Origin of the sequence: Arthrobacter sp. NPDC058130 (genome assembly GCF_042884475.1) — a bacterium.
In the GTDB taxonomy this organism is placed as follows: Bacteria; Actinomycetota; Actinomycetes; order Actinomycetales; family Micrococcaceae; genus Arthrobacter.
Window position 1 is genome coordinate 1 of sequence record NZ_JBHVTV010000007.1, and the last position, 55,608, is coordinate 55,608.

At 66.5% G+C, this 55,608-nt stretch carries 60 protein-coding genes, 1 other RNA gene, 1 pseudogene and 1 riboswitch (1 of these 63 only partly in view); of the genes and pseudogenes, 33 read left to right on the forward strand and 29 right to left on the reverse strand.

Annotation, left to right across the window (positions count from 1 at the left end; genetic code table 11):
* Positions 1-186 precede the first annotated feature (186 nt).
* A complete protein-coding gene (locus ACFVTM_RS13090) occupies positions 187-1,059 on the reverse strand; it encodes a sulfurtransferase (RefSeq protein WP_390203906.1) in 873 nt (290 codons plus the stop codon).
* A 47-nt stretch (positions 1,060-1,106) separates the two neighbouring features.
* On the opposite strand from ACFVTM_RS13090, the gene ACFVTM_RS13095 reads away from it, so the two are divergent.
* Positions 1,107-2,228 carry a PLP-dependent cysteine synthase family protein gene (locus ACFVTM_RS13095; RefSeq protein ID WP_390203907.1) on the forward strand — a complete coding sequence of 374 codons (1,122 nt, stop codon included), beginning with the start codon at positions 1,107-1,109 and terminating at the stop codon, positions 2,226-2,228.
* A 63-nt stretch (positions 2,229-2,291) separates the two neighbouring features.
* Here the strand turns inward: ACFVTM_RS13095 and ACFVTM_RS13100 are convergent, their stop codons facing one another.
* Complete coding sequence (locus ACFVTM_RS13100) at positions 2,292-2,948, reverse strand: MBL fold metallo-hydrolase (protein WP_390203908.1); 657 nt, start codon at positions 2,946-2,948, stop codon at positions 2,292-2,294.
* A gap of 135 nt (positions 2,949-3,083) precedes the next feature.
* On the opposite strand from ACFVTM_RS13100, the gene ACFVTM_RS13105 reads away from it, so the two are divergent.
* On the forward strand, positions 3,084-3,545 hold the full coding sequence (locus tag ACFVTM_RS13105) for a Fur family transcriptional regulator (RefSeq protein ID WP_390203909.1): 462 nt from the start codon (positions 3,084-3,086) through the stop codon (positions 3,543-3,545).
* A gap of 42 nt (positions 3,546-3,587) precedes the next feature.
* Here the strand turns inward: ACFVTM_RS13105 and ACFVTM_RS13110 are convergent, their stop codons facing one another.
* From ACFVTM_RS13110 to ACFVTM_RS13135, 6 genes are all read right to left on the reverse strand, one after another.
* Complete coding sequence (locus ACFVTM_RS13110) at positions 3,588-4,463, reverse strand: metal ABC transporter permease (RefSeq protein WP_390203910.1); 876 nt, start codon at positions 4,461-4,463, stop codon at positions 3,588-3,590.
* Positions 4,464-5,279 carry a metal ABC transporter ATP-binding protein gene (locus tag ACFVTM_RS13115; RefSeq protein ID WP_390203911.1) on the reverse strand — a complete coding sequence of 272 codons (816 nt, stop codon included), beginning with the start codon at positions 5,277-5,279 and terminating at the stop codon, positions 4,464-4,466.
* 49 nt (positions 5,280-5,328) lie between these two features.
* Positions 5,329-6,288, reverse strand: a complete 960-nt coding sequence (locus ACFVTM_RS13120; RefSeq protein WP_390203912.1) for a metal ABC transporter solute-binding protein, Zn/Mn family — start codon at positions 6,286-6,288, stop codon at positions 5,329-5,331.
* Positions 6,289-6,418: 130 nt separating this feature from the next.
* Positions 6,419-7,483 (reverse strand): hemolysin family protein, encoded by a 1,065-nt coding sequence (locus ACFVTM_RS13125; protein WP_390203913.1) that lies wholly within the window; start codon positions 7,481-7,483, stop codon positions 6,419-6,421.
* Positions 7,480-8,865 (reverse strand): hemolysin family protein, encoded by a 1,386-nt coding sequence (locus tag ACFVTM_RS13130; RefSeq protein ID WP_390203914.1) that lies wholly within the window; start codon positions 8,863-8,865, stop codon positions 7,480-7,482. Before ACFVTM_RS13130 ends, ACFVTM_RS13125 begins: the two co-directional genes overlap by 4 nt.
* 333 nt (positions 8,866-9,198) lie before the next feature.
* Positions 9,199-10,683 carry a GuaB1 family IMP dehydrogenase-related protein gene (locus tag ACFVTM_RS13135; RefSeq protein WP_390203915.1) on the reverse strand — a complete coding sequence of 495 codons (1,485 nt, stop codon included), beginning with the start codon at positions 10,681-10,683 and terminating at the stop codon, positions 9,199-9,201.
* 307 nt (positions 10,684-10,990) lie between these two features.
* On the opposite strand from ACFVTM_RS13135, the gene ACFVTM_RS13140 reads away from it, so the two are divergent.
* From ACFVTM_RS13140 to ACFVTM_RS13160, 5 genes are all read left to right on the forward strand, one after another.
* Positions 10,991-14,791: a multifunctional oxoglutarate decarboxylase/oxoglutarate dehydrogenase thiamine pyrophosphate-binding subunit/dihydrolipoyllysine-residue succinyltransferase subunit gene (locus ACFVTM_RS13140; RefSeq protein ID WP_390203916.1), complete on the forward strand. Its 3,801-nt coding sequence runs from the start codon at positions 10,991-10,993 to the stop codon at positions 14,789-14,791.
* Between the two features lie 111 nt (positions 14,792-14,902).
* A complete protein-coding gene (locus tag ACFVTM_RS13145) occupies positions 14,903-15,502 on the forward strand; it encodes a GDSL-type esterase/lipase family protein (protein WP_390203917.1) in 600 nt (199 codons plus the stop codon).
* A 150-nt stretch (positions 15,503-15,652) separates the two neighbouring features.
* Positions 15,653-16,483, forward strand: coding sequence for a DUF4097 domain-containing protein (locus ACFVTM_RS13150; protein WP_390203918.1), 831 nt, complete (start codon positions 15,653-15,655; stop codon positions 16,481-16,483).
* Positions 16,483-17,118, forward strand: coding sequence for a PadR family transcriptional regulator (locus ACFVTM_RS13155; protein WP_390203919.1), 636 nt, complete (start codon positions 16,483-16,485; stop codon positions 17,116-17,118). Before ACFVTM_RS13150 ends, ACFVTM_RS13155 begins: the two co-directional genes overlap by 1 nt.
* Before the next feature lie 116 nt (positions 17,119-17,234).
* Entirely contained in the window at positions 17,235-17,309 is a 75-nt protein-coding gene (locus ACFVTM_RS13160) for a 50S ribosomal protein bL37 (protein WP_369299106.1), read from the forward strand.
* An 89-nt stretch (positions 17,310-17,398) separates the two neighbouring features.
* On the opposite strand, the gene rsrA is transcribed toward ACFVTM_RS13160, so the two are convergent.
* Together rsrA and ACFVTM_RS13170 are read right to left on the reverse strand one after the other, a co-directional pair.
* Entirely contained in the window at positions 17,399-17,659 is a 261-nt protein-coding gene (gene rsrA, locus ACFVTM_RS13165) for a mycothiol system anti-sigma-R factor (protein WP_390203920.1), read from the reverse strand.
* Positions 17,656-18,393, reverse strand: coding sequence for a sigma-70 family RNA polymerase sigma factor (locus ACFVTM_RS13170; protein WP_390203921.1), 738 nt, complete (start codon positions 18,391-18,393; stop codon positions 17,656-17,658). The genes rsrA and ACFVTM_RS13170 overlap by 4 nt, the downstream gene beginning before the upstream one ends.
* Positions 18,394-18,642: 249 nt before the next feature.
* Here ACFVTM_RS13170 and ACFVTM_RS13175 point away from each other — a divergent pair, with 249 nt between their 5' ends.
* From ACFVTM_RS13175 to ACFVTM_RS13245, 15 genes are all read left to right on the forward strand, one after another.
* Positions 18,643-19,158: a DoxX family protein gene (locus ACFVTM_RS13175; RefSeq protein ID WP_390203922.1), complete on the forward strand. Its 516-nt coding sequence runs from the start codon at positions 18,643-18,645 to the stop codon at positions 19,156-19,158.
* Between the two features lie 7 nt (positions 19,159-19,165).
* Complete coding sequence (gene aroA / locus ACFVTM_RS13180) at positions 19,166-20,569, forward strand: 3-phosphoshikimate 1-carboxyvinyltransferase (protein ID WP_390203923.1); 1,404 nt, start codon at positions 19,166-19,168, stop codon at positions 20,567-20,569.
* Positions 20,553-21,668 carry a ribosome small subunit-dependent GTPase A gene (locus tag ACFVTM_RS13185; protein WP_390203924.1) on the forward strand — a complete coding sequence of 372 codons (1,116 nt, stop codon included), beginning with the start codon at positions 20,553-20,555 and terminating at the stop codon, positions 21,666-21,668. The genes aroA and ACFVTM_RS13185 overlap by 17 nt, the downstream gene beginning before the upstream one ends.
* 77 nt (positions 21,669-21,745) lie before the next feature.
* Entirely contained in the window at positions 21,746-22,558 is an 813-nt protein-coding gene (gene hisN / locus ACFVTM_RS13190; RefSeq protein WP_390203925.1) for a histidinol-phosphatase, read from the forward strand.
* Positions 22,559-22,655: 97 nt separating this feature from the next.
* On the forward strand, positions 22,656-24,167 hold the full coding sequence (locus ACFVTM_RS13195) for a glutamyl-tRNA reductase (RefSeq protein WP_390203926.1): 1,512 nt from the start codon (positions 22,656-22,658) through the stop codon (positions 24,165-24,167).
* Positions 24,168-24,243: 76 nt separating this feature from the next.
* A riboswitch (SAM riboswitch) is annotated at positions 24,244-24,357 on the forward strand.
* A gap of 34 nt (positions 24,358-24,391) precedes the next feature.
* Positions 24,392-25,825 carry an aminotransferase class V-fold PLP-dependent enzyme gene (locus tag ACFVTM_RS13200; RefSeq protein ID WP_390203927.1) on the forward strand — a complete coding sequence of 478 codons (1,434 nt, stop codon included), beginning with the start codon at positions 24,392-24,394 and terminating at the stop codon, positions 25,823-25,825.
* 101 nt (positions 25,826-25,926) lie between these two features.
* A complete protein-coding gene (locus ACFVTM_RS13205) occupies positions 25,927-26,721 on the forward strand; it encodes a class I SAM-dependent methyltransferase (RefSeq protein ID WP_390203928.1) in 795 nt (264 codons plus the stop codon).
* A gap of 148 nt (positions 26,722-26,869) precedes the next feature.
* The gene (locus ACFVTM_RS13210; protein WP_390203929.1) at positions 26,870-28,156 is read left to right on the forward strand and encodes an Nramp family divalent metal transporter; all 1,287 of its coding nucleotides are present in this window, start codon (positions 26,870-26,872) and stop codon (positions 28,154-28,156) included.
* A 16-nt stretch (positions 28,157-28,172) separates the two neighbouring features.
* Positions 28,173-28,889, forward strand: a complete 717-nt coding sequence (locus ACFVTM_RS13215; protein WP_390203930.1) for a metal-dependent transcriptional regulator — start codon at positions 28,173-28,175, stop codon at positions 28,887-28,889.
* Positions 28,890-28,901: 12 nt separating this feature from the next.
* On the forward strand, positions 28,902-29,351 hold the full coding sequence (locus tag ACFVTM_RS13220) for a fluoride efflux transporter FluC (RefSeq protein WP_390203931.1): 450 nt from the start codon (positions 28,902-28,904) through the stop codon (positions 29,349-29,351).
* Complete coding sequence (crcB, locus tag ACFVTM_RS13225) at positions 29,351-29,719, forward strand: fluoride efflux transporter CrcB (protein WP_390204082.1); 369 nt, start codon at positions 29,351-29,353, stop codon at positions 29,717-29,719. Before ACFVTM_RS13220 ends, crcB begins: the two co-directional genes overlap by 1 nt.
* Positions 29,720-29,777: 58 nt before the next feature.
* A complete protein-coding gene (locus ACFVTM_RS13230; protein WP_390203932.1) occupies positions 29,778-30,149 on the forward strand; it encodes a hypothetical protein in 372 nt (123 codons plus the stop codon).
* Positions 30,150-30,196: 47 nt separating this feature from the next.
* Positions 30,197-30,331: a hypothetical protein gene (locus ACFVTM_RS13235; RefSeq protein WP_390203933.1), complete on the forward strand. Its 135-nt coding sequence runs from the start codon at positions 30,197-30,199 to the stop codon at positions 30,329-30,331.
* Positions 30,332-30,525: 194 nt separating this feature from the next.
* Complete coding sequence (locus tag ACFVTM_RS13240) at positions 30,526-30,996, forward strand: DUF6325 family protein (RefSeq protein ID WP_390203934.1); 471 nt, start codon at positions 30,526-30,528, stop codon at positions 30,994-30,996.
* A gap of 37 nt (positions 30,997-31,033) precedes the next feature.
* Positions 31,034-31,393: an SHOCT domain-containing protein gene (locus tag ACFVTM_RS13245; protein WP_390203935.1), complete on the forward strand. Its 360-nt coding sequence runs from the start codon at positions 31,034-31,036 to the stop codon at positions 31,391-31,393.
* 76 nt (positions 31,394-31,469) lie between these two features.
* Here ACFVTM_RS13245 and ACFVTM_RS13250 read toward each other — a convergent pair whose 3' ends face one another.
* The 15 genes and pseudogenes from ACFVTM_RS13250 to ACFVTM_RS13320 form a co-directional block, all read right to left on the reverse strand.
* Positions 31,470-33,356: an alpha-amylase family glycosyl hydrolase gene (locus ACFVTM_RS13250; RefSeq protein WP_390203936.1), complete on the reverse strand. Its 1,887-nt coding sequence runs from the start codon at positions 33,354-33,356 to the stop codon at positions 31,470-31,472.
* A gap of 218 nt (positions 33,357-33,574) precedes the next feature.
* Positions 33,575-33,944: a transfer-messenger RNA gene (gene ssrA, locus ACFVTM_RS13255) on the reverse strand.
* A gap of 103 nt (positions 33,945-34,047) precedes the next feature.
* Positions 34,048-34,518, reverse strand: a complete 471-nt coding sequence (gene smpB / locus ACFVTM_RS13260; RefSeq protein WP_390203937.1) for an SsrA-binding protein SmpB — start codon at positions 34,516-34,518, stop codon at positions 34,048-34,050.
* 116 nt (positions 34,519-34,634) lie between these two features.
* On the reverse strand, positions 34,635-36,038 hold the full coding sequence (locus tag ACFVTM_RS13265) for a peptidoglycan DD-metalloendopeptidase family protein (protein ID WP_390203938.1): 1,404 nt from the start codon (positions 36,036-36,038) through the stop codon (positions 34,635-34,637).
* Positions 36,039-36,064: 26 nt separating this feature from the next.
* Positions 36,065-36,979 carry a permease-like cell division protein FtsX gene (gene ftsX / locus ACFVTM_RS13270; RefSeq protein ID WP_390203939.1) on the reverse strand — a complete coding sequence of 305 codons (915 nt, stop codon included), beginning with the start codon at positions 36,977-36,979 and terminating at the stop codon, positions 36,065-36,067.
* The gene (ftsE, locus tag ACFVTM_RS13275) at positions 36,976-37,797 is read right to left on the reverse strand and encodes a cell division ATP-binding protein FtsE (protein ID WP_390203940.1); all 822 of its coding nucleotides are present in this window, start codon (positions 37,795-37,797) and stop codon (positions 36,976-36,978) included. The genes ftsX and ftsE overlap by 4 nt, the downstream gene beginning before the upstream one ends.
* 193 nt (positions 37,798-37,990) lie before the next feature.
* Complete coding sequence (gene prfB / locus ACFVTM_RS13280; RefSeq protein ID WP_390203941.1) at positions 37,991-39,106, reverse strand: peptide chain release factor 2; 1,116 nt, start codon at positions 39,104-39,106, stop codon at positions 37,991-37,993.
* A 172-nt stretch (positions 39,107-39,278) separates the two neighbouring features.
* Complete coding sequence (locus tag ACFVTM_RS13285; protein ID WP_390203942.1) at positions 39,279-39,740, reverse strand: pilus assembly protein TadG-related protein; 462 nt, start codon at positions 39,738-39,740, stop codon at positions 39,279-39,281.
* The gene (locus ACFVTM_RS13290) at positions 39,737-40,186 is read right to left on the reverse strand and encodes a hypothetical protein (RefSeq protein ID WP_390203943.1); all 450 of its coding nucleotides are present in this window, start codon (positions 40,184-40,186) and stop codon (positions 39,737-39,739) included. Before ACFVTM_RS13290 ends, ACFVTM_RS13285 begins: the two co-directional genes overlap by 4 nt.
* On the reverse strand, positions 40,167-40,556 hold the full coding sequence (locus ACFVTM_RS13295; protein ID WP_390204083.1) for a TadE/TadG family type IV pilus assembly protein: 390 nt from the start codon (positions 40,554-40,556) through the stop codon (positions 40,167-40,169). Before ACFVTM_RS13295 ends, ACFVTM_RS13290 begins: the two co-directional genes overlap by 20 nt.
* 39 nt (positions 40,557-40,595) lie before the next feature.
* On the reverse strand, positions 40,596-40,850 hold the full coding sequence (locus ACFVTM_RS13300) for a hypothetical protein (protein WP_390203944.1): 255 nt from the start codon (positions 40,848-40,850) through the stop codon (positions 40,596-40,598).
* 192 nt (positions 40,851-41,042) lie between these two features.
* Positions 41,043-41,972 carry a type II secretion system F family protein gene (locus ACFVTM_RS13305; protein ID WP_390203945.1) on the reverse strand — a complete coding sequence of 310 codons (930 nt, stop codon included), beginning with the start codon at positions 41,970-41,972 and terminating at the stop codon, positions 41,043-41,045.
* Between the two features lie 8 nt (positions 41,973-41,980).
* Entirely contained in the window at positions 41,981-42,835 is an 855-nt protein-coding gene (locus ACFVTM_RS13310; protein ID WP_390203946.1) for a type II secretion system F family protein, read from the reverse strand.
* Positions 42,835-43,188: pseudogene (locus tag ACFVTM_RS13315) on the reverse strand (CpaF family protein); the annotation flags it as partial. The gene ACFVTM_RS13310 and the pseudogene ACFVTM_RS13315, both read right to left, overlap by 1 nt.
* Positions 43,189-43,252: 64 nt before the next feature.
* On the reverse strand, positions 43,253-43,543 hold the full coding sequence (locus ACFVTM_RS13320; RefSeq protein WP_390203947.1) for a hypothetical protein: 291 nt from the start codon (positions 43,541-43,543) through the stop codon (positions 43,253-43,255).
* Positions 43,544-43,820: 277 nt separating this feature from the next.
* Between ACFVTM_RS13320 and ACFVTM_RS13325 the strand changes: the two genes are divergently transcribed.
* The 5 genes from ACFVTM_RS13325 (at position 43,821) to ACFVTM_RS13345 (ending at position 48,001) form a co-directional block, all read left to right on the forward strand.
* Positions 43,821-44,018, forward strand: a complete 198-nt coding sequence (locus ACFVTM_RS13325; protein ID WP_390203948.1) for a hypothetical protein — start codon at positions 43,821-43,823, stop codon at positions 44,016-44,018.
* Positions 44,018-44,779: a hypothetical protein gene (locus ACFVTM_RS13330; RefSeq protein WP_390203949.1), complete on the forward strand. Its 762-nt coding sequence runs from the start codon at positions 44,018-44,020 to the stop codon at positions 44,777-44,779. Before ACFVTM_RS13325 ends, ACFVTM_RS13330 begins: the two co-directional genes overlap by 1 nt.
* A gap of 73 nt (positions 44,780-44,852) precedes the next feature.
* Positions 44,853-46,994 (forward strand): hypothetical protein, encoded by a 2,142-nt coding sequence (locus tag ACFVTM_RS13335; RefSeq protein WP_390203950.1) that lies wholly within the window; start codon positions 44,853-44,855, stop codon positions 46,992-46,994.
* A gap of 72 nt (positions 46,995-47,066) precedes the next feature.
* Positions 47,067-47,519 carry a hypothetical protein gene (locus ACFVTM_RS13340; RefSeq protein ID WP_390203951.1) on the forward strand — a complete coding sequence of 151 codons (453 nt, stop codon included), beginning with the start codon at positions 47,067-47,069 and terminating at the stop codon, positions 47,517-47,519.
* A 146-nt stretch (positions 47,520-47,665) separates the two neighbouring features.
* Positions 47,666-48,001, forward strand: a complete 336-nt coding sequence (locus ACFVTM_RS13345; RefSeq protein ID WP_390203952.1) for a hypothetical protein — start codon at positions 47,666-47,668, stop codon at positions 47,999-48,001.
* Between the two features lie 264 nt (positions 48,002-48,265).
* On the opposite strand, the gene ACFVTM_RS13350 is transcribed toward ACFVTM_RS13345, so the two are convergent.
* The gene (locus ACFVTM_RS13350; protein ID WP_390203953.1) at positions 48,266-48,526 is read right to left on the reverse strand and encodes a hypothetical protein; all 261 of its coding nucleotides are present in this window, start codon (positions 48,524-48,526) and stop codon (positions 48,266-48,268) included.
* Positions 48,527-48,651: 125 nt separating this feature from the next.
* Here ACFVTM_RS13350 and ACFVTM_RS13355 point away from each other — a divergent pair, with 125 nt between their 5' ends.
* From ACFVTM_RS13355 to ACFVTM_RS13370, 4 genes are all read left to right on the forward strand, one after another.
* Complete coding sequence (locus ACFVTM_RS13355; protein WP_390203954.1) at positions 48,652-49,392, forward strand: hypothetical protein; 741 nt, start codon at positions 48,652-48,654, stop codon at positions 49,390-49,392.
* Positions 49,393-49,467: 75 nt separating this feature from the next.
* Positions 49,468-50,262, forward strand: coding sequence for a hypothetical protein (locus tag ACFVTM_RS13360; protein WP_390203955.1), 795 nt, complete (start codon positions 49,468-49,470; stop codon positions 50,260-50,262).
* A 155-nt stretch (positions 50,263-50,417) separates the two neighbouring features.
* Positions 50,418-50,588, forward strand: a complete 171-nt coding sequence (locus ACFVTM_RS13365) for a hypothetical protein (protein WP_390203956.1) — start codon at positions 50,418-50,420, stop codon at positions 50,586-50,588.
* Positions 50,589-50,625: 37 nt separating this feature from the next.
* Entirely contained in the window at positions 50,626-51,318 is a 693-nt protein-coding gene (locus ACFVTM_RS13370; protein WP_390203957.1) for a recombinase family protein, read from the forward strand.
* A gap of 243 nt (positions 51,319-51,561) precedes the next feature.
* Here ACFVTM_RS13370 and ACFVTM_RS13375 read toward each other — a convergent pair whose 3' ends face one another.
* Positions 51,562-51,804, reverse strand: a complete 243-nt coding sequence (locus ACFVTM_RS13375) for a hypothetical protein (RefSeq protein WP_390203958.1) — start codon at positions 51,802-51,804, stop codon at positions 51,562-51,564.
* A gap of 199 nt (positions 51,805-52,003) precedes the next feature.
* Between ACFVTM_RS13375 and ACFVTM_RS13380 the strand changes: the two genes are divergently transcribed.
* The gene (locus ACFVTM_RS13380; protein ID WP_390203959.1) at positions 52,004-52,363 is read left to right on the forward strand and encodes a helix-turn-helix domain-containing protein; all 360 of its coding nucleotides are present in this window, start codon (positions 52,004-52,006) and stop codon (positions 52,361-52,363) included.
* An 11-nt stretch (positions 52,364-52,374) separates the two neighbouring features.
* Here ACFVTM_RS13380 and ACFVTM_RS13385 read toward each other — a convergent pair whose 3' ends face one another.
* A complete protein-coding gene (locus tag ACFVTM_RS13385; RefSeq protein ID WP_390204084.1) occupies positions 52,375-53,859 on the reverse strand; it encodes a recombinase family protein in 1,485 nt (494 codons plus the stop codon).
* Positions 53,741-54,799: a CpaF family protein gene (locus ACFVTM_RS13390; protein WP_390203960.1), complete on the reverse strand. Its 1,059-nt coding sequence runs from the start codon at positions 54,797-54,799 to the stop codon at positions 53,741-53,743. The genes ACFVTM_RS13385 and ACFVTM_RS13390 overlap by 119 nt, the downstream gene beginning before the upstream one ends.
* 371 nt (positions 54,800-55,170) lie before the next feature.
* On the opposite strand from ACFVTM_RS13390, the gene ACFVTM_RS13395 reads away from it, so the two are divergent.
* On the forward strand, positions 55,171-55,608 hold the 5' end (the start) of the coding sequence (locus ACFVTM_RS13395; RefSeq protein ID WP_390203961.1) for a DUF2142 domain-containing protein. Its footprint extends 1,155 nt past the window's final position; the window shows 438 of its 1,593 coding nt (coding positions 1-438); it begins with the start codon at positions 55,171-55,173; its stop codon lies off the right edge, out of view.

Below are 55,608 nucleotides of genomic sequence, written 5' to 3' on the forward strand. Positions count from 1 at the left end.
CCAGCCAGGATCCCGCCAACGGCGCCAGCTCCGCCACCACGCCAAAACACTCCACCGCGGAAGACTCACAGCAGCACCCGCCGCCTAGGAATCAGGCTGCTGGCCGCGCACGGGCAAGCGTGCGGCTCCGCGCTCCGCCCGTGCCCGTCAGCCAGCGGCCAGCGGCCAGCGGCCAGCGTAAGGAGACTAGTCGGAAACCGTGTCCCCGCCGTACGGTTCCGGCCCGGTGACCACATCGTTGGAGGCACTGTGGCACCATTCCGAAAACGAGCCCGGGTACAGGGCAGCGGAAAAGCCGGCGATCTCGAGGGCAGCGATTTCGTGGGCGGCGGTCACCCCGGACCCGCAGTACACGGCAGTGGGGACGCCGGCCCGGTAGCCGAGACGCTCGAAGCGAGCACGCAGCTCGTCAGGGCCAAGAAAGCGGCCGTCGGTCTCCAGGTTCCCGGTGGTCGGGGCACTCACAGCCCCCGGAATATGCCCCGCGCGGGGATCCACGGGTTCGATTTCCCCGCGGTACCGCTCGGCCGCCCGGGCGTCGAACAGCAGCCCCTGCTGTCCCCAGGTAGCGGCTTGTCCGGCGTCGATCGCTGCCATGTGGCCCTCGGACAGGGCGACGTTCCCGGGCGCTGGCTGTTCAGATCCCGCCGCCACTTCGAACCCCGCGGCCCGCCAGGCGGCCAGGCCGCCGTCGAGCAGGTAAACCTCGGAGAAGCCGGCGTTGCGCAGCATCCACCACAGCCGGGCGGCGGCCATGTTGCCGCTGTCGTCGTACGCTACGACCGCGTCGCCGTCGTTGATGCCCCAGCGGCGCGCGGACTCCTGGAACTGCTCCAGCGGCGGCAGCGGATGCCGTCCGCGTCGTGGTTCGGCCGGCCCTGCGAGTTCGGTGGCCAGATTGACAAAGACGGCCCCGGGAATGTGCTCGCGCAGGTAGTGGTCGTGGCCGTGGGGGTCGCCCAGCGCCCAGCGCACATCGAGGAGCACGGTTCGCTGGCCAGTTTGGTGGGCGCCGTCCAGTCGGTCCTTGAGGGCAGTAGCAGTGAGAAGGGTGTCCATCCGCCCACTCTATCTTCGGCGTCCCGCCGCCCCGGTAGGCTGTAGCGGTGAACACCGTGCACCAGCAGGACCGGGCCTGGGCCGACGAGGCCGTCCGCCGGATCAACGCCGAAAACAACCGCTCTGCCGACACGCACCTGTATTCGGTGCCGCTCCCCGAGCACTGGGGCGTGCAGCTGTACCTGAAGGACGAATCCACCCACCGCACGGGCAGCCTCAAGCACCGGCTGGCGCGTTCGCTGTTCCTTTTCGGCCTCGTCAATGGCTGGATCCGGGAGGGCACCACGATCGTTGAGGCGTCCAGCGGCAGCACCGCCGTCTCCGAGGCCTACTTTGCGCAGCTGCTCGGCCTGCCCTTCATCGCCGTGATGACCCGGACCACCAGCCGCGAGAAGATCGCCCTGATCGAGCAGTTCGGCGGCTCGTGCTATCTGGTGGACCACGCCTCCGAGGTCTACGAGGCCGCCGCGGATCTGGCCAGCAGCACCGGTGGGCACTACATGGACCAGTTCACGTACGCCGAACGCGCCACGGACTGGCGCGGCAACAACAACATCGCCGAGTCAATCTTCGGCCAGTTGGCCTTGGAAGAGCACCCGGTCCCCCGCTGGGTGGTGGTCGGGGCCGGGACGGGCGGGACCAGCGCCACAATCGGCCGGTACCTGCGGTATCACCGCCACGAGACGAGGCTCGCCGTCGTGGATCCGGAAAACTCCGCGTTTTATCCGGGCTGGCGGGACAGCCGGTTCGACGGCGGGATCCCCGCCGCAGGCGGGACAGCTACTGCCGCGACGCCCGCGGCATTGCCGTCGCGCATCGAGGGCATCGGCCGGCCGCGGATGGAGCCGAGCTTTGTGCCCGCCGTGATCGACCACATGATCCAGGTTCCCGATGCCGCATCAGTGGCGGCCATGCGGCACCTGAGGCAACATGCCGGGCTGCACGCCGGCCCGTCGACAGGCACCAACCTCTGGGGCGTGTGGCAGCTGATCGCGGGGATGATCGCCGAGGGCCGGCGTGGCAGCATTGTCACGCTGATGTGCGACGCCGGAGACCGCTACGCCGGGAACTACTACAACCCGGCGTGGCTGGACGCCCAAGGTCTGGACCCCGAACCCCACGAAGCTGTGCTCCGCGAGTTCTTCCGGACGGGCGTCTGGCCGTCGTAGGCGCCGGGGCGCCCCCGCCTAGGCGCCCCGGGTAGGCGCGCCGGCGAAGCGCCCCCGCGCAGACTAGACCTCCACTGAGTCGCCGCTGGAGAGGTGCCGGTACTCGGTGCCGTATTTGGCGCCGATCCGGGTCACATGCCCTTCAATGAGGCCGCGGCCCATGTCGTTCAGGAGCGCGTCATGGATCGGGAAGGCCTGGGGTGCGCGGACGCCGATCACAAAGTCCACCACTTCGCCCACCTTGTTCCAGGGGGCGTGGATGGGCACCAGCAGCGTCTTCACGTCGACGCCGTCGGGAATCGCGAAGGAGTCCCCCGGGTGGTAGACGTTGGCATCCACGAGGTAGCCGATGTTGGCCACGACGGGGATCTGCGGATGGATGAGCGCGTGCTGACCGCCGAACGTCCTGACCGCGAACCCCGAGGCCTCGAATTCCTCACCCGCGGCCGCCGCATGGATGCGGCTCCCGGCGTCGGGCGCCTTCCCACGGAGCGCCGCGGCCACCCCCTCCGGGGCGAACAGTTCCAGGGCTGTGTTGGACTGCAATGCGGCGGCGACGGCGTCCACGTCCACATGGTCCGCGTGCTCGTGCGTGATGAGCACGGCATGTGCTCCAGCCAGAGCCTGGTCCGTCTCCGAAAAAGTCCCCGGGTCAAACACGAGCACCCGGCCATCCTGCTCGAGGCGGACACAGGCATGCGTGAATTTGGTCAGCTTCATCCGGCCAGCCTAGGCACCCGCCGTCACAGTGTCCACGGAGCGCAGCTGCCAATCTTCGACGCTGGTAATCTTGGACATTGCCACCACCCCGCAGCTAGTTCCACCCGCGAACACTTTGACGAAGCGAGTTCCACGATGTCCCAAGGCGCCACCGCCGGCAGCAGCCGGGTTCCGGCCCCGGCACCTGTGCAGGGCAAGGAACAGCGCGTCACCAAACAGCGCCTCGCCGTCAGTGCCGCCCTGGACGATCTAGCGGACTTCGTCAGCACCCAGGAACTGCACCGCATCCTCCAGGAGCGCGGCACGGCGGTGTCCTTGGCCACGTCGTATCGGATCCTGCAGTCCCTCGCCGACGACGGCTTGGTGGATGTCCTGCGCAACGCGGACGGCGAAGCGGTGTACCGGCGGTGCGCCGTCACGGGTCACCACCATCACCTGCTGTGCCGCAACTGCGGCAAGGCCGTGGAGGTCGAAGCCCCGGCCGTCGAAGCCTGGGCGGCACGGATCGCCAAGGAGCACGGCTTCACCGCAGTGGAGCACACCGTGGAAATCTTCGGGCTGTGCCCCGAATGCACGGCCCTGCAAGCCGGCCAGTAGCCCGCCGCGGCGTCCACCCGGCGCGCGCCATCCACGGAAGCCTTAGGCGCTCCGCAACACCCTGCCGTTGAGCCCCCGCTTGGCCCGGCCGTTGCCAATCAAGCGGCAGGCCACGTAGATGAGGAATGACAGCGTGGTCACATAGGGGCTGATCGGCAGCCGGCCGCCGAGGGCCAGCAGGATGCCGCCCACGGTCGCCGTCATGGCGAAGAGGATGCTCAGCGTGACCACCAGCCGGGGCGAGGACGTGACGCGCATGGCCGCCGCCGCCGGGGTGATCAGCAGGGCCAGCACCAACAGGGCGCCCACAATCTGGATGGACAGCGCCACACTGATGCCCAGCAGCACCATGAAACCCAGAGCCAGGGCGCGCACGGGCACGCCGCGGGCGGTGGCGACGTCCGCGTCAACGCTGGCAAAGGTCAGCGGCCGCCAGATGGCGACCAGCGCCAGCATCACCACGACGGCGGCGAACGCCAGGACCTGCAGCTGGACCGTTCCGACCGACACGATCTGCCCGGTGAGCAGGCCGAACTTGTTGGCCGCCCGGCCCTCGTACAGGGACAGGAAGAGGATGCCCAGGCCCAGCCCGAAGGGCATGATGACGCCGATGATCGAGTTCTTGTCCCGTGCGCGGACGCCCATCACCCCCAGCACCACGGCCGCCAGGACCGATCCTGCCAGCGAGCCCAGGATGATGTTGGCGCCGATCAGCAGCGCGAAGGCTGCCCCGGCGAAGGAGAGTTCGGAGATTCCGTGGACCGCAAACGCCAGGTCCCGTTTCATCACGAAGGTGCCCATGAGTCCGCCCAGCAGCCCCAGGACGGCGCCGGCCCAGATCGAGTTCTGCACCAGGACCAGCAGCTCGCCGTAGTTTTCGAAATTGAAGATTGAATGCAGCAGGTTGCCCAGATCCACCTAGCCCACCTCGCCCGCGACACAATGCGCGTCCTCGTGGTGGTGCGTCGCGGCATCCGGCAGGCCCACGACAATCAACCGGCCGTTGGCCTGGATGACTTCAACGTGGCTGCCGTACAAATCGGAGAGGACCTCGGTGGTCATGACCTCCTCTGGCGTGCCTACCCGGAACCGGCCGCCGGCCAGGTACAGGACCCGGTCCACGTAGTCCATGATCGGGTTGATCTCGTGCGTCACGAACACCACGGCGCTGTCCGACTCACGGCATTGCTTGTTGATCAGGGCACTGACGGCCTGCTGGTGCTGAAGGTCAAGGGACAGCAGCGGCTCGTCGCACAGGAGCACATTGGGATCCGTGGCGAGGGCCTGGGCCACGCGCAGGCGCTGCTGCTCACCGCCGGAGAGCTGCCCCACCGGCACCTTGGCGTAGTCGGCGGCGCCCACGAGGTCCAGGAGTTCGTCGACCTTCCGGTTCACTTTTGCGCCGCCCAGACGGATGCCCCAGCGGTGGCCGTCGACCCCGAGGGCCACGAGGTCGCGGGCGCGCAGGGGCGTGTCCGGGTCGAATGACTTCTGCTGGGGCACGTAGCCGATCCGGCGGCTTCCCCGTTCAACGGGACGGCCGCCGAGCACGGCCGTTCCCGTGCTCAGGTCCTGCAGCCCCAGCAGGACCTTCAGGAAGGTGGTCTTGCCGCTGCCGTTGGGACCGAGCACGGCAAAGAATTCACCCGGATTGATGTCCAGGTCCAGGCCCTCCCAGAGAGTCCGTTGGCCGAACGCCAGGGAGGCGCCACGCAGGCTCACTACCGGTGTCAAATGGGGTTTCCTCGATTTTCCGCGGAGACTGCTGCTGCCGCTGTTCCGATCATCCTAGGGCCTTCTCGATGCTCTCGACGTTCCCGGTCATCCACTGCAGGTAGGACTGGCCGTCCGGAAGGGTCTCGCTGAAGTTCACTACCGGGATTCCGGCGGTCTCGGCGGCCTTTTTCAGCGTCACAGTCTGGGGCCCCTCCGTCTGGGTATTGTAGGCCAGCAGCTTCACGCCCTTGGATGCCACGAGGTCGACGGCGGCCTTGAGTACGGCGGGCGGGACGTCGGCGTCTTCCTCGATCGCTGCCGTGTACTCCTCCGGGGTCTGGTTCTCTAGCCCCGCGTCCTCGAGCAGGTACAGCGGCACGGGTTCGGTGACGGCAACCGGCGCATGGCCCGCCGAGGCCTTGATGGCGGCGAGCTTGGTTTCCATGCCGCCGAGCGAGTCCTTGAAGGCCGCCGCATTGGTCCGGAACGTCTGCGCCGAGCCAGGTTCCAGCGAGCCCAGCTTGTCGGCGACGGCGTCCGCGAGGCGGGACATGGCCGGCAGGCTGTACCAGACGTGCTCGTTCAGCCCGGCGTGCTCGTGGGTGTGGCCGGCGGAATCAGTGGTCGCCGGTGCCGGGCTTTCGGTGGCAAAGCCGGAGACGTCCACGGCGTTGATGATGTTGCCGTGGTCCAGCCCGGTGTCGGCGGCGAGGGAGTCGATGAAGGCGTCGTATCCCCCGCCGTTCTCCACCACGAGCTCCGCCTTGGAGACCGCCAGTTTGTCCTGGGTGGTGGCCTCGTAGGAGTGCGGGTCCTGGCTGGTGCGGTTGATGATCGAGCTGACCCGGACCTTGTCGCCGCCGATGCGCGAGACGATGTCGCCGTACACGCTGGTGGAGGCCACGACGTCGATGACGCCGTCGCCGGCGGTCCCCCGCGAGCTGCCCGACGTCGGACTGCACGCGGTGAGCAGGAGGCCTAAGCCGGCAAAACCAGCCAGCATGGCTCGGGCAGCGGGACGACGCACGGGAAACCTCGGATCTGTTATTGAGAATCAGGAGCAATAGCAACAGCCCGAGTGTATCCATAAATAGGAATCATTCCTATTTAGGGATACTCGGCGGCCGTATGGCACCTGTCCGTTACTGGGCTGTCCCTTACTGGTCTTGGCCCAGCCTGCGGTAGCCCGTGGCCTGCGTGGCGTCGCGGATTTCGCCGACGAGCTGCTCGATCACGTCTTCCAGGAACAGCACCCCTTGGGTCAGCCCGTCGGGCCCGATCACGCGGGCCAGGTGCGAGCCCGTGCGCTGCATGACGGACATGGCCTTCTCGATTTCGTCGTCCATGGCCAGGTTCGCCAGCGACCGGATGCGGCTTTCCGCAATCGGCTGGTGGTACCCGGCATCCGGAATGGACAGCACGTCCTTGATGTGGAGATAGCCGGCCAGCATGCCGTCGTCATCGAGCATGGGGAAGCGCGAGAACCCGGTCCGGCTGACCGCTTTTTCGAATTCCGCCGGCGTGGTGGCCGCCTTGAGCATGACGAGCTTCCCCAGCGGAACCATCACGTGCGACGCCGTGTGTTCGGAGAACTCCAGCGCTCCGGTAATTAGCCCGGCGTCGTCGTCCACGAGTCCGTGGCGGGTGGACTCCTGCACGATCGACTGAACCTCTTCAAGGGTGAAGGAGGACGTCACCTCATCCTTAGGCTCAATCCGCATGAGCCTCAGGATGTGGTTCGCGGACCAGTTAAGGGCCACGATGAAGGGCTTGACCATGCGTGCGATGAACATCAGCGGCGGCGCCAGCAGCAGCGCGGCCTTGTCGGCAACCGACACGGAGATGTTCTTGGGCACCATTTCGCCGAACGTGACGTGCAGGAAGGTCACCACCAGCAGGGCAACGGCGAAGGCAACAATGTCGGCCGCCCCCACCGGGACGCCCAGCGCCTCCAGCGGTACGGCCAGGAGGTGGTGGATCGCGGGTTCGGCCACCAGCAGGATCAGCAGCGAGCAGACGGTGATGCCAAGCTGGGCGCACGCGAGCATGAGCGAAACGTTTTCCATCGCCCGCAGCGTTGTCTGAGCGCGCTTGGAGCCGGCCTCGGCCAACGGTTCGATCTGGCTGCGGCGCGCGGACATGACGGCGAATTCGGCAGCCACGAAGAAGGCGTTGCCCACCAGCAGGAAGGCAAGCCACAGGATTCCGGCCCAGTCGCTCATGCGGCACCTGCCGTACTGCCGGACTGCTTGCCGGGCTGGCTGCCGGATTGCGCGTCGGGCTGGCTGTCAGATTGGCTGTCGCCGGGTTCCCGGGCGGGCCGGAAACAGATCCGGTCAATCCGGCGGCCGTCCATGCGGGTCACGCTGAGTGTCCCGCCGACGACGTCGACCGTGTCGCCGACTGCCGCGATGCGGCCGAGCTGGCTCATGACGTAGCCTCCCACCGTTTCGTAGGCAGCCTCGTCGGGCACGGTCAGGCCCGGGATCTGTTCGGAGAGTTCATCGGGCCGGAGCAGGCCGGGGAAGTACCAGTCCCCCGAGGCGCTCTGCAGCAGGCCGGGGCGGACCTTGTCGTGTTCATCGGCCACTTCCCCCACGATTTCCTCCACGAGGTCCTCCAGTGTGGTGACGCCGGCCGTTCCGCCGTACTCGTCCAGGACCACCGCCAGCTGCAGGTTGCCTTCGCGCAGTTCCGCGAGGAGGGCGTCCAGGTGGATGGTTTCGGGGACACGGAGCACTTCGGTCATGATGGCTCCTGCCTGCAGCTTGGCGCGGCGGTCCGCGGGCACGGCGATGGCCTTCTTGATATGCACCACGCCGCGGATGTCATCGGAGGACTCGCCGATCACGGGGAATCGGGAGTATCCGGTGCGTTTGGCGGCCTCGACGATTTCCGAGACCGGCTGGTCGGCGTCGATGGTCTCCACCCGGATGCGGGGGGTCATGACGTCCGCGGCGGTCCGTCCGGAGAATTTCAGGGTCCGGGCGATGAAGTTGGCCGTTCCGGCATCGAGGGTGCCCATGGCCGCGGAGCGGCGCACCAGCGAGGCCAGTTCGGCCGGGGTGCGGGCGCCGGAGATTTCCTCCTTGGCCTCCAGGCCAAAGACGTTGAGGACCTTGTTGGAGAAACCGTTCAGCACCACGATGGCGGGTTTGAAGATGGCGGTGAACACCAGCTGCGGCCGGGCAACGGCCTTGCCGACCGGGAAGGACAGCGCGATTGCCATGTTCTTGGGCACCAGCTCGCCGATCAGCATGGAGAGCAGGGTGGCCAGCGCCATTGCGAGGACCAGGGACAGGGAGGTAGCCGCCGCGGGCGGGACGCCGAGCGCGGTGAGGGGACCTTCGAGCAGCTTGCCGACGGACGGTTCCATGACATAACCGGTCAGCAGCGTGGTCATGGTGATGCCCAGCTGGCAGCTGGAGAGTTGCGTGGAGAGTGACTTGAGGCATTTGAGCAGGGGCTCGGCGGCGGTGTCGCCACTGTCGACGGCGCGTTGCACGGTGGTCTGGTCCAAGGCGACCAGGGAAAATTCCACGGCGACAAAGAACCCGGTGCCGAGGATGAGCAGGAGGCCTGCTGCGAGGAGTAGCCATTCCATGTCAGCGGCCTGCTTCCGCGGCAGCGGCGCCGGTGGCTGCGCTAATGAACGGCCGTCGCAGGGGCCGTGGGTGGTGGAAGGGTCCGCCTGGCGGAGGATGGTCGGCGGCGGCCGACCCTGTTTCCTGGAAGGCTCCGGAGTGGCGTACAGCCGGAGAATGATGGGCGCGTGAACGGGGTTTGCCGGCTCTGCGGGTGGACTGCGCGGTAACGGTTTCCGTTCTCCGCTGACAGCCCCCAGGCCGGCACCTAGATTTACTGTCCATAAGGATTTCAGTCTACAGGAGCAGCCGCCGCCGGCCCCCGACCTGCGACGTCACAGGCCGCGCCGGAATCACCAGCTCTGCGGGACGGGCCGGCCTTCCTCATACCCAGCCGCGGACTGGATGCCGGCCACGGCACGTTCCCGGAAGGCGGCGAGGTCGGCAGCGCCGGCGTAGCTCATGGAACTGCGCAGTCCGGCTGTGATCATGTCCAGCAGGTCCTCGACGCCGGGCCGCGCCGCATCCACATACATGCGGGACGTCGAGATGCCCTCCTCGAACAGGGCCTTGCGGTCCTTCTCAAAGGCGCCCTCGCGCTGGTTCCGGTTTTGGACCGCCCGGGCGGACGCCATGCCGAAGCTTTCCTTGTACTGCCGGCCGGCCGCGTCGAGCTGAAGGTCCCCGGGGCTTTCATGCGTGCCGGCAAACCAGGAGCCGATCATGACCTGGCTGGCTCCGGCGGCCAGGGCCAGGGCGACATCGCGCGGGTAACGGACCCCGCCGTCGGCCCACACCCGGCCGCCGGCTTCGCGCGCAGCGGCGGAGCATTCCAGGACGGCGCTGAACTGCGGGCGGCCCACGGCGGTCATCATGCGCGTGGTGCACATGGCGCCCGGACCCACGCCGACCTTGACGATGTCCGCCCCCGCTTCGATGAGCTCACGGGTGGCCTCGCCGGTAACCACGTTGCCGGCGACCACCGGGACGCCGGGGTTGAGTCCCTTCACGGCGGCCAGGGCGTCGAACATCTTCTGCTGGTGGCCGTGTGCGGTATCGAGGACCAGCACGTTCACGCCGGCGGCCAGCAATTCGGCCGCCCGCCCGGCCACGTCACCGTTGATTCCGACGGCGGCAGCCACCTTGAGCCTGCCGTCTTCGTCCAGGGACGGCCGGTAGAGCGTGGAGCGCAGGGCGCCCTTGCGGGTGAGCACACCGGCCAGGACGCCGTCCTGCTGCACCGGCGCGTAGTCAGTCCCGGCAGCGTCCATCGCTTCAAAGGCACGGCGGAGGACCCGCGCGGCATCCGCAGCGTCAGCGGCCGATCCGCCCCCGGGAAACCCGGGCCCGAGCAAGCCGTCCAGCACCAGCGGCTGGTGGCGGACCACCGAGGCCAGGGACGCGAACCGATCCTGGCCCTCACAGTCCGCGGCCCGGACCACACCGGTGACGGCGCCGGACTCATCCACCACCACGACGGCCCCGTGCGGCCGCTTGCCCATCAGGTGGACGGCATCAATGACGGTGTCTGTGGGCGCGAGCGTGACCGGAGTTTCCAGGACCGGGTGGCGTCCCTTGATCCAGGCCGTGACGTCCCGGATGACATCGAGCGGGACGTCCTGCGGCAGGACCCCCAGGCCGCCGCGGCGGGCCATGGTCTCGGCCATCCGCTTCCCCGTCACCGCCGTCATGTTCGCCGCCACCAGGGGAATCGCCGAGCCGGTCCCGTCGTCGGCCGTGAGATCGACGTCCAGGCGCGAGGTGACATCCGAGCGGGACGGCACCAGGAACAGGTCGGAGTACGTCAGGTCGGTGGTGGGCTCATTCAGGAAACGCACGGTTGCTCCTTCGCTGGCACCCTGGGCTGGCGCGCCGGGCGCCATGCGGGTTCTCCTTTGATTCTAGGGCGGGTCCCGGCCCCCGCCGGCACGTCATCCGGGCCGATTCCGGACCGATTCCGGACCGTATTTCAGAGGCTGATGGAGCAGATCATGATTTGGGTCACGCTTATTGGCGGTTTGGCAAGAATCCTCACTAGACTGGCATGGGTCTGGGTTTCACTGGACGCAGAGACTGGCTCAATCGTTGTGCCGAGGCACCGTGGAAGCCAGAGGGAATCAAACTCATGGAAGAGGCGTATTTCAAGTGCCAGAGCAGCCAAGCCACCGTCTACCAGAGGAATTTGGCGGAAACGAGTGGCTCGTTGACGAACTGTACGAGCGTTACCAGCAGGACAAGAACACGGTTGACGCCAAGTGGTGGCCGCTGTTCGAATCCTTCGAAGCCAGTGACGCCTCTTCCGCCAACGGAACGTCCGGCACCGCGACAGCTGTGCATCCTGCGACCCGCGAACTTCCCGTTGTAGCGCCGGTCGCCGCACCGCCGGCAGCACCGGCACCGGCCGCCCCAACTGCCGCCGCGGCTGCACCCGCCGCTCCGGCTCCCGCCGCCAAGCGAGCCCCGGCCACCGCCGCCCGGGACGGCGCAAGGACCCCCGACGCCGGCCCCGGCACCGCGCCGATCCCGGCGCAGCTGCCCAAGAACGTCAAGGCCCCCACGGCACCGGAGGAGGACGTCGTCTCTGTCCTTCGCGGCCCGGCCAAGGCCATCGCGTCGAACATGGTCACCAGCCTGGAAGTTCCGACCGCCACGAGCGTCCGCGCCATCCCGGCAAAGCTGCTCATCGACAACCGCGTGGTCATCAACTCCAACCTGGCCCGCGCCCGCGGCGGCAAGGTCTCCTTCACGCACCTGATCGGCTACGCCGTGATCCGGGCCCTGTCCCAGTTCCCGTCGATGAACGTCTACTACGACGAGATCGACGGCAAGCCCGTGGCCGTCCAGCCGGCGCACGTGAACTTCGGCATCGCGATCGACATGCCCAAGCCTGACGGCACCCGCCTGCTCATGGTCCCGAACATCAAGAAGGCGGAGACCCTCAATTTCGCCGAGTTCTGGCACACGTACGAGGACCTGATCAAGCGCGCCCGCAACGGCAAGCTGACCGCGGACGACCACTCCGGCACCACCGTGTCCCTGACCAACCCCGGCGGCATCGGCACCGTCCACTCGGTGCCCCGCCTGTCCAAGGGCCAGGCCGCCATCATCGGCGTCGGCGCGCTGGACTACCCGGCCGAGTTCCAGGGAGCCAGCGAGAAGATCATCGCGCAGAACGCGATCAGCAAGGTTCTCACGCTGACCTCCACCTATGACCACCGCGTCATCCAGGGTGCCGGCAGCGGCGAGTTCCTCAAGCTCGTGCACCAGCTCCTTCTGGGCGCCCAGAACTTCTACGACGAGATCTTCGAGGCCCTGCGCATCCCCTACGAGCCGGTGCGCTGGAGCCCGGACCTGCAGGTGGACCCGGCCGACGAGATCAACAAGGTCGCCCGGATCCAGCAGCTGATCCACGCCTACCGCGTGCGCGGCCACCTCATGGCGGACACCGATCCGCTGGAGTACGTCCAACGCAAGCACCCGGACCTCGACGTCCTGACCTACGGCCTGACCCTGTGGGACCTGGACCGCGAGTGGCCCACCGGCGGCTTCGGCGGCAAGCCGATGCTGAAGTTCCGCGACATCCTCGGCGTCCTCCGCGACGCCTACTGCCGCACCGCCGGCATCGAATACATGCACATCCAGGACCCTGCCGAGCGCAAGTGGTTCCAGGACCAGCTGGAGCACGCGTACTCGAAGCCGAGCCGCGACGAACAGCTGCGCATCGTCTCCAAGCTCAACGCCGCCGAGGCCTTTGAGACCTTCCTGCAGACCAAGTTCGTCGGCCAGAAGCGCTTCTCGCTAGAAGGCGGCGAGTCCCTGATTCCGCTGCTGGACGCCATCATCTCCGACGCCGCCGACGACGAACTCGACGAAGTGGCGATTGGCATGGCCCACCGCGGCCGGCTTAACGTGCTCACCAACATCGCGGGCAAGACCTACGCCCAGGTCTTCCGCGAATTCGAAGGCACCCAGGACCCCCGTTCGGTCCAGGGCTCCGGCGACGTGAAGTACCACCTCGGCACCGAGGGCACCTTCACCTCGGACAACGGCAAGGAGACCAAGGTCTACCTCGCCGCGAACCCGTCTCACCTAGAGGCGGTCGACCCCGTCCTCGAAGGCATCGTCCGCGCCAAGCAGGACCGCCTGGACCAGGGCGAGGCCTTCCCCGTGCTGCCGATCATGGTGCACGGCGACGCCGCCTTCGCCGGCCAGGGCGTTGTGGCCGAAACGCTCAACCTGTCCCAGCTGCGCGGCTACCGCACCGGCGGAACCATCCACATCGTGGTCAACAACCAGGTCGGCTTCACCACCGCACCGTCGTCCTCGCGTTCCTCCACGTACTCCACGGACGTCGCGAAGATGATCCAGGCACCGGTGTTCCACGTGAACGGCGACGACCCGGAAGCAGTGGTCCGCATCGGGCAGCTTGCCTACGAGTTCCGCCAGCGGTTCCACAAGGATGTTGTCATCGACATGGTGTGCTACCGCCGCCGCGGCCACAACGAGGGCGACGACCCCTCGATGACCCAGCCGCTGATGTACAACCTGATCGAAGCCAAGCGCTCCGTCCGCAAGCTGTACACCGAATCGCTGATCGGCCGCGGTGACATCACCGAGGAAGAAGCCGAGCAGCTGCTGCGCGACTACCAGGAACGCCTGGAGCGCGTCTTCGCCGAAACCCACGCCGCCCAGACGTCCCCGATCCCGATCATCACGGCCGATTCCGCAGCGGTCTCCGATCTGGAACGCCCCATGGCCCAGCAGTCGGATTCCGGCGTCAACGCCCCGGCCTCCACCGCGATCTCCGCGGACGTGCTGGCCCGCATCGGCAAGGCCCACACCGAAATCCCCGAGGGCTTCACCGTCCACGCCAAACTCAAGCAGCTGCTCGAGAAGCGTGAAGCGATGTCCCGTGAAGGCGGCATCGACTGGGGCTTCGGCGAGCTTGCCGCGTTCGGCTCGCTCATCATGGAAGGCGTCCCCGTCCGGCTCGCCGGCCAGGACTCGCGCCGCGGCACCTTCGTGCAGCGTCACGCCGTCTTCCACGACCGCGCCAACGGCGACGAATGGCTGCCCCTGTCCCACCTGTCGGACAACCAGGCCAAGCTGTGGATCTACGACTCCCTGCTCTCCGAATACGCCGCCATGGGCTTCGAATACGGGTACTCCGTGGAGCGCCCGGACGCCCTGGTGCTCTGGGAAGCGCAGTTCGGTGACTTCGTCAACGGTGGGCAGACCATCATCGATGAGTTCATCTCCTCCGCCGAGCAGAAGTGGGGACAGCGGTCCTCGCTGGTCCTCATGCTGCCCCACGGCTACGAGGGCCAGGGACCGGACCACTCCTCCGCCCGCATCGAGCGCTTCCTGCAGATGTGCGCTGAGGAGAACATGATCGTGGCCAACCCCACGACGTCGGCCTCGCACTTCCACCTGCTGCGCCGGCAGGCCTACAGCAAGCCGCGCAAGCCGCTGATCATCTTCACGCCGAAGCAGCTGCTGCGCCTGAAGGCCGCGGCGTCCTCCGTGGAGGACTTCACCACCGGCTCGTTCCGCCCGGTCATCCCGGATCACGCCCAGCTGCAGGCCGACGCCGTCGAACGCGTGCTGCTGGTCTCCGGCCGCCTGTACTACGATCTGCTGTCCACCCGGCAGAAGACCGAGAACACGACCACGGCGATCGTGCGCGTCGAGCAGCTTTACCCGCTGCCGGCCGCCGAAATCGCTGCCGAGCTGGCCAAGTACCCGAACGCCGAAGTGGTCTGGGCGCAGGACGAGCCGGCCAACCAGGGTCCGTGGCCGTTCATCGGCCTGAACCTGCCCGACGCCCTGGACCGCCGGATCCGCCTCATCTCGCGCCCCGCCTCGGCCTCCACCGCGGCAGGGTCGATGAAGCGCCACGCGGCAGAACAGGACGCCCTGCTCAAGCAGGCATTCGCACGTAAATAGCGTCATTACTGCCCGGCCGGAGACTGAAACACAACACTCCGGCCGGGCAGTTCTGTTTAATGGACTATTAGTGGTCAGCTTGATGGACAGCGTTGAAGTGAAGAGGTAGTCGTGGAAGATCGGAAGCTGCGGATCGCAGCCGTTGGGGACGAGCTGTTGGCCGGGCTCGGTGATCCGCGCGCCTTGGGCTGGTGGGGCCGGGTCCTGGCCCGCACACCGCAGGACGGCATGGCCCTGGAGTGCTACTCCCTGCCGTGCCCGGAAGAGGGCACCGAGGGCATCGCCGCGCGCTGGCTCGAGGAAGCGGGCCGCCGCTTCGGCAACAACCACGAAAACCGCCTGGTGATCGGCCTGTCCGGACGCGACATCGAGTTCGGCCTGTCCACGGCCCGCAGCCGCCTGAACCTCGCCAACATCCTGGACTCCGCTTCCCAGAACAAGATCGAGGTCTTCGTCGTGGGCCCGCCGCCCACGCTCGACCCCGCGCAGAACCGCAGGCTCGGCGAGCTCAACACCGCGTTCGCCGATGTCACGACGCGCCGCAAGCATCTGTACGTCGACACGTTCTCGCCGCTGCTGAACCACGAGCAATGGCGCCAGGACCTCGCGGCCAACGGCGGCACGCCCGGCCAGGCCGGGTATGGCCTGATGGCGTGGCTCGTGCTGCACCGCGGCTGGTTCCAATGGCTGGGCCTGGAGGCGCCGGAATAGCCCGGCCACCCGCAGCAGGCCACGTGCGGGTTCCACCCAACACGGATTTTCGCGATATATCTTGACCCGGCAAGCAGGCGCGATATATCGTGACTTCATAGTCGCGATATATCGTTAGTCCCAGCCACCTTTCGCCTTTCCGGAGGAACCATGTCAGAGAACTCGTGGACCGTGACCGGCCCGCAGACCATCGACGTCGACGACGTCCGCTCCCTCAAGCTCGGCATTGTCCGCGGCCGCTTCGACATCGTCACCCATGACGAGGACGTGGCCCGGGTCGAGGTGTCTGAAATCCACGGCGACCCGCTGTCGGTTTCCGTCATCAACGGCCGCCTGGAAGTCCGCCACCAGCTGCACGGGCCGCAGGGCTGGTTCAAGAACCTGATGGACACCGTCAACAACAGCAGCAGCAATTCGGTGGTCATCAGCATCGCCCTGCCGGCCGGCGTCGAAGTGGAGGCCGGAACGGTGAGCGGCGACGGCATGGTCTCCGGGACCAGCGGCCACGCCCGGCTCAACACCGTCTCCGGGTCCGTGCTCGCCGACGGCACATCCGGGGACCTGTCCGTGAAAACGGTCAGCGGAGAGGTGATCGCCCGCAACCACCGCGGCGTCCTGACCGCCAAGAGCGTCTCCGGCGAGGTCACGGCCTCGGGCGAATTCAGCCATATCCGCGCGAACACCGTCAGCGGCGACCTGAACTTCGACCTGCACGGCTTCACCCAGGATTTTGGTGCCAATTCGGTCTCCGGTGATGTCACCATCCGGCTTCCGCACGACGTCGGGGTGGACATCATCGCCAAGTCCGCCAGCGGCGCGGTGGTCATCGACGACCAAAAGTACGCCCACCAGTCCGGCGGCACGGTGCAGACCATCGCGGGACCGGACACCAAGCTGATGCTGGTCCGGACCAACTCGGTCTCGGGAAAAACATCGATCTTCCACGGCGAGCCCACCGCGGACACCGAAACGGCCGGCTGATGCCCCCTGTCTTCGCCCACGGGGCGCTGCGCCTGTACCTGCTCGCCCTGCTCGAATCGGGCCCCAAACACGGCTATGAGCTCATCAAGGCCCTCAGCGAACGTTTCGGCGGCACCTACTCCCCCAGCGCCGGAACCATCTACCCGCGGCTGGGCAAGCTCGAGGAGGAAGGGCTCGTGGCCACCCACACGGAGGGCCGCCGGACCAACTACAGCATCACCGCGGCGGGGCTCCTGGAACTGAACAGCCGGCGGGACGAACTGGCCGGCGTCGAGAACGACATTTCGGCCTCGGTGCGCCGGCTCGCCGACAACCTGCGCCAGGACATCCGCGTCAACATGCGCGGCCTCCGGGCCGACCTCGCGGCGACGGCGGAGGCGGCGCGGACCTCGGCGCGGGCTGGTTCTGCCAGCGGGACCGGTTCTGCCGGCGGTGCCGGCAGCCCTTGGTACTCCCCGGAGGGCGAACGGCGGCTGAAGGAGGCAGAAATGCTGGTGCAGGCCTTCCGCGACGACATGCGGGTGGAGCTGCGGCGGCACGCCGGGAGCCGCCCCGTCTCGGCCGTCACTCTCGAAACCGTCAGAACGGTGCTGGACCAGGCCCGGATCTCGATCCGCAATTCACTCAATGGCTGACCTCCGGGGCAATCCAGCCGCGGCTCGTAGCACGGAGCCCCCGGTTCGCGGCAGGTGCCGTGATGTGGGAGACTTGAGGGCAGCTCTTTTGAGTACCAAGATTAAGGAGGCCAGCTATGAGCAAACGTGCACGTAAACGTCGTGACCGTAAGCGTGGCGGCGCGAACCACGGTAAGCGCCCCAACACCTAAGCCACGGCTAGGATTGAATGCTTTGAGCGAAAGACCCCGGAACCTCACGGTTCCGGGGTCTTTCGCTTATGCAGAGCTGGGAGCAGGGTTCAGGCTTCCACGGTCCGGATTGAGTGAATCCGGTCCAGGATGGAGTTCTTGAGGTTCTCCGGAGCCGCTTCGGTGCACGAACGCTTGACCATCACGCGGATGACGCATTCGAGGTCGTACTGCTCCAGGCACTCCGGGCAACTGTCCAGGTGGTTCTTGATCTCTGCGATGTCCTCATGCGTGAGTGCGCCATCCAGATATTCGTAGATACGTTGCATCCGGGCGTCGTCGCAATCGCCCAGTCCCTGGCAGTCGCTCATTTCCTGTTCTCCTGTTGGTTGCTGTCGGCCGCGGCGCCTGACTCGGTGGCGGCCCTGAATCCCCGCTCGGCGGCATAGTCCGCAAGCATGTCGCGCAGCATCTTCCGGCCGCGGTGCAGCCGGGACATGACGGTCCCGATGGGGGTGTTCATGATGTCTGAAATTTCCTTGTACGCGAATCCCTCGACGTCGGCGAAGTACACGGCCAGCCGGAACTCCTCGGGAATCGACTGGAGTGCGCGCTTCACGTCGGAATCGGGCAGGTGGTCGAGTGCCTCGGCCTCCGCCGACCGCAGCCCGGAGGACGTATGCGACTCGGCGCGGGCAAGCTGCCAGTCCTCGATGGTGTCCGAATTCGACTGCAGCGGCTCGCGCTGGCGCTTCCGGTACAGGTTGATGTACGTGTTGGTGAGGATGCGGTACAGCCAGGCCTTCAGATTGGTTCCGGGCTTGTACTGGTGGAACGCGGAAAACGCCTTGGTGTACGCCTCCTGGACCAGGTCCTCGGCATCGGAGGGATTCCGCGCCATCCTCATGGCCGCCGAATACAACTGGTCCACATACTGCATGGCGTCACGCTCAAAACGCACGCGGCGCTCCTCCGCGGACTCGGTGGAGACGTCCAGGGGCTTTCCGTCTACCTCGGTTTCCAAGGCGGCAGTACTTTTCGTGGGCGTGGCGTCGTTTCCGGCAACCTCGTGCATGGCCGCAACGGCCGGGTCCATGGTGCTCATTGCGTTCAAGTCTACTGTTACCTTCCGCCGGGCACCCGGAACTGCCGGAAGCGCCAGGGTCCACGTTTGTCCGGAACCGGCTTCCAGTTCCGCTCTGTCCAACACGCGCGTCAAATGTCCGCCTTCCTGAGCCTGCCGGGATCTGCCTTTCACAACCACGCGCTGCGGGCAAATATTCCGCAAAAGTGCAAGACTAGAACCGGTTCTCCCGCAGTGAAGCCGCGGTTCGTCCATCCAGGAGGAAAATTCATGTCGTTTGTCCGCTTTCTCGCCCGGCCCATGCTTGCCTCCAGTTTCGTGCTCGCCGGCATGGTCAAGCTCAAGAACGCGGACGACACCGCCGCACAGTTGTCCCCTCTGGTGCGCCGCGTGGCCGACTCCCTGCCGTTCCAGCCCAACGAGAAGGTGCTGGCACGCGTGATCGGCGGCACCCAGGTGGGCGCCGGCGTCTGCTTCGCCCTCGGCAAGTCCGCCCGGCTGGCAGCGACGGTGCTCGCCGTCATTTCCGTCCTGAACACCTACGTGGAATGGCGCAGCGCGGACATCACCTCCAAGGAAGCCCGCGACGCCCGGCGCAAACAGCTCCTGAAAAACGTCTCCCTCACCGGCGGCGTCCTCCTCGCCGCGGTCGATACCGCCGGCAAGCCCAGCCTGGCCTGGCGCGCCGGACACCTGGCCGCGGACGCCCGGAAGACCACCAACAAGCAGCTGAAAAAGGCCGACAAAGTCTTCCGCAAGGCCGTAGACCACACAGCCGGAGCCTAAGACGGTAATGACTGGCACCACCCCCTCCGCAGCTGCCCCTTCCCACTCTGCCGGCCGCCATGCTGCCGACGCCGGCCCGCACTGGCCCGCGCCCTTCGCCGCACGGCCGGTCGATGCCACCGTCACCGTTCCGGGTTCGAAGTCCCTGACCAACCGGTACCTCGTACTCGCAGCCCTCGCGGACGGACCGTCCCGCCTGCGCGCTCCCCTGCACTCCCGGGATTCGGCCCTGATGATTGAGGCCCTGCGGCAACTGGGGGCCACCGTCACGGAAGTTCCCGGCGACGGCGCCTTCGGCCCCGACCTGGAAATCAGTCCGATCAGCCTGGACGCCGCGGCGGCGGACACGGCGATCGACTGCGGCCTGGCCGGCACAGTCATGCGCTTTGTGCCTCCGGTGGCGGCGCTGCGCCGTGGAGAGTCCCGCTTCGACGGCGACCCGCACGCCCGCAAACGGCCGATGGGCACCATCATCGAGGCCCTGACCGGATTGGGCGTGGCGGTGAGCGCGCCCGACGGCGGTCCGGCGTCGTCGTTGCCTTTCACTGTCCACGGCACGGGCGAAGTGCGCGGCGGACACCTCGTCATCGACGCCAGCGCATCGTCCCAGTTCGTCTCGGCCCTGCTGCTGGCCGGGGCACGCTTCACCGAGGGGCTCCACCTGGAGCACGTCGGAAAGCCCGTGCCGAGCCTGGACCACATCAACATGACCGTGGCCGTGCTGCGCGGCGTGGGCGTGGCGGTCGATGACTCGGTGCCGAACCACTGGGTTGTCTCCCCCGGCCCGATCCGCGCCTTCGACCAGCGGATCGAGCAGGACCTCTCCAACGCCGGACCGTTCCTCGCCGCGGCGCTCGCCACCCGCGGCACCGTGCGGATCCCGAACTGGCCCGCGGAAACCACCCAGGTCGGTGACCTCTGGCGCGGCATCCTGACCGCCATGGGCGCGATCGTGACCGTGGACGGCGGCACCCTGACCGTCACCGGCGGGCCGGAGATCAAGGGCGGGGACTTCGATGAGACCAGCGAGCTCGCCCCCACCGTGGCGGCGCTCTGCGCCCTGGCCGCGGGCCCCTCGCGGCTGACCGGCATCGCCCACCTCCGGGGACACGAAACGGACCGGCTCGCCGCCCTCGTCGCCGAAATCACGCGCCTCGGCGGCGACGCCGAAGAGACCGCCGACGGACTCATCATCCGCCCGGCCACGCTGCACGGCGGCGTGGTGCACAGCTACGCGGACCACCGCATGGCCACCGCCGGCGCCATCCTCGGCCTTGCCGTGTCCGGAGTGGAGGTCGAGGACATCGCGACCACGGCCAAGACCATGCCCGACTTCCCGCAGCTCTGGGAAGCCATGCTGGCACAGGGACGCGCCGCAGATGAGGACACCCCCGGTGGCACGCAGCACTGATTCCTGGGACGAGTCCGACGTCCGGATCCGCCCGAACAAGAAGGGCACCCGGCCCCGCACCAAGGACCGGCCCAGCCACGACGACGCCGTCACCGGACGCATCATTACCGTTGACCGCGGACGCTACACCGCCGTCGTCGGCGAAGGGACCCCCGGCGAACGCAAGATCATCGCGGCGCGCGCCCGGGAGCTGCGCCGCAATCCGGTGGTTGCCGGCGACTTCGTCTCCCTGGTGGGGGACGTCACCGGCGAGCCCGACACCCTGGCGCGGCTGGTCAAGATCCAGGACCGAAAGACCCTGCTGCGCCGCAGCGCCGACGACACCGATCCGATCGAACGCGCCGTGGTGGCCAACGCCGACCAGCTCGTGGTGGTGGTTGCCGCCGCCAATCCGGAGCCCCGGACCGGTTTCATCGACCGCGCGCTGGTGGCCGCGTACGACGCCGGCATTGAGCCGCTGCTGCTCGTCACCAAGGCAGACGTCAAGGATCCCGCGGAGCTGCTGTCCAACTACCAGCACCTCGACTTCCCGGTCATCATCTCCAAGACGGCGGACTCCGCCGCGTCCGGCATCGACGCCCGCTCCGACGACGGGCTCTCCGCGCGGCTGGACAAGGACGCGGTGTCCCAGCTGCGCGGCTACCTCGACGGCAAGGTCACCGTGATGCTGGGCCATTCCGGCGTCGGCAAGTCCACCATGGTGAACGCCCTGACCGGGGCCGAACGGGCCACGGGAGGCGTCAACGCGGTCACCGGCCGCGGCCGCCACACGTCCTCCTCCGCGCTGGCGCTCAAGGTCAACGATGCCCCGGCCGGCAGCTGGATCATCGACACCCCCGGCATCCGGTCCTTCGGGCTGGCCCACGTGGACCCGGACCGGATCCTGCATTCCTTTCCGGACCTGGAACCGGGCACCGATGATTGCGAACGCGGCTGCAAGCACGACGCCACCGCCGTCAACTGCGGCGTGGACGCGTGGGTTGCGGCCGGGCACGCGGGCCCCTCCGGCCCCGCCCGGCTCGCCTCCCTGCGCCGGCTGCTGGGCACGGACCCGCGCATGGAAGCGCAGGAAACCAAGGAACTGGGCACCGTCTCCTAGCCAGCCGGGCTTGCGGGCCGGCGGCGCAATGCCGCGGCCTCCCGGCGGGCGGGCCGCTTTGACGGTAGTTTGGAACCATGAGCCAATCCGCTTCGAGCTACAACGATGACCTGCGCCTTGCCCATGTACTGGCAGATTCCGTCGACTCCCAGACCATGAGCCGCTTCAAGGCGCTCGACCTTCGGATCGAGACGAAGCCGGACCTGACGCCCGTCACCGATGCCGACAAGTCTGCTGAAGAGGCCATCCGAGGCCAGCTCTCCCGGTCCCGGCCGCGCGACGCGGTCCTGGGCGAAGAGTTCGGCAGCTCGGGCCACGGCTCCCGCCGCTGGATCATTGACCCGATCGACGGCACCAAGAACTTTGTCCGCGGCGTCCCGGTCTGGGCCACCCTGATCGCCCTCGTCGACGAGGGCGAGCCGGTGGTCGGCGTCGTCAGCGCACCGGCACTGGGCAAGCGCTGGTGGGCCGCCAAGGGAGCCGGCGCCTACACGGGCCGCTCCCTTGCCGCCGCCACACGGCTGAAAGTGTCCAACGTGTCCAGGCTCGAGGACGCCTCGCTGTCCTACTCCAGCCTGGGCGGCTGGAAGCAACGCGGAAACCTGGACGAGTTCCTGGGCCTCACCGAGGAAGTGTGGCGGACCCGCGCCTACGGCGACTTCTGGTCGTACTGCCTCGTGGCCGAGGGCGCGGTGGACATCGCCTGCGAACCCGAACTGAACCTCTACGACATGGCCGCGCTGGTGCCGATCGTGACCGAGGCCGGCGGCCGCTTCACCTCGCTCGAGGGCGAGGACGGCCCCTTCGGCGGCAACGCCCTGGCCACCAACTCGATCCTCCACTCGGAAGTGCTCAAGCGGCTCAACCCCGGGCTCGACGACCTCCTCTAGGCTCCCCTCAAGGATTCCCAAGGGCCTCTGTACGACGCTGTCCCCAGCTTCGCTGCCGTCAAGGCGTGGAGTGGCATCGAGCGGCAGGAGGGCAGCCATGTCTGGATCGGTTCACCCCAAGGATCCCGAAACCCCCGACGCCGGCGTCGGTCCGGTTCTGCTGGTCCTGGTTGCGAAGTACCGGGACCTGGACATAGAGTCCGCCGCCCGGCTCCAGGCCGTCTCCTCGGAGCTGGGCCAGCATCTGCTCGCCAGCAGTTCCGCCGTGTCCGGAGCCGTGGTCGTGTCCACCTGCAGCCGCTTCGAGATCTACTGCGAGGTGGCGTCCAGGGACGATGTAGATACCGCCTGCTCCGAGGCCCTGGGCTCTGTCCGCCTCTGTTCGGGCCTGCCCGCTGCCCGGCTCGCTTCCCTGTTCGAACACTCGTCCGGAGCGTCGGCGGCGGAGCATCTCTTCGCCGTTGCAGCGGGCCTGGACTCCGTTGTGGTGGGTGAGCGCCAAGTCACCGGCCAGGTCCGCCGCGCCCTCGCTGACGCACAAGCCGCAGGTACGGCGAGCGGGCTTCTGGTCCGGCTGTTTCAGGAGGCCTCCCGCACGGGCCGGGACGTGGGCGCGCGGACCACGCTCAGCAGCGCCAGCAGGTCCATAGCCTCCGTGGCCCTTGAACTGGCCGCTACCGGGGTCGGGCACCCGTCCCTGGCTGAAGCTTCCGTGGTCCTCTTCGGCACAGGTTCCTACGCCGCGTGCGTCGCGGAAATCCTCAGGAGCAAACGATGCCCCACCATCTCCGTCTTCTCCCAATCCGGCCGCGCGGAGGCCTTTGTGGCAAGCAGGGGCGGCACGGCGCTGACGGCACAGGAGCTGCCCGCCGCTGTTGCCCGGGCAGACATCGTCATTGGCTGCAGCGGCACGGAAACGCGCATCGCTGCCGCCCAACTGGCGGAGTGGCGGGATGGCACAGGCCGTGCCCTCACCGTCGTCGACCTCGCTCCCAGCCATGACTTCGACCCCCGCGTGGCGGACCTGCCGGGCGTTGAACTGATCACCCTGGATTCAGTGCGTTTCGCCGCTCCCCCGGCGGACGCCGAGGCGCTCCGCCGCGCCCGCACAATGGTCCGGCTGGCGGCGCACCGCTTCGAAGAACGAGAGAAAATGCGCGCAGTCGATGCCGCCATCGTGGCCCTGCGCCGGCACGTCCACCACGTCCTCGAGGCTGAAATGGAGCGCGCCCTGAAGCAACACGGACCCGGCGCCCAGGCCGAGGATGTGAACCTTGCGATGCGCCGGCTGGTCCGCCGCCTGCTTCACCTCCCCACGGTCCGCGCCCGTGAACTGGCCGCGGACGGCCGCCAGCACGACTACGCCGCTGCGCTGGAAGCCCTGTTCGGCCTCAGCGTCCAGCCCGCCGGTGCCCGGAACCCCGGGACCGACACTGTGGCCGGCCTGAGGCGGCCGCCCTGGGAATTGAGGGAGACGGGGACTGCGATGAGAGCGTGCGGCGGCGCCGATACGCGCGGCGGATGCCCCGGAACATGCCCGGCGCGCCGCGTCACGTCGCCGTCAGTGCCGTCCTTGGATGGTTTCACGGCGGCTCCGGCTGCCTCCTAGCCCTGGTCCGTAACAATCCGCTTCACAATCGCTGGCGCCTTTTCCCCGGCGGCGCGGATGTCCTACGCTCGATGCAGGTCACGAGTGCCAGCGCTAAACCCCGGTTTGCTGGCCGGCAACCCTCCAGTCGCGGTGGGGTGCCCCGGGTGACGACCTGGCCGGTCCGGAACGGACCCGGCAAGCGCGGATTCCCACCATGTGGGGTCCTGGTCGAGTGAGGTCCCATGACAACTGCCATTTTCCCCGCAGCCCCCGAATTCCACGCCGCCACCGAAGCTGTGCGCCCTGATGGGCGGCATTCCGTCGCGGCCCGCCCGCTGGCCGCCGTCACCGGCGCCGAAATCCAGGCCCCGCTGATCACCGGCGGCCACGCCCGCTACGCCAACCTCGACTACGGCGCCTCCGCACCGGCGCTGTCCGTCGTCTCGGCCTACCTGAACGAAATCCTGCCGTACTACGCGAGCGTGCACCGCGGCGCCGGCTACGCATCGCAGATCAGCACCTCCGTCTACGAGAACGCCCGGGACATCGTGCGGGACTTCGTCGGCGGCCGGCCGGACGATTCCGTGATCTTCACCCGCAACACCACCGATTCATTGAACCTGCTGGCCGGCTGCCTGCCGTTGCGCGACGGCCGTCCCGCGGGCGAGGTCCTGTATCTCGACATCGAGCACCACGCCAACCTCCTGCCCTGGCAGAACGTCCCGCACCGCAGCGTCGTGGCCGCCCCCACCCTCGCAGCCACGGTGGGCCTCCTGCGGGACGAGCTTTCCCGTGGCGGGGTCAGCCTGCTGGCCGTCACAGGCGCCTCGAATGTCACCGGGGAAATCCTGCCGATCCGGGCCCTCGCCGCACTGGCGCACGAGTACGGCGCCAGGATCGTCGTCGACGCCGCGCAGCTGGCCCCGCACCGGCGGATTGACATCGCCGCGGACGACGTCGACTATCTCGCATTCTCCGGGCACAAGCTGTACGCCCCGTTCGGCTCCGGCGTGCTGGTGGGCCGGACGGACTGGCTCGACGCCGGCACCCCGCACCTGGCCGGCGGAGGCGCTGTCCGCGATGCCCGGCTCGATTCCGTCAGCTGGACCACCGGACCGGCCCGGCACGAGGGCGGCTCGCCGAACGTCCTGGGTGCGGCCGCCCTGGCCCGCGCCACCCAGGTGATCGCAGCCCTGGACCCGGAGCAGTGGCAGGCCCACGAGGACGCCATCCGGTCCTTCCTGGTCGAGGGCCTCGAAGCCATTGAGGGCGTGACCGTGCACCGGATCTTTGCCGATTCCGAAGCGGGAGATCAGGCCGGCACCATCGGCGTCGTGAACTTTTCGGTCGAAGGCTACGACGCCGGGCTGGTGGCCGCCTACCTGTCGGCCGAACACGGCATTGGCCTGCGCGACGGCCGCTTCTGCGCCCACCCGCTGCTCAAGCGGCTCGGCCTGCCCGCAGGCTCCCTGCGCGCCAGCTTCGGCCTCGGCTCCCGGCTGGAGGATGCCGAGCGCCTGCTGGCCGGCCTGCAGCAACTGCGGCAAACGGGACTCGGCTGGGATTATGTGGTGGATGCCGGCCGCTGGGTGCCGGCCCACGATACCCGCACCTACCCGCACTGGGCACCGAACACCCCCGGCACCGCCGGCGCCGCACCCTGCAGTGTGGACTAGGCAGTGTGGACTAGCAGGACGGCGGAATCAGGACCCGGCGCAGGTGCGGTAAATTCGAAAGGTACCTGAAACCAGCAGGACCTTCCCGAAGGAGATCGCACGTGCCACCCGGCGGACCTAAGCTGCACAGCGGACCCAAACTGCACAGTGGTCCCAAACTGCGCAGTGAACGGCGCCTGGAACTCGGCCAAAGCTTCCAGGACGGCGGGGAGCACTATGAACGCGTCCGCCCCGGTTATCCGCAGGATTCGGCCGACTGGCTGATCCCGGCGGGCGCCAGGGACGCGGCAGACATTGGCGCGGGCACAGGCAAGTTCACCGCCCTTCTTGTCGGCCGGGGACTGCACACGGTGGCCGTTGACCCATCTGCCGACATGCTCGGGCAGTTGCGCCGGACCCTGCCGGGCGTCACCGCCGCCGAGGGCCGCGCCGAGGACACGGGACTTGAACCGGAGTCGTTCGACATGGTCACGGTTGCCCAGGCGTGGCACTGGTGCGACCCCAGCCTGGCCAGTACCGAGATTGCCCGGATCCTGCGGCCCCACGGCGTCCTTGGCCTGATCTGGAACCAGCTGGACACCGCCGTGCCGTGGGTGCACCGGCTCTCCCGCATCATGCATGCCGGGGACGTCCACAAACCGCACTTCCGGCCGCCCGTGGGTCCCGAGTTCACGGGCCTGGAGAGCCATCTCACCCGGTGGGAGGATTCGGTCACCACGGAGGACATCCAGGCGCTGACCAAATCCCGCAGCTACTACCTCGCGGCGTCGGAGCCCACCCGGGCCAAGGTCATGGCCAACCTCGACTGGTACCTGCACGAGCACTTGGGCCACGCCCCCGGCGACGTCCTCCGGCTCCCCTACCTGACCCAGACGTGGCGGACCTTCCGGGCCTGACGCCCGGATTGCACGAACGGCCTGCCGGGCCTATTGTTTCGGTATGCCTAATAATTACTTATAGGCACATAGAACATTGACGCCGGCTCCCTTCCAGCCGGTGCCGATTATCGCGTCAACGCGGACGCGCCAACCACAGGAGCAGGCAGTGCTGGACGTCAAGGGACACGAACAACCGCCGCAGGACGCACGCACCTACAAACATCCGGGTGCCCGCAGGGCGCTGATCGCCCTGTTGGGGCCGGCGTTCGTGGCCTCTATCGCCTACGTGGACCCTGGCAACGTGGCCGCCAACCTGACCGCCGGCGCGCAGTACGGCTACCTGCTGGTGTGGGTCCTCGTGGCCGCCAACATCATGGCCGTACTCGTCCAGTACCAGTCCGCCAAGCTCGGGATCGTCACGGGCAAGAGCCTCCCGGAGATCCTGGGCGAGCGGCTCAAGCCGCTCTGGCGCCGCGCCTTCTGGCTGCAGGCCGAAATCGTCGCCGCCGCCACCGACCTCGCCGAAGTGGTGGGCGGGGCAATCGCCCTGAACCTGCTTTTCGGCCTCCCCCTCCCCCTTGGCGCCGTGATTGTGGGCGCGGTATCGATGCTCCTGCTCGCGGTGCAGGCCCGGGAAAAGCAGCGGCCCTTCGAATTCATCATCATGTTCCTGCTCGGCATCATCACCATCGGCTTCCTGGCCGGGCTGTTCATCAGCCCGCCAGATCCGCGGGCAGCCCTGGCCGGGCTCGTGCCCGGCTTCCAGGGCCCGGACACCGTCCTGCTGGCCGCCAGCATGCTCGGCGCTACCGTGATGCCGCACGCCATCTACGTCCACTCGGCGCTGTCCCGAGACCGGCACCGGCCGGATGAACACCTGCATGTTCCCCCGCCGGCCATCGCCCGCCTGGTCCGGGCGACGCGGCTCGACGTCGTGGCCGCGCTGGCCATTGCCGGACTGGTCAACATCGGCATGCTGCTCCTGGCCGCCTCCACCCTCGGCGGCGAGGAAGGCACGGACACGATCGAGGGCGCGCACGCCGCGATCACCGCCAATCTGGGCCCCATCGTCGGAGTGGTCTTCGCGGTCGGGCTCCTCGCATCCGGCCTGGCCTCCACCTCGGTGGGCTGCTACGCAGGCGGAACCATCATGCAGGGCCTGCTCAAGATCCGGATCCCCGTCATGGCCCGCCGCGTCGTGACCCTGATTCCGGCCGTTGTCCTGCTGGCGGTCGGTTTCGACCCCACGTGGGCGCTCGTCCTGAGCCAGGTGGTCCTCAGCTTCGGAATTCCCTTTGTCCTGGTTCCGCTCGTAGTGCTGACCAGCAACAAGGCCCTGATGGGCCAGTTTGCCGATGGCATGGCCCTCCGAATTGCAGCCATCATCAGCGTGGTGCTCGTCGTGGCACTTAACCTGGTCCTGCTGTGGCTCACCTTCTCCGGGAACAGCTGACGGTAGGCTTAGGTCTGTGAAGACCAGTACGCCCTCCTCCTCGATCGAGGACTACGTCAAGGTCATCTATTCCTTCACCGAGTGGCAGCGGAAACCCATCACTTCCTCGCAGCTGGCGCAGCGCCTTGGCGTCGCCAACTCCTCGGTCTCGGAAATGGTCCGCAAACTCAAGGACCAAGGCCTCGTAGACCACAAGCCCTACAGCGCCGTCACGCTCACCAGCGACGGCGTCCGGCTCGCCCTGTCAATGGTGCGGCGGCACCGGCTGATTGAGACCTTCCTTGTCCGGGAGCTCGGGTACCGCTGGGACGAAGTCCATGACGAAGCCGAGCTCCTCGAACACGCCGTCTCCGATACCTTCATTGAACGGATGGCGGCCAAGTTGGGGAACCCTACCCGGGACCCGCACGGCGATCCGATCCCGGCCGCAGACGGCTCGGTGCTGGTGCCCGCCGCCCACCGCCTGAGCGAACTCGACGACGGCCATACCGGCCGGATCACCCGGATCAGCGACGAAAACCCGGAGCTTCTGCGTTACCTCGCGGCGGAGGACATCGTCCTCGACGCCGAGGTGGAAGTGGTGGGCCGCAGGCCCTTCGGCGGCCCGATCGTGGTGCGGATCGGTTCCGCCGCGGCACCCCGCGAATTCGATCTCGCCGAGGAAGTCGCCTCGGCGCTCTGGGTCCACAGCGATGCCGCGCACGCAGGCTGCAGCGTCCCCGCCCATGACTGAATCGTGAGCTGAGTGAAGAGTGCCCTGGACGAGCGGCGGACCGCGCCGCGCCCCGGTGCGCCGGGCTGGAAGGCCTGGTCCGCCGTCGCCGTCGGCGGGCTGATCGGAACGGAACTGCGGTACGGCGCCGGTCTGGTCTTCCCCGAAAGCACCGGCGCGGTGCCTTGGACCACCCTGGCGATCAACGTGTCCGGGAGTTTCATCCTGGCCACCCTGACCACCCTCTGGATCGCGCGGCCACAGACGGCCTTCTGGCTGAGGGCCGGCATCGGTCCGGGCCTGCTGGGGTCCTTCACCACCTTTTCGGCACTGGTGATGGCCATTGACCAGCAGATCCTCGGCGGCTTCCACGCCACGTGGCTGGCCTATCTCGCGCTCTCGCTCATCCTGGGCCTCGGGTCCGCGGCTGCCGGCTGGAAAACCGGCAAGGCAATTGCCGACCTCCGCGGAGGTGCCCAATGATGACGGCGCTCCTCGTCGGAATCTGCGGCGTTGCGGGAGCGCTCCTGCGGTTCGGCGTCGACGCCTGGTTCGCGCACCACCAAGGCTCCCGGCCGCACTGGCCGTGGGCGACGTTTGCGGTCAACGTCGCCGGGTCGTTCATCATCGGCTTGTCCGTGGGCCTGACCGGCCACCTGGAGTTGGGAGCCGACTGGCACGCAGCCATCGCGACCGGACTGGCCGGCGGGCTGACAACCTTCAGCTCATGGAGCACCGCGACGGTTCGCCTGGTCAGCGAAACGCGTTACCGGGCGGCGGCGCTGAACGTCGGCTCGAATCTTCTCGCGGGTCTCGCCGCCGCAGCCCTCGGCCTCTTCCTCGCTGGCTGAGGGCCCTCTGCCGGCCCCCGGTGGCTCCGGGCCGCCGTCGTTCACGTATCGTTGAAGGATGGTTACCCGACGTGAAGCAGCCCAGATCCTCGACATTCCGCTGGAAATGGCGCACCGTCACGGCATCCCCCCACGACTGTCCGAGGCAGAGCTCGGCGAACTGCTGGACAATCCCCCGGCGTGGCTCGTCCAGTCCAAGGCGAACAGGACAGGCAAGCGGCCCGTCTGGGTCCAGCTCACCTGCGCGGTCTGCGGATTCTCCGAGGCGGCCCGGCCCAAGAAGTGGTGGCCGGACTTCACCTATGTGTGTTGCGCCCACCACGAAGCCCGCGACATCCCGGTCCTCGGGCCCGGGCTCGTGCGCAGCGTCTACGACGGTGTCGGCAGCCGCTTCGCCGGCATCGTGGACGCCGCCGTTCCCGAGGCGTAGCTTAAGAGACGGGGCTACTCCGGGCCCCTGCCGTGAGGGAGAGCACCATGCCTGACAAGACGCCGCACCAGAGCACGACGAAGAAGTCGGTCAAGACCATCAAAGAAAAACGGGCCGAGAAAAAGGCGAAGCACATCGTCGACGCCCACACCGATCAGGTGTCGCACATCAAGAAGCGCTGACACAGCAGAAGGCCGGAAGCCGTTGCTTCCGGCCTTTTTTGCTGTGCATCGGGCTCACCCCAAACGGATGATGCGGCCGGACTCCCATTGGCGCTTTAGTGGTCTTGAGATCCTCGTCGGGAGAACTGGGATCCTGCTCCATAGTAAGACCAGCGCGCTGGACGGTGCGCACGAAACAGACCGGAGGAAAGCCAGTGACTACCACACCGGAGACCGAGGCCCACGGGCCGGTCGACTTCGTACTCCTCGAATTCCCCTTGTCGGGACTGACGGGACGCGCCAGCGAAGAACTCGTCAAGCTCGTCGAGCAGGGCGTGATCCGCCTTTTCGACCTCCTCGTCATCATGAAGAACGAGGACGGCACGGTGGAGGTGCTCGAACTGACCGACCCCACCGGTCCAGCGGCTGGATTCTCATACTTCGAGGGCGCACGCTCCGGGCTTCTCGGCGATGACGATATTGCCGAGGCAGCGGCCTCGGTTCTGCCGGGCACGGTTGCCGCGCTGATTATCTACGAGAACACCTGGGCAGCACCATTCGTCGCCGCAGTCCGCGAAAGCGGGGGCGAGCTCATCGCGAGCACCCGGATCCCCGCGCCGGACGTGATGGAAGCGCTCGACGCCCTCGAGGCCCTCGACGCCACGCAGCCGACCGCCGACGCATAAGAGACCGACGCAGGAGAGACGTGAGAGGAGAGGAATAATGGGACTTCTTAGGGGTATGGCGCGGACGGCGGTAGTTGCCGGGACGGCAACTGCGGTAAGCGGCCGCGTCCAGCGCCGGCAGGCCAATAAGTTTGCCGAGAAGGACGCCGCCACCGCGGCGAAGCAGCAGGAGGCCTACGATGCGCAGATGGCGCAGCAGCAGCCGCCACCACCCGCATACCAGGAACCTGTCTACCAGCAGCCGCCGCCCCCTCCCCCGGCAGCCGCTCCGGCCCCGGCAGGAGGCATCACCGACGACGCCATCCAGCAGCTCAAGGAGCTCGGCGCGCTAAAGGAGCAAGGGATCCTGACCGAGGAAGAATTCGTGGCCCAGAAGGCGAAGATCCTCGGCACGTAATGCCGGCCAACGGGGAAGGGAAGCACCGGGAGGCGCTTTCCTTTCCCGTGGAGCTGGATCGACGTCCCGGTTGGATCTACGGCACCAGGACGACGAATCCCGCCGCGGGGACCTCGATCCTGATTGCCAGGCCGTTCCGCGGCTCGGCGGCCACCAACGAGCCCACTTTGCCCTTATCGGTTGAATAGACGTACTCGAACTTGTCGCCGGCCGAATGCAGGCCGGCGTCGATCGTCACCCAGGCTGTCCGCTGGGACGCCACGTCAGTATTGACGGCGCAGACCACCTCCCTCGTCGACAAAATCCTGCTCCAGGCCACGATTGACGTCATCCGCCCGGGACCGATGCGTTCCGGGTACCAGAACGCAACGCCGTCCTCGGAGATCGGACGCAGGAACTGCCGTCCGCGCCGCAGCGCGAGTTCTCTCTTCCGGAGGGCCAGGACGTCCGCAAGTTGCTGGTACGTAGCCTCCGACTCATCGAAAAAGTGGCTCCCCCTGCTGCGGAACGATCCGAAGGAGCCGCCGAACATCGCCTCCCGGATGTACCGGTCCGCCTTGAAATCATCCGTGGGCTGCGGACTGACCTCCGGCGGGAACTTCCCGTCGAACCGCTGCTCGCTGCCGTAGTAGATGCACGGAATACCGAGCGTTGTGGCGTTCATAGCCAGGATGGCGAATTCCAGGGCGCGGCCTTCCTGGTCGGCGGCGAACCGTGCCTTGTAGCTCTTGCCTTGGCGGACCAGGTCGTGGTCGTCAAAGGCCGTGACCACGTGATTGCGGAACCAGGTGTGGCTCGGTTTGTCGACCTGGATCGAGTTACGGAAAAGGTCGAAGTAGCCCGCCGGGTTCGCCCACCCCTTTACCGCCTCGACCATTCGTCCCTGGACGTCCGCCAGGCCCAGGGCGGCGTCGAGCCCGGTGTCGTCCCGGAGCCTGATGGCTTCTTCGCGGCTCCCGGTAATTTCCCCGACAAGGAAGAACGAGTCCTTGCCGATGGTCTGGGCGAATTCGTGGATGGCGGACGTGAAGTAGCGTGTGGCGCCCGGGTCCATGTGCTTGACCGTGTCCACCCGGAAACCGTCCACGTCTGCAAAGGCAATCCAGTACTGGTATGCCTCGACGAGGGTCCTGAAGGCGGGCGAGGGGGTGTATTCGCCTACCGGGCCGGTTCCCTGGTGGATGTCCTTCAGCCCGAAGAAGTCCCCTTCGGTGGTTTGCGGATGGGCGTCCCAGTCGACGATCTGGCCCTTGCGGGTGAACGCGCCGTCGGATTGGAGTTCGAGCGGCCACACCGCACTGTCGGTGTCCGGCGGATTGACCGGCGCCGGGAATGGCAGGCTCGGCATGCCGTCAGGGTCCCGCCACCCGGTGACCGGGTAGGTATTGCCGGTCCACACCGGAACATAGGGTTGGCCCGTGTTCGGATCCACGGTGTCGTACTGGAAGACGTCGGCGGAATGGTTGAGGATCACGTCGAGGATGACGTACAGCCCGGCGTCATGGGCAGCGGCAACCAACTCCTTGAAGTCCTGGGCCGTGCCGAAGTGGGGGTCAACTTCAAGGAAGTTCTGCGTCCCATAGCCGTGGTAGTCGTCCACGCCGGGCCGTTGCCGCAGCACCGGACTGACCCAGAGCGCGGTGACGCCCAGTCTCTTCACATAGCCGAGCTTGGACTGTATTCCTTTCAGGGTCGCGCCCAGCCACTGCATTCCCGCGTCCTCCCAGTTCCGGGTGTCGGCCGCGGTCCCAACGGCATTGTTCGCATTCCCCGGCGAAAACATCGGAGTGGCGCCCTGCACGACCTGCCCGGACGCGTCCTTGTAGCCGTCCTCCTTTTGATCGGAAAAACGGTCGATCAGCAGGAAGTAAATCACCTGGTCCGACCAGTCGCGCGGCGACGGGTGGTAGTGGTTCTGCTTCAGGATTTCCGTCCACGGAATGTCGTTGATGCTGGAAAACACGGTTCCCTCTTTCCACGTGCTGGCTAGCCCAGTATGGAGAATACGCCGGCGGGCCGTAAGGGCCTTCGGGTTCTTGCCGTGTCCCACTCACCGGAGGTACTTAGGTGCCGGCCCGCGACCGGGGAACCCGAGTAAACGCACAAAACTCCCCGCCAACCGAAGTCAGCGGGGAGTTCTGTGAACCCAATACGGGGTGGAGCACCGTTGCCGGGGCTCCGATGTGGAGATGGGGGGAATTGAACCCCCGTCCGATGTCGTGTTGTCAGGGCTTCTCCGGGCGCAGTTTGCGTTGGAGTTTCTCGGCCCCAGCCATGCTGCAAACAGCTGGCTGATCCGGGCCCAGTCATCTAAGAGTCCCGCTTACCCCGATGACGGAGGTAAACAGCAGTGGCTATCTAAATGACGCCAGGATCCGGGGCAATAGCAACCTCGGGCTGACGGACTGGTCTTACTGCTTAGGCAGCGAGAGCGAAGTCAGTGCGTTTTGATTCGGCACTTATTGGTTTGCAGACAGCGTTTACGAGATAATTCTGCATCCTCGACCCGCTTCACCTGTCGCGACTAACATCGTCGAAACCGATCATCCCCGTATTTTTTTATCAAACCCGGACCGGACACTTTCGAATCCTTCCCGGACTACCAATCATAACGCACCGCTCCCGGGAAACATTCCCGCGCGGGCCGGCGGCCGCTACCGGCGGTTGCGTTCGCGCATGACCCGCTGCGCCTCGCGCTTGTCCTGCTGCTCGCGCAGCGTCTGGCGCTTGTCGTATTCCTTCTTGCCTCGAGCGACGCCGATCTCCACCTTGGCGCGGCCGTCCACGAAGTACAGCTGCAGCGGCACGATCGTGAACCCGGACTCGCGGATCTTGTGCGAGATCTTCGTGAGCTCCTCGCGGTGCAGCAGCAGCTTCCGACGGCGGCGCGCGGCGTGGTTGGTCCAGCTCCCCTGGTGGTACTCGGGGATGTGGATGGCCTCCATCCACAGCTCGTCGTTGTAGAAGGTGCAGAAGCCATCCACCATCGAGGCATGGCCTTCGCGCAGGGACTTTACTTCAGTGCCCATCAGCGCGATGCCGGCCTCGTAGGTGTCAAGGATGTGGTAGTCGTGCCGGGCCTTGCGGTTGGTGGCCACTACCTTACGGCCACTTTCTTTGGGCACGGTAGGACTCCTTGGTTGTTGGTGGTTCACTCCGGCCAGGTGGTGCGGAGTCTTTCCAGTTTACGGCAGGGCAGCCGCCGCAGCAGCGGCGGGCCCAGGGCACGGGTCGGGCCGGACTACAGCAGGTTCATCGGGTCCACGGCCCGGCCGTTGAGCCAGGTCTCAAAGTGCGAGTGGCATCCGGTGGAGTTTCCGGTAGTCCCCGAATAGGCGATCAGCTGGCCCCGCTCAACGTGCTGGCCGACCCGCACCGCCACGGAGGTGTTGTGGTAGTAGATCGTGGTCAGCGAATTTCCCTGGATGACGCCGTGGGAGATCTTCACATTGTTGCCGCCGCCGTCGTTGGCCCAGCCGGCCGAGAAGACCGTGCCCGCAGCTGCGGCGTAGACAGGCGTGCCGCAGGCAGCGCCGAAGTCAATGCCGGTGTGCATGTAGCCGCCCTGGCCGTAGAAGTCGATGGTGCCCGGCGGCGTCGCACGCCAGCCAAATCCTGAGGTGATCGGGATGTTGCCCGGGAACGGGTGCTGCAGGCCAAAGGCCGACGGTGAGCCCTGGGCCGGCGGGACGTAAGGCTGGGTGGCCTGGCCCCGGGCGCGGGCGGCGGCCGCCGCGGCCTCGGCGATCCGGCGTTGCTCGGCCAACCAGGCCTCACGCAGCTTCCGGTCGCGTTCGGCGATTTCGGCGGCGACGGCGTCCTGCTGCGCCTTGACCTGGGCGAGCTGGTTCTGGATGCCGGGCTTGGCGGCCTGGAGCTCGGCGTCGAGCCGGGTGGTGTCGGCGATGAGCTTGTCCACCGCGGCCTTCTTGGCCTGGGCCTCGTCCCGGGCGGCCTTCTCCCGTGCCAGCGCGGCGTCGGCCTTGGCCTTGAGGTCCGTGATTTCAGCCTCGACGGCTGCCAGGCGTGCCTGCGCGTTGACATTGGTGGCGTTCTGCTGCGTGAGCTTGTCCATCGCGGAGTTCTGGCTGCGGAGGGCCTGGTCGGCGAGGTCGATGGTGTCGGTGAGGCTGCCGCCCTGGTTCGAACCGAAGAACAGGGACAGGTTGGACGGGACGCCGCCGGACTTGTAGGCCTGGGTGGCGATCTGGCCTATCAGCTTCCGGGTGTCCGCGATCTTCTGCTTGTCCGATTCGAGCTGCTGCGTGATCTTTGCCTTGTTCTGCTGTGCCAGGTCCACGCGGGCCGCGAGGGCCTCCACTTCCTGGACCGCTCCCGCCACCCGGCCCTGGGCATCCAGGAGGGCCTGCTGGGCTCCGGGGAGCTGGCCCTGGTACAGGACCAGGTCCGCCGCGGCCTGCGCGATCCTGCCGTCCACGAACTCCAGGGAGTGCTGGACCCGGGCCGCCTCGTCGCGGAGCGCGGCCTGCTGGTCCTCGAGGTCGTCGGCGAAGGCCACCGGACTCGAGGCCCCCATGGTCCCGGCCAGGACCAGCGCCAGGGTGGCGCTGATCATCCGGCTGCGGCGCCCCACCAGGCGGAGCCGGAGGGATTGCCGGAGGGGGCGGCGGGCCATCGGTGTCATGAGCATTCCCTTTTCGTTGCGCAAAGCTAGACCCGCAAATACCGGCGGAGGGTCAGCAGGGAGGAAATTCCGGCCAGGACGACGCCCAGGCCAATCAGGGCAGGTGCCAGGATCAGGGTCTGCCCGGGCGAGATGAACGCGGTGTCCGGATACTGCTTGGACATGACCTCGCCCAGGAAGAAGTGTGCCACGGCCCACAGGGTGCCGGAAGCCAGGGCTGCGCCGATCACCGCGGCGATGACGCCTTCGAGGATGAACGGCAGCTGGATGACCATCTTGGACGCGCCCACCAGGCGCATGATGCCTGTTTCCCGGCGGCGGCTGAATGCGGAGAGCCGGATGGTGGTCGCAATCAGCAAGATGGCGCAAATGATCATGACGCCGGCGATGCTGACGGCCACCAGGGACGCCGCGTTCATGGCCGAAAACAGGCGTTCCAGCAGCTGCCGCTGGTCGATCACGGTCTCCACGCCGGCCTGGGAGGAGAAGGTCTCGCTGATGATCTCGTACTTCTCCGGGTCCTTCATGTTGATCCGGAAGGAGGCCGGGAGCTGGTCCGGGGTCACGGAGTCAACGATCGGGGAATTGGAGAACTGTTCCTTGAAGTGCTTGTAGGCGTCGTCCTTGGACTCGTACTGGAAGTCGTTGACGTACTGGGCCACCGCGGGCGACTGCAGGAGCTTGCGCAGGTTGTCCTCCTGCTCCGGCGTGGCCGGGCCGGTGGCGCAGCCGGGCGCCGTCGAACCGTCACTGCACAGGAAGATGGCAACCTGGACTTTGTCGTACCAGTAGCCCTTCATCTGGTTGATCTGCAGCTGCAGCATGCCGGCGGCGCCGACGAAGGTCAGCGACACGAAGGTCACCAGGATCACGGAGATCACCATGGACAGGTTGCGGCGCAGGCCGCTGCCGATCTCGCTCAGGACGAATGCAAGCCTCACGCCTGGCCCTCCCCTGCAGTGCGGATCTCGGCGCGGGCTTCAGCGCGGGACCCGGCCCGGGGCGGGGCCGCGGGCGGCGGCTCGTCCCGGCCGCTGGCGTCGCGAAGGCGCCGCGACTGGCCCACGACGGGAATCATGGAGGTGTAGAGGGCCTTGGCCTCGTCGCGGATCACGACGCCGTTCTTGAGTTCCACCACCCGTTTGCGCATCTCGTTGACGATGTCGTCGTCGTGCGTGGCCATCACCACGGTGGTGCCGTTCTGGTTGATCTTGTCCAGCACGCCCATGATGCCCATGGAGGTGGTGGGGTCCAGGTTTCCGGTGGGCTCGTCGGCCAGCAGGATGCCGGGACGGTTCACGACGGCGCGGGCGATCGCCACGCGCTGCTGCTCGCCGCCGGAGAGTTCGTGCGGGAGACGGTTTTCCTTGCCTTCAAGGCCCACGGTCTTGAGGACCTCGGGGACGGTGTCGCGGATGACGCTGCGGCTCTTGCCGATGACCTGCATGGCGAAGGCGACGTTGGCGAAGACGGTCTTCTGCGGCAGCAGGCGGAAGTCCTGGAAGACGACGCCGATTCCGCGGCGCAGCCTCGGCACGCGCCAGCTGGAGATGTTGGCGACGTTCTGGCCGGCGACATAGACGGCGCCGGAGGAGGCGCGGTCCTCCTTGAGGACCAGGCGCAGGAACGTCGATTTGCCGGAACCGGAGGCGCCGACGAGGAAGGCGAATTCGCCACGGTCGATCTCAAGGTTGATCGAATCCAGCGCCGGCCGCGCCTTCTGGTCATAGACCTTGGTGACATTTTCGAAACGGATCATGGCCCTAAGTACCCTGCAGGAGGGGGCCGCGGGGGCCCGGTTCTGCCGCCGGGGCAAGGGCTTTCGTTTGGGGGAAGTAGAGCTCCGGCCCCTCGACTATACGCACGGGCTGCGGCGGAACCGCCGGAACGGCGGGGCGTGTCGCGCGATTGTCAGGGACCTCCCAGCCGGGGTCCCCGACGAAGAGCGGTGCCTACTTCTCGGCGTTCCGGTTGTCCGTCCGCCAGCGGATGCCGGCGTCAATGAAGTCGTCGATTTCGCCGTCGAACACGGCCGAGGTGTTGCCGACCTCGTGCTCGGTGCGCAGGTCCTTGACCATCTGGTACGGGTTGAGGACGTAGGAGCGCATCTGGTCGCCCCAGGAAGCCTTGACGTCGCCGGCGAACGCCTTCTTCTCGGCGTCCTCCTGCTCCTTCTTCAGCAGCAGGAGCCGGGACTGCAGCACCCGCAGGGCGGCGGCGCGGTTCTGCAGCTGCGATTTCTCGTTCTGCATGGACACCACGGTGCCGGTCGGGATGTGGGTCAGGCGCACGGCGGAGTCGGTGGTGTTGACCGACTGGCCGCCGGGGCCCGAGGAGCGGAAGACGTCCACGCGGATCTCGTTGTCCGGGATGTCGATGGAGTCCGTCTGCTCGATCAGCGGGATTACTTCCACGGCGGCGAAGGAGGTCTGGCGGCGGCCCTGGTTGTCGAACGGGCTGATCCGGACCAGGCGGTGCGTGCCGGCCTCGACGCTGAGCGTCCCGAAGGCGTACGGCGCCTTGACCTCGAAGGTGGCGGACTTCAGCCCGGCCTCTTCGGCGTAGGAGGTGTCCATGATGGTTGTAGGGTACCCGTGGCGTTCGGCCCAGCGCAGGTACATCCGCAGCAGCATCTCGGCGAAGTCCGCCGCGTCCACCCCGCCCGCGCCGGCGCGGATGGTCACCACGGCTTCGCGCTCGTCGAATTCGCCGGAGAGCAGCGTGACCACTTCGAGGTCGGCCAGGGCCTTGCGGACGGATTCGAGCTCCGCGGCGGCCTCGCCCATGGAGTCTGCGTCATCCTCGTCCTGGCCGAGTTCCACCAGGACCTCAAGGTCGTCAATCCGGGCCGCCAGCTTGTTGAGCCGCTCGAGCTCGGACTGCTTGTGCGAGAGCTTGGAGGTGATGACCTGCGCCGCGGCGGGGTCGTCCCACAGGTTGGGTTCACCGGCCCGCTCGCTGAGCTCGGCGATGTCTTCCTTGAGCGCCTCGACGTTCGAGACGTTCTCGATGGACGCATAGGTGGCCCGCAGCGCGCGGATTTCAGCGGGAAAATCAATGTTTGCCATGGTTTTTTAAGCCTACGCTATGTGTCCTAGCCCCCAGACCCGCCCGGTTGCACTGTCACTTTGGGTTGCCTGCAGCTAGGTACCCCATTGCCGGTTGCCCTATCACTTTGGGTTGCCTCAGGGCCTGTTTGGCAGCCCAAAATGATAGGGCAACGGGAGTGATGGGGGCAGCTCAGCGGCTTAGGCGGGACCGCGCCGTCGAGGACGCCTCGATCCGGATGCCGTCCGGCACCAGGAAGTTCACCACCGGCGGGTGGACGGCCGCGCTCAGCACGACGACGGCGGTGGCACCGTCCGGGCTGCCCGTGGACGGCGCCACGGCCAGGCCGCTGAAGTCGCCGAACGCGCCGTTGCGGCCCAGATAGTCGACGACGGCGCTGCGCACCCTGCTCCCGCTCAGGACCGCGGACGGTGTGCCGCCGGCATTGCCCAGCTGGCCGAGGGTGAAGCTGTCCGCGGCGGCCAGCGAGGCGCCGTCCGCGAGGGAAAGCAGCTTCTTGTGTTCGAGGTAGACGCTGGAGGCGGCCACGACGACGGTCGCAACCAGCAGGGCAATCAAGATGAAGCCGATGCTCAGCACCAGAACCTGGCCCTCCTGCCGCCGGGCCCGGCTTTGGCGGGCTTGGATCCTCACCGGAACCTGCCCACCAGCTGGGTTGCTGACGCACTGAGTTCGCTCGCGTTCAGATGGAGCGCATCGCTGAAGGGCACGAAGGGCAGGGGAACAGTGAGGCGGACCGTCACGGTCACCGCAGAGCCGGGAGCCAGGCAGTCCGCGGGGTCGCAGCGGGTGTCGATGCTCGCGTTTTCCGCCGGCTGGCCGTAGTCCGCGAGCGCCAGGAGCACGGCCTGCTCGGCGGCGGCCCGGCCGCTTGCGGCGTCCGGTTGGGCCACGTAGACCTTGGCGGCCTGGTCAGCGGCGCCGACCACCGCGAACGAACCGCCCTGGATCTGGCCCACGGTGATGATGAAGTACACCAGCGGCACCATCAACAGTGCGGAGAGGAAGACGAACTCGATCACGGCGCTCCCCTGTTCCGGCGACGTGCCACGCTCCGGGTCAGGGCTGGATTGCCGCATGGCCCTTCACCTCCAGGAGCGCCCGGGGACCGATGAAGCCGATGACCGGCAATGGTGCCCGGACGGTCACCTCCAGTGTGCGGATGCCCTGGTACGTCGATTCGCTGGTAGCCACGTCCCGCGCGTAGTCGGGGTTGAGTGCAACCGTGATCAGCTGGACCGTCCGGTCCCTGGCGTCTGCGTCATTGCGGTCGGCCAATGTTCCGTATCTGGCGCCCGAGGCGGCGGCGTCGATCAGCGTGTTCCGGACGTGAAGGACCAGGGTGAGCTGGACGATCGCGAGGAAGAGCAAGGTGAGCAACGAGCCGATCAGCACAAAGTCCACTACGGCGGCGCCGCTCTCAGCTCCTTCGCTGCCCTCAAGCCCGATGCTGTGGCGCCCGGTCTTCTCGCCTCGGGCTGCCACCGGCTACTGTCCGACCTTATCCATGGCCTGGTTGAAGAGTCCCTCGAGCGCCGGACCAGCCAAGGCCAGCAAGGCAGCCACGAGGACAGCCGACATGAGGGTGATCATCACCCAGCCGGGGACGTCCCCTCGCTGGGTATGGTCGACGCCCCTTTCGGAATACTCCGCCGGCCGCGACCGCGACGCAGCAGACCACCATGTCAACATGCCGACGGCGGCGCATGCCACTAATGCCACCCGAGTTCCGAAGTTCTTCACCGTGTCCTCTTTCCTGGTTTTTTGGTTACATGGTTTTCTGTTTTTCTGAGTCCTGATTATTCGGGTCTGATGCTTCGTGATGACTCGCCGGCAGGTCGTGCGCTTCGCGCCGCCAAGGCTCGCCGGTCCGGGCGTGCGGGACGTTCTCGTATCCTCTTCCCCCGTCATATGACTTTTCTTGGGTCCTGCTTCCTAGAGCCCGAGACTGATCGCGGCCAGGCCCGGGAAGACGGCGAAGATGACCGTCAGCGGGAGGACGCCGAAGACGAGCGGCACCATCATGCCGATTTCCTTCTTACCGGCGGACTCCATCAGCTCCCTCTTGGCTGTGTCCCGGACATCCTGTGCCTGCGCCCGCAGGACGTCGGCGAGAGGCGTTCCGCGCTCGACGGCGACGATCATTCCGTCAACGAAACGCACCAGCGGCCCCTGATCGGTCCGGGACGAGAACTCTTGCAGGGCCTCCACGAGGGGCTTGCCGGACCGGGTCTCGGCGAGCACACGGGCAAATTCCTGCGAGAGCTCGCCCCTGGCGCTGCGGCAGACCCTGTCCAGTGCACCGGTGGCACTTTCGCCGGCGCTGACAGCCAGGGCCATGAGTTCGGCGATGCTGGGAAATTCCGCCATCATCCGCGCCTCGCGTTTCTTGATGTGCACGCCCAGCAGGTAGTCCCGGAGCAGGAACCCGCCAACGGCGCTCCCCACGACGGCCATGACTGCCACGAACGGGCTGAAGCGGCCGGCCGAGCCCGCGAGCGCCACTACGCCGACGGCGAGGACAAATCCGGCGGCAGCCCACAGGAGCTGCTCGGCCCGGAAGTCCACCGCTGTCTTGGCGCTGCCGGCGCGCGCCAGCCTGCGGTTCAACGCGGTGGCGCCAAGGTTAATCCGGCCCAGTGACCTGACACCGTCCCGGATCGCCGGGCGGAGGATCCGTTCCAGCGGCCCAAACGGGGTGACGTTCCTTGGTGCGGTTCGCAGGAGCCGGGATTCAAGGTTGTGGGTTCTCAATTGCGGGCCGATGCGTTCGACAAACGTCGTCGGGCGCATGAAGGGAAGCCGGACGAGGAACAGCCAGAGCCCCGCCCCGAGCACGGCCCCGCACACCGTGGCGGCCGCCATCAGCCCCGTCACCGTAGGACCCGCTGTTCTTCCGGCAGCGCACCAATTCGCAGCATGATGGCGTACGACACCAGGGAGACAGCAAGGCCGCCCAGGAGAACCGCAGCACCGAGCGGCGTGTTGTAGGCCATCACAGCCTCGGGACGGCTGGCCAGCAACACCAGGACAATCCACGGCGCAGCTACTGCCAGGCGCGCGGCGTTGACAGTCCAGGATTGCCTCGCCTCCAGTTCGCTCCTGGTCCTGGCACTCTCCCGCAGGAACTCGGCGAGGGTGCCCAGCAGGCGCCCGAGGTCCGAGCCGCCCACCTCCCTCGTGAGCCGGAGGGCCTCGACGATCCGATCCGACACGGGATCGGCCAGCCGGTCCTTGAGCCGGGTGAGCGACGGATCGAATTGGCCTCCCGAACGGTAGTCGGAGCCGAAGTCCACAAACACCTGGCGAAGCTCCACGGGGCCTTTGTCGCCCAGCTGGATCAGAGCCTCCGGCAGGGACAGTCCGGCCCTGATGGCTGAGCGCAGGTGATCAACGACGTCGGGCCAGAGCTGGCGCAGGACAGCAGTACGCTTCCGCGCACGCCACCGGACCATTGCCATCGGCAGCCAGCCGCCAAACAGGCCAAAGCATCCGGAGATCGGCCATGATCCGGTTACGGCGAAGAATGCGAGCGTTGTAAAGGCCCCCACGCCCAGGCACGAGGCGAGCAGTCCTGCCGCGCTGACTTTTTCAATGCCCGCCGACCTCAGGAGGTCCTCGAGCCGGCTGGTCCTTGGCTTGCGCCGCCCGCTCTCAGGCTTTTCCCACGCGGACCACCAGATCAGCAGGAGGCCGGCCCCGCCGAGCATCCCCAGGAGCGGCGCCATCAGCGCTGCTCCAGCAGCGCCGCGACGTCGTACCCGGAGCGGGCAAACTTTTCCGCGGCGGGCATGGAGTTGGCCTTGGGCAGCAGCTGCCCGTCCGACATCGTGAACACCATGGAAGACTCGATGATCCCGTTTTCCACCCGGCGGCCAAGTGAGAGGATCTCCGTGACCTGCCGGCGGCCGTTGGCGTGTCTGCTGCAATGGACCACCAGGTCAATGCAGGACGCGACGGTGGGAACGACGAACGCGCTGGAGATGTTCTCGCCGGCGAGCAACGGCAGGGTACAGATTTTCGTCACCGCATCATGTGCGGAGTTCGCATGGACGGTGCACATCCCGGGCAGCCCGGAGTTTCTTCATACACATGACACAGCTCTGCGAGAACCGCAGCGGGCCTCAGCGCCCGTTCAGCTAGTGTTACGGGGCCGCGCGCTGCATCGTGTTGGGGCACAGCTCGGCGGCATGCTCGATGACGGCGTCTTGATCGGCGCGCGACAGCTTGGCTTCGGCGGCGCGGACGGCAGCGCGAGAGATTGACTGCTTGTAGCTCGTGCTGGCTAGGTCATCGCAGAACCGCTGCGCCATATCGACAACTGCGGCGGCCGATGTGCCAGTTGGCGCGGGCGCACCCTTCGGGGCGCCACAAGCATCGAGGCAACAGGCGGCGATTACTAGGGCAAGGGCGGCGAATTTCTGGCTACGGATCATGGCTGGAGCGTAGCCCAGGCGTGCCGTTGCCGAGAGACAAAATAGTTGCCGCCGATGCCGGTTACCACATCGTTATCTAACCTGACTTTGCGGATTGGCGTTTGTAAAACCCTTATAAGGGTGAGGGACAAAATAGTTTCGGCGTCCACCTGACGCAACGATGAGATTCAGTTGCTTGTACAGAGTGAGACGAAGTTACAGCAGAGAGGCAGGCCTGATGGCATGCCTCTCTGTTTTCCCCATTAGTCAATGCTCGTCAACACCGAGAGGGAGGCACATGCCCCTGCTTCAAGGGGAACAACACCCCCACCACAAACTGACCGCCGAGGAAGTGCTGACCATCCGCGCCAGTTACATTCCCGGCCTCATCACTTTGGCCGATTTGGCCAGATGCTACGGCGTCTCAAAGCAGACGATCAGCGTCATCCTCAGCGGAAAGTCCTGGGGATGGCTTACCGAAGGGACTTCTCAGTAATGACACGCATCCACAACCTAAACGGCTCACGAGCCCTCTCGGGGCTCGTTGGTCAGGTACGAGCGGCCGGCCTCAACTCGCCGATGAACAACAGCGGCATCGGCGAGGGTGGCATCGAGGTCTACGAACAGGGCACCATCAACGTCTCCGACGGTAACCTGATCGTCAACGGCACGGCCACCATCGACGGCGTGCTCAACGCCGACGGCACCGTGACCCTGTCGGGCACGATCACAATCAGCGGGCCGCTTACGATCTCCGGCGATACCGACATCACGGGAGACCTTGATGTAGACGGGCCAATGACCACCACGGGCACGCTCTCCGTTGAGGGTGTGACCACCCTCAAGAATGACCTGGACGTCACCACGGGCGGGAAGATCAAGGTCGGCTCCAGCATGACTCTCACCCCGTCAACGGACGGCGGCGCCGCTACCTTCTCCAACGGGGCGAAACTCTCATCCACGACCGGCGCAATCCAAATGGCCGGCACCGGCGGGACAAGCACAGTAACCGCCGCCGCCACATCCGCGGGCGTCACCAGCGGCTCATCCACGCTCGTTGTCTTCAACGACGGCACATGGAAGCTCGGCACCACCACGGCAAACATCGAATCGTTCGCCGCTGGCGTGGTCGATGTGACAGGCACCTTTAAGGCAGGCCCACAGGTCTATCTGCTCAGCCTGCCCACCACCACCCAGCCAGCGAACCTCTATATCGACCCGACAACGGGGCAGCTCAAGCGCTCCACCGCCGCCTAGAAGACACAACCCACCACCCAACCAGCCCGACGCGGCTGGTTTTTTGTGCCCAAAAACAGCCCAGGAGGCTCATTTGCTCTTACCCGTAAACATCTCCACCGGCACCGTGACCGGCCAGTTCATCGTTGGCGTCAGGGACGGGGCTGACGATGACCACGAGCCGGACAGCATTCCGGCCGCCGGTCGCATCAGCTTCACCGCGTCAGTCCCCTACCTCGTAGACCTGACCGCCGACCCCAACCCTGTCACCATCATGCTCAAGACGGTCGAGGGTGTCCTCGACAACGAGGGCTACCTCTGCACGCCGCTCCCGGACACCTTCGAGCCCGCCTATCGCGGCGTCAAGCTGATCGCCACCGATGACATGGACCTCAGCAACACCGACTGGACATGGACCGCGAGCTACGCGTTCACCTCGCCGGGCGGAGCCCCGGCGAGCCACAGCTTCTCCATGCCTAGCGGCGCCACTCGCGACCTCACGACCGTCGTGCGCATCCCCGCATCCGACGGCATTGGCATCGAGCAGGCAGAGGCGCTGGCGGCCTCCGCGCATGCGGCAGCAGTAGAAGCCGCAGAGTCGGCCGCAACGGCCTCACAGGCGGCACTGGACGCCGCTAGCGCGGCCCAGGTCACTGACCTCGACATCAGCACGCTGCTCGCCAACTCCGGCAGCGGCGCGCGTCTCGAAGTGAACAACATCGTCGCCGCCGCTACGGCCGACAAGCTGGATACTGACACCGCGATCGAAACCTACCAGTCGCGGGCCGCGCTTGACGCGGCTGCGGCGGCGAAGGTGTCCAGCGGCGGCAGCCAGCTGAACGGCGCGGTCAAGTCGATTGCCGACGCATCCGCCGCCGCAGCCGCAGCGCCGAAGCTCGACTCAGCAACAGCGGCAACGACCTACGCCGCAAAGTCCGTCGAAACGTCGAAGCTGGACGCGTCGCAAAAGGCGACGGCTAACGGCGTCGCCTCGCTTGATTCCGGCGGTAAGCATCCGCTCGCGCAAGTCCCGGACGTGGTGCAGACCACCAGTGGCGCCAAGCCGGTCGGTAAGGGTGAAGTATTCGTCAACACCAACGACTATGCCACCATCGCCGCAGCGCACACGGCACGCCCAGACATCGCCACGCTCTCCCCTGGCGGCGTGAACGTCGGCTCCGTAGGCAACATCTACGGCATCAACTACAACAAGGCACTGGGCGCCTACCAGCAGGCTGGAACCGCAGCGGCGCCCACGACTGACGCCGCGCCGATCATCTGGACACACAAATACTCGGCTGCCGACCGCCCCGGAACCGAGGTCAACGAATGGTCACAGGGCGCCTACCACCAGATCACCAAGACTGGCGGGGGGGCCTATGACGCTGCGATCACAGGCTACGTCCGCAACCAGGGAGGCGCCGGCCAATCCATAGGTATCCACGGCAGGGCCACCGGCTACACGGTGAACTCGGACGTGTTCGGTATGTGGGCATACGCCGCATCCGGCGACCCGGCAACCGTGCCGAAATCCATCATCGGCATGGAAATCGACATGAACAACAAGAACCCCGATCAAGGGTGGATGGATGGGGCAAACGTCGGTGCATCACGCGGTCTGATCGTTGTAGGCGCGGATGGATCAAACCCGCTTACCCACGGGATCCAGATCGGCGCCAACAGCGCATCGCCCAATGGTAAGTTCTGGACCGGGCTGCTCATGAGGGCTAACGGCACGATGCCGTCCGGCCCCAACAGCGCGACTCAAATCAATAACGGCGAACAAATCCGCCTCGGCGGCGCCACTGCCGGGGCGGACGCCTACAACGGCGTCCGGTTCTACCAAGGAAACTTCACCACCGGCATTTCCTTCGCTGAGGCGTCCTTCGCCAACGGCGCGGCGATCGTGTTGGGCGATACGCAGCGCATCATTGTCGGCCCGGGCGGCGCGAAATCCACTTATCTCGGCTTTGACCTCACGACATCACTGGCCAACTTCAACAACCTCTCCATAGCACTCAATGGCGTGCAGGTAGTGAAGTCACGGCGGACCGGCTGGGGCGCAGCTACCGGCACTGTGGACCGGACGGCGTACGCTGCCTATGCCGCGCCGACGTATGCTGCCGCGCCGACTATGTCAGACATGCAGACCCTCGCTAACCAGGTGCAGGCAAACTCGCGGCACCTGGCCGCACTGATCCAAGACCTCACCACTCACGGATTGATCGGAGCGTAACTAATGGAACCCACCGCACAGCAGCTCGCGGACACGGCGGCAAAGTTCCTCACCCGCGTTCAAGGAGCATGCATGACGACTACCCCCCGCGATCGGAACCACGACGCCAGCACCCAGGCAGGGCGCGTCAACGCATTTAAGGCGCGCTGGCTGGCCACGCTGCGCACCTCCCCCGGCCTGAGCGCCAGGGACAAGCGCGTAGGCGAATGGCTTGCAAGCAATTTGCATGGCAGCACCACCGTGCAGCGCACATGGCAGCAGATGAAGAGTGAGCTGGACCTGCCTGACCATGCGGCAGGCGTTCATCTCACGGCGCTGGCCCGGCTGGGATTCGTCGGGGAACGCATCAGGACCGGGCCTAACGCCGGATTCCCGCTGGAGCTGCCATTGCCCAAGCCGTCAGCGGGACGCAGCGTAAGCAGCTACGAGACACGCGCCGACGTCGAAGCCCGGAATGCACGCCGTGCCGCCGGCAAGCGCGCCGCAGACTTGCGCGCTGACGCCAAGTGGGGCGTGCGCGCCTAGTGCGGAGCGCCACTAGGGACGCCGCTGCGTACGCGCTTCATCAAGTGCGACAGGCGGCGGCGCGGCGTTCGTTGCCACGCTTCCATAAGGACACGTATGAGACGGCCGTTGCTGCCGCGCAACTGCGCCCGTCCGAGAAGCGCACGATGACCGCCATGCTCGACACCGTGAACCCTGACGGCTTCACGTCTGTTGATCGGGAGACGATCGCGGCCGACACAGGGCAGACGACTAAGACGGTCACGCGCCATTGGGAGCGGGCACGGGCTGCCGCACTACTGGCCAGCAAGCAGCGGTTCAATTCCTCCAGCGTTCATCTGACCACGGTGCCAGGTGCCGGCACGCGGCTCCCTGTGTGGGCCGCGTGGGGCAGGCCGCTGCAGGGCCATTTCTGGACTGACTCTGAGCTGAACTGGTGGGAGGCTGACGCCTCCCACGATGGCAAAAATGCGCCATGGGGAGACGCTCACCCGCCGTTCTAAAAAAATGTCCTTCTTATATAAGGCAGCTCATGCTGAACACGGCTCCGCCGGTTCAGCGCAATGGAGAAGAACAAGGGGCACTACGGAGCTACGTAGCAACCTGCTCGCACTCTCACCCATCAACACGGCGGCCAGCCCGGCCCTTTAGGGGGCCGGATTGCCGATTCGTTGCCCTGTGAACCAGCGAGGCCGTTGCTCCACAGGGCGTCGGCGCCAGCCGTAAGCCCGTTCCTGATTCAGACCTGCCCGTAGCCAGCAGGCTAGCTAGCTATCGTCGCCCAGAAGAGATTCGATGCTTCCCTCGAATGGATCGGACACCTCTTCGCCCTTACGCACTAGCGCCTCCAGCGCAACGACGGCCCGAGTCAGGGCGAAGACCTGATCCGTCAAGACCTGGCACTCGATGAACATGGTGCCAATCTGGTCGGTCGAGAGGCTGGTGAGTGCGGCGCGGTCGAGAGTGGCGAACTCTCTAGTCGTCTGCATCTTCTTGATCAAGCCCTCAGAAATTCTGTAGTCGCTCACGACGATCCCCTCTGTTAGAGCGCCGTGCGGCGCATTCTCGGATACCGCCCAAGCCTAACCATCACTTACGACACCGGCTGTCCGGCTATCGCCGTCAGCTCAACCCACCCACCCAAGGAGTCACCATGACCACCGCTGCACTTACCGCCGCCAAGGCCGCTGCCACTGCTACCGCTGCTGATCTTGAAGCTATCGCCCACCGCCTCGAAGTGGCCGCCGCCGACCACGCTGAAACCTCCGCTGAGCTCTCCGCTGTCCTCGCTGCCGACGCGGCCGGCGAAGCCGTGGCCGTGGCGCATGACGTCGCCGTACTACGGTCCGAGCTTGACCTCCGCGCCTCGCGTGTGACCGCACTGAAGGCGAATCTGGCCAGTGCCACGGAAGCCAACCGTCAGGCAGGCTTCCGGCTGCGTGCCGAGACGCTGAAGGCTGACAAGTCCATCCTGTCCACCACTGCCGTGGATGCCCTTGTGGAGGCCGCGAGCGCTGAGGTTGCGGCAATCCTCCGCAAGCTGGGCGCGACGCTCACCAGGGGCAACGAGGCCAACGCAGCCGCCATCACAGAAGCCCTGGACCTCAGCCTCGCTGGCGTGCTAGGTGAGGGCTTGCAGGTATCCGGCCGCACGCAGGCCCCGACTGTCGCAGTCAACGGCTCCCAGCTCGTGGACTCCATCAGCGTCACAGCACGGCTCGAAGCCGTGGGCAAGGTTGCCGCCTTCACCGTCACAGAAGAGCTGCTGGAGCCGGCACGGGCAGCGCGGCGCGCCAAGGAAGCGGCCGACGCCGAGCGGGATGCCAAGTACAAGGCCGACCTGCGGGCCATGCAGGAGCGCAACACGACGCGCGTTGACGTCTCCGCCCTCTAGCTCAGTCTCCGTAGCGCGGCCCCTGCGGGGGCCGCGTGCCACACCACCACACCACTAGCCAAGGGGACTGCCCCAATGTATGTACCAACCGACTGGACCGCCACCATATGCACCGCTGACGGATGCGACAAGCCCCGCACGGGCGTATTTCACACATGGTGCAAGAGCCACTACCAGCAAGACTTGCGACGCCGCCAGAAGGAGCGCCATGCCGTAGGCTTTGGCCGCTCGTGCTCCGTGGACGGCTGCGACAAGCCGCATGACGCTAACGGATATTGCGGGATGCACCGGGGCCGCTTGGCCAGACACGGCTCGCTCGAACTGCCGCCGCGCGCGTCCAAAGTGAAGGCGGACAAGGCGACATGCTCAGTCGAGGGATGCGCTAAGGAGGTCAAGGCGCTTGGCTGGTGCGGGAGCCATTACTCCAACTACCTCCGCCACGGTGCGCCAGTAGTTGCAAACATGCGCGGCCCGCGTGACGAGCCGAAGCTGGACAAGTTTGCCCGCCACCTGACCGGCGACGACGAAACCGGCTGCTGGCTTTACTCCGGCATCATCAACGAGGACGGCTACGGCAAGTTCAATTCCGGCCAAGGGCGCGGCGAGGTCAAGGCGCACCGCTGGCTGTACCAGGAGTTGACGGGGCGGACGCTAACACGGGCGACGCAACTGGATCACACCTGCGAAGTCCGGCACTGCGTGCGGCCCTCGCATCTTCTGGAGGTCAGCCAAGCGCTGCATAACGCGCACACCGCTGCGCGAAAGGCGGCGCCGGCTGGGCAGTTCTACAAGGCGGACGAGTCTCCGCGCTCACTGGCTGAGGTTGGCTTTGCGATCACTCACAAGTTGCCGATGATCTGGAACACGTAGCAGTACTAATGAGAACGAGTCTCATGGACTTGATAATGCGTACACGACAACACGCGCTGTGACGCCCGGGCAAGGCCTTCCGCCGACCTCGGGGGCACCCCCCACCCCTGCGCCCATTGAGGGCTGGAAACGTGGACAACTGGAAGAATGAAGGCATGACAGACGAGGGACTAGCGGAGGAAGCGGCCAACGATGCCGCCAATGTGCGCGTGGTGCTGGCGCAGATAGAGGCCGGTGAGCTGGAGGCAACGGCAGCACAGCGGCACTTCCTGGCCGGGGCACTGGCAGCGCTGGAAGAGGTGGCGGCGGGGCACGAGGACTCATAGCTGTACACAAAGGGGTCGCTTTGTGTACAGTGGAGCCATGACCACCAAGACAGCTACCGCCCGCAAGGCGCCGCTAGCACTCGCCTATGTCCGCGTCTCCACACACGAGCAGGCAACGGAAGGCGCAAGCCTGGAGGCCCAGCGGGCCACTCTGGCAGAGGAGGCGCGGCGGCGAGGCTGGGATGTGGAAGTGATCGACGGCGACGCGGGACTATCTGCAAAGAACCTCAAGCGTCCGGCCCTTCAGGCGGCGCTGGAGCGCCTAGACCGTGGCGAAGCTGACCACCTGATGTCCATCCGGATTGACCGCGTTAGCCGGTCAGTGAGCGACTTCGCCGGACTGATGGACCGCGCGACCAGGCAGGGCTGGGGACTGGTCATGCTCTCCCCCAACGTCGATACGTCCGATCCTGCCGGCCGATTTACGGCCAATATCCTGGCCTCCGCTGCACAGTACGAGCGCGAGCTGATCGGACAACGCACCCGCGAGGGCATGCACCAGAAGCGCGCCGAAGGCGTGCACGTCGGCCGGCCCCGCGAACTGGCAGAATCCACGGTCGAGCTGATCGTTAGCCTTGCTGCTGCCAATCTGAGCCTGCGGAAGATCGCCGCCGAGCTTGAGGCTAGGGACATCAAGACGGCACGAGGCGGCGACAAGTGGCAGGCGTCCAGCATCAAGGCTGTACTCGCCTCAACGACCGCGCGCGGAGAGTACAAAGGCGACAACTAGAGGAAGCCCTGCGCGGCGCTCTAAGAGCCTCACAAGCAACAAAGCCCCGGCCTTCACGGCCGGGGCTTTTTGTCGTCTCAGGGGTTAATTATTGGCTTCTGAGGGGGCATAGCTCGCCCCTATTCACGACCGCAGAACCTCCACGATGCGGCGGCATTGCACCTCGGTCAGCTTAGGCAGGGCCTCCAGCCACTTCTCGGCGTCGGCTTGCAGCTCTTCCTTGGTCATGGTGTCCCCTCGTTACTAGGCGGCGGTCGGGTGCGGCATGACACTGGCGCCGGCGGAAGTCCGAGCCGCTACGCCCTGTTGCCAGGTCTCCACGATGAGCATGACGTCAAGCGCGCTCCCCTCAAACTCGGCGCGCCCGCCGTGGCCATAGTCGATGAAAACGCGGCCGGTAGGCAGGCCGCCCTCAATCTCGTCAATCACCGCATGGATGCTACTCAAGGAAATGTAGCTGCCGCCGAAGTCAATAAGGTCAATCATGGCTCTGTCCCCTCTAGGAAAGTGAGGCGGGCCGTAGACGTACGGCCCGCCTTGGTCATCTCAACAGCCGATCCAGCCGGCGCTTTGGTGTGTACCGCATTTGGTTCCTATTCAGTTGATATTCAGTTATGACCCCATCATGCACGCTTGCGCGTGCATAGTCAATGCACGCGCAAGCGTGAAGGCTTAGCATTGTCACATGGCCAATCAGAGGATCACTGAACTACTCGCAGCAACCGGCATGAAGCGCAATGACGTCGCCGCCGTGCTCGGAGTCGACCCCTCGACGCTGCGCAGATGGTCCTATGGGGAGACGCAGCCGCCAGCCGAGAAGCTGGGGGCGCTGGAACGGATGGCAGGCGGTGAGCCAGCTACGATTCCCCCCAGGCAGGGTCAGGGCCGCGCTTATGAGCTCGCGGAGTTCTCTAGTAGTGAACTCATCGAAGAGCTAGCGAGGCGCGCCAGGGGCGGAACACTGCGGGACGTGCGGCCGGGGGGCTCACCGGGCGCGCCGCGTCCGCTTCGAGCGGTGGCCTTCAAGGACGTAGAAGACGACTAGCCGGCCTATAGCTAGTGCGGGGTGGCTGCGGTGAAGAAGCCGCGCGCGTCTTCCTTCCGAGCCTGAACAATCTGCTCAGACGTCAGCGGCCCTCTGTTGTCCCCCAACTGCTTGATCCTGATAAGTACCGTCATGGGGTCAAAGACCCTAGGTGAGCCATTGTCATGCGGGAATAGCGCAATGTTGAGCATGGACCGTACGTGATCGCGGCGGGTGTCGATGTCCATTGCGGCCCACTCCAGCCCTGCCGGGCTGTCCATCCTCGCGTCAGGCCAACCACCGGGTGCGGACAGGCGGTGCGATTGCGCCCCGAGTTCTTCCATGCGAGCCTCCGACGCCTTCAGCGTCGCTTCAATATGGGCTGTCATCGTCGCCAACTGCCCGAGCGTTATGGCGCCGGAGGCGGCCATTGTGGCCGCCTCGGTAAGCCGCTGGCGCAGCGCTGCCGTCTCGCTTGCGAGGCTCTGCAGCTCTTCCGTGGATGCTTCCTGCACTGGCTTCAGTTTGCTGTAGGCCAAGCCTGCCACCATGATCCGATTCACCATTGCATCGACGGGCTCGATGCGCTTGCCAACGTGCCCCCGGCCCTTGGCCGGGCAGCGGTAAATCTTGTAGGCCTCACCGCTGCGGCCCGTGATGCTGGCCGTTCGCACAAGCTCACCGCAATGGCATTGGGCGATGCCCGACAGCAGATGTACCGCCTTGTTTGACTGCGAGCGGCGCCGGCCCGGCTCCCTAAGAACTGAACAGGCAGCGCGCCACACGTCCTCGCTGACTATGGCGGGAAACTCGGAAGCCCCCACGATCTCACCCTGATAGTCGGCTAGACCGGCGTTCCGTGGCCGCTGGATCATCTGCCGTAGCTGCGAGTAGCCCCATGGCTTCGCTCGGGAGGTAGTCATTCCGGCGTCGTTGAGTTCATTCACCAACGCGCCGAGACTTCGCCCCGCGATCACGCCGTGGCAGACCATGCGGACGGCTTCGCCCTCCGCTTCATCCACTTCCCAGCCATCAGTTGACTGCTTCCAGCCGAAAGGCCGCGTACCTCCCAGCCAAAGGCCCTTGAGCGCCTTCTCCTGCTGCTTGCGCTTGATGCGGTCAGACTTATGCTGTGACTCGTATCGTGCGATCTGCCCCAGCATGCCTGCCCGGAGGATTCCCTCTGCTGACACAAGATCAACTTGGCCACCTTTGACCATGTACGTCTGTATGCCGCCAGAGCGGACAACTTCGATATATTCTTCAAGCTCTACCGGCCTGCGGTGGAGTCGGTCGGATGCCCAAACGTAGACGCGCGAAGCCTTGCCCGCCTTGAGCGCCTCCAGCATGGCGAGATACCCAGGCCTTTTGCGCCCGCTGAAAGCGCTGAGGTCATTGTCAGAATAGACGTGGGCTACGGCGAAGCCGTGAGCCTCCGCCAGCTCCCGGCAGTCTGCCTCCTGGCGCTGGACGCCAAGGCCTGTGCCCTCTTTGTCGTCGCTGATGCGGCAGTACACGAATGCTTGATTGGACATCAGCACAGGCTAACACGTACTGTGCGTCAACAAAGCCGGGCAGGCCGGAATTCAAAGCAATCAGCATGTCCAGGCTCTCGGCCTCCCTGACTTCCCCGACCACCAGCCGGTCCGGCCGCATGCGCAAGGCCTCCTTGACCAGCCGCCGCAGCGGAATCTCCCCCTGCCCCTCCAGGTTCGGCTGCCGGCACTGGAGACCGACGACGTCCCGGAGCGGCAGCTGCAGCTCGAAGATTTCCTCCACCGTGATGACCCGTTCCCGGGTGCCGATGCTCGCGGCGAGGCAGTTGAGCATGGTAGTTTTGCCGGCCTGTGTGGCGCCCGAGACCAGGAGGTTGAGCCCGCTGGCGACGGCCGCACCGAGGAATCTGGCCGCTTGGGGCGTCAGCGTCCCCAGCTCCACGAGATGCTCCAGGCGGCTGGCTTTGACGACGAACTTGCGGATGTTGATGGCCCAGTGACGCCTGGTGACATCCGGGATCACCACGTGGAGACGGGAGCCGTCCGGCAGGGCCGCGTCTACGAACGGCGAGGACATGTCAAGCCGCCGGCCGGAGCTTTTCAGCATCCGTTCCACAAGGTCCCGGACCTGCTGGTCCGTCAGGGTCACGGAGGTCAGTTCCGATTCGCCGTTGCGCGCCACATAGATTTCATTCGGCGCGTTGAGCCAGATCTCCTCGATGCCCGGGTCGTCCAGGAACGGCTGGAGCGCGCCAAAGCCCGCGACGGCGTCGAATACGAATCTCCGGGCGGACTCCAGGGGACCCAACGGAGGCAGCGGCGCCAGGAGGGCCCGCTCGTCGTAGTCGCTGACCGCCGCCTCGACGAGGCGCCGGACTTCTCCGGTCTGCCGTAGGGGGTCCAGGCCCCTCCGGCGGATCAGCTCGCGGACCTCGTCCTCGACAATGCGTACAGCCTCCACGTGGCCCCCCATATGACTGCCGCCCCGGTGCCGGGGCGGTGAAAGTGGCTTAAACCTAGGCGGCGCTGACCGGCCGGGCAAGGGTGCGGCCGATCCCTGTAGATAACAGCCCTCTTTCTCGCCCAACACCTGCCCCACCGGTCACAACAGGCTCACTGGTCCCAGGTCCACGGGTCGAAGCAGCCGATCGGGGGAGCCGCGCTTTTGAGCTGCGCACGTCGCGGCCCTACGATCGACGGGGGACCGACTGGCCCCAGCGTCCCGATGCGGGCTCTGCCAAATCCTCACCGGCAGCAATCCGCCCTGGCGCTTCAACGGCGCGGGACGCGTCTTTCATTGTGAAACGGTGCACTGAACCCATGAGTCTTCCCTTGCGCAGATCGCTGCGGCCCCGCCCGGATGCGTCCGCGGAAACGAAGCCCGAGCCAACGAAGCCCACGCAGACCAAGATCCCCGCGCCGGTCCTGCGATTCGGCGTGATTTTCCTGATCCTGTCGCTCTTCAGCACCCTGTGGAGCCTCGCTTCGCCCCTGATGTCGATCCCCGACGAACCGGCCCACACCGTCAAGGCCGCCGCAGTGGCACGGGGACAGTTCCTGGGAACGTCGGGCCAGAACCAGGGCGAACAGCTGCTGGTCGTGGTGCCGAAGTACATCGCCGACACCGGGGCTCTGACCTGTTTCGCGTTCAAGGTCAACGTCACCGCAGATTGCTCCCCCGGGCTGAATGCCGACGAGCGGCAGCCGACGCCGGGCGGCACATCAGCCGGCAACTACAACCCGCTCTACTACCTCGTGGCGGGCCTGCCC

Bases quoted from the DNA above. Each gene is read 5' to 3' on its own strand.
- ACFVTM_RS13235 (WP_390203933.1), top strand. From the start codon at position 30,197: ATGCCTGACAAGACGCCGCACCAGAGCACGACGAAGAAGTCGGTCAAG.
- ACFVTM_RS13360 (WP_390203955.1), top strand. From the start codon at position 49,468: ATGTATGTACCAACCGACTGGACCGCCACCATATGCACCGCTGACGGA.
- ftsE (WP_390203940.1), bottom strand. From the start codon at position 37,797: ATGATCCGTTTCGAAAATGTCACCAAGGTCTATGACCAGAAGGCGCGG.
- aroA (WP_390203923.1), top strand. From the start codon at position 19,166: ATGACTGGCACCACCCCCTCCGCAGCTGCCCCTTCCCACTCTGCCGGC.
- ACFVTM_RS13090 (WP_390203906.1), bottom strand. From the start codon at position 1,059: ATGGACACCCTTCTCACTGCTACTGCCCTCAAGGACCGACTGGACGGC.
- ACFVTM_RS13125 (WP_390203913.1), bottom strand. From the start codon at position 7,483: ATGAGCGACTGGGCCGGAATCCTGTGGCTTGCCTTCCTGCTGGTGGGC.
- ACFVTM_RS13195 (WP_390203926.1), top strand. From the start codon at position 22,656: ATGTCTGGATCGGTTCACCCCAAGGATCCCGAAACCCCCGACGCCGGC.
- ACFVTM_RS13100 (WP_390203908.1), bottom strand. From the start codon at position 2,948: ATGAAGCTGACCAAATTCACGCATGCCTGTGTCCGCCTCGAGCAGGAT.
- ACFVTM_RS13330 (WP_390203949.1), top strand. From the start codon at position 44,018: ATGACACGCATCCACAACCTAAACGGCTCACGAGCCCTCTCGGGGCTC.
- ACFVTM_RS13370 (WP_390203957.1), top strand. From the start codon at position 50,626: ATGACCACCAAGACAGCTACCGCCCGCAAGGCGCCGCTAGCACTCGCC.
- ACFVTM_RS13105 (WP_390203909.1), top strand. From the start codon at position 3,084: ATGTCCCAAGGCGCCACCGCCGGCAGCAGCCGGGTTCCGGCCCCGGCA.
- ACFVTM_RS13325 (WP_390203948.1), top strand. From the start codon at position 43,821: ATGCCCCTGCTTCAAGGGGAACAACACCCCCACCACAAACTGACCGCC.
- ACFVTM_RS13305 (WP_390203945.1), bottom strand. From the start codon at position 41,972: ATGGCGGCCGCCACGGTGTGCGGGGCCGTGCTCGGGGCGGGGCTCTGG.
- rsrA (WP_390203920.1), bottom strand. From the start codon at position 17,659: ATGAGCGACTGCCAGGGACTGGGCGATTGCGACGACGCCCGGATGCAA.
- prfB (WP_390203941.1), bottom strand. From the start codon at position 39,106: ATGGCAAACATTGATTTTCCCGCTGAAATCCGCGCGCTGCGGGCCACC.
- ACFVTM_RS13365 (WP_390203956.1), top strand. From the start codon at position 50,418: ATGACAGACGAGGGACTAGCGGAGGAAGCGGCCAACGATGCCGCCAAT.
- ACFVTM_RS13130 (WP_390203914.1), bottom strand. From the start codon at position 8,865: ATGGAATGGCTACTCCTCGCAGCAGGCCTCCTGCTCATCCTCGGCACC.
- ACFVTM_RS13290 (WP_390203943.1), bottom strand. From the start codon at position 40,186: ATGCGGCAATCCAGCCCTGACCCGGAGCGTGGCACGTCGCCGGAACAG.
- hisN (WP_390203925.1), top strand. From the start codon at position 21,746: ATGAGCCAATCCGCTTCGAGCTACAACGATGACCTGCGCCTTGCCCAT.
- ACFVTM_RS13380 (WP_390203959.1), top strand. From the start codon at position 52,004: ATGGCCAATCAGAGGATCACTGAACTACTCGCAGCAACCGGCATGAAG.
- ACFVTM_RS13155 (WP_390203919.1), top strand. From the start codon at position 16,483: ATGCCCCCTGTCTTCGCCCACGGGGCGCTGCGCCTGTACCTGCTCGCC.
- ACFVTM_RS13170 (WP_390203921.1), bottom strand. From the start codon at position 18,393: ATGAGCACCATGGACCCGGCCGTTGCGGCCATGCACGAGGTTGCCGGA.
- ACFVTM_RS13345 (WP_390203952.1), top strand. From the start codon at position 47,666: ATGACCGCCATGCTCGACACCGTGAACCCTGACGGCTTCACGTCTGTT.
- ACFVTM_RS13340 (WP_390203951.1), top strand. From the start codon at position 47,067: ATGACGACTACCCCCCGCGATCGGAACCACGACGCCAGCACCCAGGCA.
- ACFVTM_RS13310 (WP_390203946.1), bottom strand. From the start codon at position 42,835: ATGGCGCCGCTCCTGGGGATGCTCGGCGGGGCCGGCCTCCTGCTGATC.
- ACFVTM_RS13265 (WP_390203938.1), bottom strand. From the start codon at position 36,038: ATGACACCGATGGCCCGCCGCCCCCTCCGGCAATCCCTCCGGCTCCGC.
- ACFVTM_RS13150 (WP_390203918.1), top strand. From the start codon at position 15,653: ATGTCAGAGAACTCGTGGACCGTGACCGGCCCGCAGACCATCGACGTC.
- crcB (WP_390204082.1), top strand. From the start codon at position 29,351: ATGACGGCGCTCCTCGTCGGAATCTGCGGCGTTGCGGGAGCGCTCCTG.
- ACFVTM_RS13320 (WP_390203947.1), bottom strand. From the start codon at position 43,543: ATGATCCGTAGCCAGAAATTCGCCGCCCTTGCCCTAGTAATCGCCGCC.
- ACFVTM_RS13175 (WP_390203922.1), top strand. From the start codon at position 18,643: ATGTCGTTTGTCCGCTTTCTCGCCCGGCCCATGCTTGCCTCCAGTTTC.
- ACFVTM_RS13375 (WP_390203958.1), bottom strand. From the start codon at position 51,804: ATGATTGACCTTATTGACTTCGGCGGCAGCTACATTTCCTTGAGTAGC.
- ACFVTM_RS13245 (WP_390203935.1), top strand. From the start codon at position 31,034: ATGGGACTTCTTAGGGGTATGGCGCGGACGGCGGTAGTTGCCGGGACG.
- ACFVTM_RS13355 (WP_390203954.1), top strand. From the start codon at position 48,652: ATGACCACCGCTGCACTTACCGCCGCCAAGGCCGCTGCCACTGCTACC.
- ACFVTM_RS13200 (WP_390203927.1), top strand. From the start codon at position 24,392: ATGACAACTGCCATTTTCCCCGCAGCCCCCGAATTCCACGCCGCCACC.
- ACFVTM_RS13230 (WP_390203932.1), top strand. From the start codon at position 29,778: ATGGTTACCCGACGTGAAGCAGCCCAGATCCTCGACATTCCGCTGGAA.